This window comes from Escherichia sp. GZ89 (assembly GCF_019366485.1).
Lineage (GTDB): Bacteria > Pseudomonadota > Gammaproteobacteria > Enterobacterales > Enterobacteriaceae > Escherichia > Escherichia fergusonii.
This window is the reverse complement of sequence record NZ_JAEOHX010000016.1, coordinates 1-57060: the sequence shown is the minus strand read 5'-3', so window position 1 is coordinate 57060 and position 57060 is coordinate 1. Positions and strand designations below refer to the sequence as shown.

The window sequence follows — 57060 nt, the reverse complement described above, 5'->3', positions numbered from 1 at the left end:
GGGAATGGCGGGAAATTCCCCGCACGGAGCCTGACCCGGAAATCACCCCGGATAACAGTTACCGCAATTATCTGTAATTAAAAAACGACACCCGAAAAATTAAATGTGCGTATTCGCGCAGGGATACGCACGTCTTCAGGAGACGCAGATATGCCTTATCAGTTAATGCAACCGGCACGGAATGCAGTCATCTGTCACAGGGAGGAAAACAAATGAAAACACCCTTACCGCCCGTCTTACGCGCTGCCCTTTACCGTCGCGCTGTCGCCTGTGCCTGGCTGACCGTGTGCGAACGTCAGCACCGCTACCCGCATCTCACCCTTGAGTCACTGGAGGCGGCCATCGCCGCTGAGCTGGAAGGCTTTTATCTGCGCCAGCACGGTGAGGAAAAAGGGCGTCAGATAGCCTGTGCCCTGCTGGAAGATTTAATGGAATCCGGCCCCCTGAAGGCCGCGCCGTCGCTGTCCTTTCTCGGGCTGGTTGTGATGGATGAACTCTGTGCCCGTCACATAAAAGCGCCGGTACTGCACTGAAGGAGAACAACACCATGAAAATGAACGTAACCGCCACCGTCAGCCATGCGCTCGGCCACTGGCCGCGTATTCTCCCGTCGCTGGGGATTCAGGTGCTGAAGAACCGTCATCAGCCATGTCCGGTCTGTGGCGGGAGTGACCGCTTCCGTTTTGATGACAGGGAGGGGCGTGGCACCTGGTACTGCAATCAGTGTGGTGCCGGTGACGGCCTGAAACTGGTTGAAAAGGTGTTTGGTGTTTCCCCGTCCGACGCGGCCGCAAAGGTGGCTGCCGTGACCGGCAGCCTGCCCCCGGCTGACCCGGCAGTGACGGCCGCCGCCGGTGCTGAAACAGACGCTGCCCGGAAGAACGCCGCCGCACTGGCACAAACCCTGATGGCGAAAACCCGTACCGGAACCGGTAACGCCTACCTGACCCGCAAGGGCTTTCCCGGCCGGGAATGCCGGATGCTGACCGGCACACACAGAGCCGGTGGCGTGAGCTGGCGCGCCGGTGACCTTGTGGTGCCACTGTATGACGACAGCGGCGAACTGGTTAACCTTCAGTTAATCAGTGCTGACGGCCGTAAGCGCACCCTGAAAGGCGGACAGGTCAGGGGCACCTGTCACACCCTTGAAGGACAGAATCAGGCCGGAAAACGTCTGTGGATAGCGGAGGGATACGCGACCGCACTTACCGTACATCACCTGACCGGTGAAACGGTGATGGTGGCGCTTTCTTCCGTGAACCTCCTTTCTCTGGCCAGCCTTGCCCGGCAGAAGCATCCGGCCTGTCAGATTGTCCTTGCTGCTGACCGTGACCTCAGCGGTGACGGCCAGAAAAAAGCCGCCGCAGCCGCAGATGCGTGTGAAGGTGTTGTTGCCATGCCGCCGGTCTTCGGTGACTGGAATGATGCCTTCACGCAGTACGGCGGGGAAGCCACCCGTAAGGCCATTTATGATGCCATCCGGCCACCGGCTGAAAGCCCGTTCGACACCATGAGCGAAGCGGAGTTTTCCGCCATGAGTACCAGCGAAAAGGCCATGCGTATCTATGAGCATTACGGCGAGGCGCTCGCGGTCGATGCCAACGGCCAGCTTCTGTCCCGCTATGAAAATGGTGTCTGGAAGGTGCTGCCGCCACAGGACTTTGCCCGGGATGTGGCCGGGCTGTTTCAGCGTCTGCGTGCGCCGTTCTCCTCCGGGAAGGTGGCCTCCGTGGTGGACACCCTGAAGCTGATTATTCCGCAGCAGGAAGCCCCCTCCCGCCGCCTGATTGGCTTTCGTAACGGCGTGCTCGACACGCAGAACGGCACGTTCCACCCGCACAGTCCGTCACACTGGATGCGTACCCTGTGCGATGTGGATTTCACCCCGCCGGTGGAAGGGGAAACGCTGGAAACCCACGCTCCCGCGTTCTGGCGCTGGCTTGACCGTGCCGCCGGTGGTCGTGCGGAAAAACGCGACGTGATTCTGGCCGCACTGTTTATGGTGCTGGCAAACCGCTACGACTGGCAGCTCTTTCTGGAGGTGACCGGTCCCGGCGGCAGCGGCAAAAGTATCATGGCCGAAATCGCCACCCTGCTGGCCGGGGAGGATAACGCCACGTCGGCCACCATCGAGACGCTGGAATCCCCGCGTGAACGTGCCGCGTTAACTGGCTTCTCACTGATACGCCTGCCGGACCAGGAAAAATGGAGCGGCGACGGTGCCGGACTCAAGGCCATCACCGGCGGCGATGCGGTGTCCGTTGACCCGAAATACCGGGATGCGTACTCCACGCATATCCCGGCGGTGATTCTGGCCGTGAACAATAACCCGATGCGCTTCACCGACCGCAGCGGCGGCGTGTCACGCCGGCGGGTGATTATTCACTTCCCGGAACAGATAGCCCCGCAGGAGCGCGACCCGCAACTTAAGGACAAAATCACCCGCGAGCTGGCGGTCATCGTGCGTCACCTGATGCAGAAGTTCAGCGACCCGATGCTCGCCCGGTCACTGCTTCAGTCCCAGCAGAACTCAGACGAGGCGCTGAACATCAAACGGGATGCCGACCCGACGTTTGATTTTATCGGCTATCTGGAAACCCTGCCGCAGACCAGCGGCATGTATATGGGGAACGCCAGTATCATCCCGCGCAATTACCGTAAATACCTCTATCACGCCTATCTGGCCTACATGGAGGCAAACGGCTACCGGAATGTACTCAGTCTGAAAATGTTCGGGCTGGGGCTGCCGGTGATGCTGAAGGAATACGGACTGAATTACGAGAAGCGCCATACCAAACAGGGGATACAGACCAACCTGACGCTGAAAGAGGAAAGCTACGGCGACTGGCTGCCAAAATGTGACGACCCTGCAACAACCTGACCCACGTGACCGGCATCTGCCGGTCTTTTTTTATCCCTGAATTCCCCGAAGGTGAACAATCCACTGTTCACCCTTCACCGTATATTCACCCGTTATCACACTGAAATTAAAAGAGAAAAATGAAAGGTGAACAGTGTGAACAATCAAATCAAAAAAAACTTTTTTCTTCCGGTGTGATTTCAGCACGGGGGATTAATCACCGGTATGAGTCACACCGGCAGAATGCCGGAGGTGAAGAATCGAATGTTCACCCTTCACCCATTATTCACCACCTATCCAACTGAAATAAAAGGAAAAAACAGAAAGGTGAACAGTGTGAACAGTTCTTTCGAAAAAAAAATTTTTTCCTGTACGATATAGCATCAATCCAAGTAAAAATGCGCTTTCATTTCACATTAACTTACAGCCATTGGTATACGATTAGGTATACGCACAAAAACTGAATTAAACAAAATCGTTAAAAATCAAAGCAATATAATATTTATTCAAACTCCGCCAGCCCAAAATTCTCCATCGGTGATTACCAGAGTCATCCGATGAAGTCCTGAAAGCCCGCATGGTGCAAGCCCTGCGGGCTTTTTTGTGCCTTCAATTTGTCTCGCAAAATCTCAAGCAAACTAATTTATTCTGAACTTTTTAAGCCCATTGTCAGGCCCAACGAAAAGAACCATCGTTTTCATTGGGTCTAAAAGCATGGAGACGACTCATGGCAATGACGCTCCTCTGGAACATCAGAAAAAACAGCGAGAAACTCCCATGAGGCCAATACCAACACTTTCTGTTAGTTGCCGAGCGTAGGTGGAATGTAAAGAAAGACAGAGCCATAGAAGTGTGTGCTGACGATATTTCGCACTCATAAAATAAATCAAATGGATACGCGAAAGCGTAGCCTTTTTCTTGGGCTGTGGCGGCAAAATGGCGACAGCGAATTTGAGTAGTGACAATAAAGAACCATGTAATGCGGATTGCGACTGATGACAAATGCAAATTGCCTGATGCGCTACGCTTATCAGGCCGACTAACCTCCTGAAATGCATTGTATTTTATTGACATTTCAGAACGAACAAAACATTTACCCCGCATCCGGCAGGAACAATGCGCAATTTATCAAGAATCTGAACCCGCGTATTGCGAATTCAGTCTGCTTATGCGGACAAAAATATAATCCTCAAGCTCTACCGTTCTCACATCATTGATGATGTAGGCGTGCATCTGAATAGTAGATGCGAAGTGCCATATCTTGAACACTGGTTAGAAATACAGTATAAAAACTGTATATACGTCCAGTTAAGAGGCAATGCGCAATGTTCGTGGAACTCGTTTATGACAAAAGGAATTTTGATGGTCTGCCTGGTGCAAAAGAGATCATTTTAGATGAACTGAGTAAGAGAGTGCACCGGATCTTCCCGGATGCAGATGTCCGGGTTAAACCGATGATGACACTGCCAGCGATTAACACGGATGCCAGCAAACATGAGAAAGAGCGGATAAGTGCCGTCGTTCAGGAAATGTTCGAAGAAGCGGAATTCTGGCTGGTAAGTGAGTGATATCCTGGAAGATCCGCTTCAACCGTATATTGATATCGCTGTTGCGGATCTGCGCCCATTCTCGCCCTGCAGCTACGGGGAACAAGTCAGTTTTTTAACTACTACGGCATCCCCATAGGCTATTACATAGGTAACCTGCCATTTTGGCCCCTGCGCTTCGTATGAGCCCGTCATAATTCTGGCGTTAACAACCGCATTCGCACCACTTTTATTTGCCGTTTCAAGTAACTTTTGAAACACGCTTGTCTCTCGCTTTGTTATGTCACCAGCAACATTTTTAATAACGTATTCAACAATACCGAGTGACTCCACCGCATCATACCCCGGCAATGAGGGAAGAGTGGTGCAACCCTGCGTCATAAACGTGTTTTCACGCACTCCACCAAGTTTGTCAAAAAGTCCCATGTTCCTCCTGAGTAGCTCAAATATGAGTTCGCTTCATCCGGTTTGGTGTAAATGCCCCATTGCCGTATGTTGTCATGATTCGCCTGGCAGAGCATCCCACTTTAATTATCTCGCCAACAAGCAGAGGAACACGATGCCATAAAAGACGGTATTCCTGCGATAATCATAAAATTTGGCTATAGAGCCACATGAAAGAGTCAGGATAGCCGCCTGTCGTTATGTTTCGATTTATATACCTACACAATTGGCAATATCACCCACTGGATTTATTAATCCCAAACTATTGCGTCATACTCAAAATAGTGCGGATATTGCGCGCACTGGTGGCGATAATATCAATCACACCAGTACGTAATGCGCCCATAATTGACATTGCTTTGGTGTTCTCGGAGGCGATAGCAATAACGCACGGGATCTGGCGTAGCTCTTCAATACTCAACCCGATGACGCGATCGTCCATCACGGTATTGACATGTTTCCCCTGGGCGTTGAAGAAATCATACCCCGCTATATCGCCCGTGACCCCCTGATTGAGACTGGCATCGTTGATCTCCTGCGGCGTAAACCAGCCCAGCTTCACCATATAGCTGTTCTCATTCATATCACCAATACCTACCAGCGCGATATCCGCTTTGCGTGCGCGATCCAGCGTCTCCTTTATGGTGCCATTACGCATCAACGCCACTTTAAGCTCGGGATTTTCAACGTAGGCGGGCGCATAGAGCGATTCGCTGCTGCCGCCAAATTTCTTCGCCAGAAGACGGCTGATATGGTCGGCGTTGATGACATCGCCAGGACGATGCGTACCGCCAATACCGCAAACAAAATGACAATCTTTTGTCTGGATTGGGCTGATGTGTTCAGCGACTGCCGCCACATTACGCCCCTGCCCGACCGCGACGACCATATTGTCACGCAGATTATTGGCGAGATAATTAGAAACCAGCGCTGCCACCTGGCGGCGCTGTTCATCTTCATCATTATGATCAAGAGCAATCAAAGCGCGGGAGATCGGGAAACGTTCCTGCATCTGTTTTTCAAGCTGGGTGCTGAAAACCGGATGATAACGAACGTTAATCTCGACAATGCCCTCTTCTTTCGCACGCTTTAGTAACCGACCAATTTTAATCCGTGAAAAACCGAATCGATTGGCTATCTCTTCTTGTGTGACCTCATCGCAGTAGTACGCAATGGCTATCTCGGTGAGTAGTTCAAAATCCTGAGTCTGGCTGGATTTGTCCATGCGAGGCGGGTTCTCCATAGAAGAAAAGAGGGATGACATTGCCGTTTAGCAAAAATTGTATCAGATCTGCTGACGCAGAGAAAAAGATCTGCTCCGCCATCAGGGGGATAGCGGAGCGTTGTATCAACGTTTAATGCGGTCGATTTTCAACATTCTGGCGATGACTTTATCCAGTTCCTGCTCTTCAAAAATCACTTTCCAGTCCGGCTTAACGATTTTTTCGCGGCCATATTCCATCGCAATCATGCAGGCATCAGAGAACGGGTTCGTCGCCCGGAAAGCCACAGCAAGCGCAATCTGAATATGTCCGTACAGCATGGCTTTCGCCGCCTCTTCCGGGACACCGCTGTGTTTCACCGTCTCATCAAGCGCTTCTTTCATAAAGGCACCAACCATGCAGGCCACCGTCTCCACCAGCGTCGGCTCCAGGTAAGCAAGCTGCTTCACCGTCACCCAATGCACCTGCTCTACCGGGCCATACATGCAGCTGATCACTTGACTTAACTGCGCTTTTTGCGCCTCGCTGCCGGTCTCAAAAGAGGCGGCAACGTGCTGCACTGCCGCAACGCCGCCAAAGGCATCTTCATGTTCTTCTTTGGTATAGCGTTGCAGGAACACCGACGGGTGACAGGGGTGCGCAACGGCGTACTCAATCCCATCACGCTGGGCGATGAGATTCGCATAAGCGGCTGCTGGATCAAGCGTCAGTAAAATTGCCCCCTGTTTCATCTGCGGAACGACCGATTCTGAAACTTTCCCCAGCGCAATATCAGGTACTGCCAGAATAACCACATCGCTTAACGGAACGACGGACTGCGCGTCGGAAAGCTCGCGCCCTTTCGCGATGATCTGCTGCTGTGCCGCCGATGAGTTTTCGCAATAAAAAACGTGATAGGCGCTGTTCTGGAAATTAGCTGAAATACGCATCCCCATTTTGCCGCCGGCACCGATGACGGTAATCGTTTTTAATTCAGCAGACATGGTCTGACTCCTTAGATTGGGTGGAAGAAGCATTGATTAAGTTTTGCTTATCAAGCAGATAACGCATGTTATTTTCGGTCCAGGCGGCTTCCAGACGACAGGTAGTTTCGCTATCGCCCTGCCAGGGCAGCCAGTGCTCAATAATCTGGTTGATACCACGCGTTTGTGGCTGAATTTGCTGGTAAATATCGTCATAGCGCAGCAGTCCTTCACCAAGCGGACAGCCTGCCAGCGTAAAGCCCACCCAACCGTCGCGGCGGGAGAAAGCGAAATCTTTAACATGCCAGTTCAGAACGTAAGACGCCGTTTTCGCCACCACCTCCGCAGGCAATTCCAGGCTGGCAATGCAGTTGGCGGGATCAAGGCAAATGCCAAATCGCGCCGAGTTTATCGCTTGTACCAGCGCAATATTGTCGTCGGTCGGCACCTGCTCGTAAGTTTCTAAACAGATAGCCACGCCCTGTTGTTCAAACGCTGGTAGCACCCTTTCCACGCTGCACCGGGCTTCGCTTAAGGTCGGGCGATGATCCGGGCTGTTGATCATGGTGCGCAGTAGCGAGCACTCCAGTTCAGCGGCAATCGCCAGATAACGTTGCAGATGGTCTGGCTTAATGCCTTTAGTACCCAGTTCCAGCGTGATCCCGGCACGGGCAGCGTGTTCTGCCAGCCGAGTGCGCTCACCGGAGGACCACTGGGCGATTTGTGGATAATCGCAAATCTGAAATACCGTCGCGCCAAGGCGCTGGCTGTCGTCAATGGCGTCGAATAGGCTGAGAGGTTTGGGCGCTTTTTCTGATAACTGCCAGAAATAGGCCCAGGTGCTGAGTCCAGTTTTCACAGATGCTCCTTCGTCTCGCTGCGCGTTAACAGGGTATAGGCCTCATCCAGGATCGCCGCTATTGCAGCAGGCTGATGGGCGAAACGCCCGAGGAACAGGCCATCGACATCCGGCCACAGCTCGCTCAGTAACCCCGGTCCGGCGCTGCCGCCGTAAATCACGCGGTGATGACCCGCAACAGTAGACAAATAACTGCGCAGTCCCGCACAGACGGACTGGATATATTCTGCGCTGGCAGGCTGCGGCGCGCCTATGGCCCACTGCGGCTCCCAGGCAAAAATCAAATCCCCGCTAAGCCCATGCTGTTGCAGAAAGTGAATGATGAGGTTCGCCTCCTGAATGGCGAAGTCGGTGGCATCAGCAACAGGCAGTTGCTGCGGCTCACCGATACAGATAACCGGCGTCAGGCCGTTTTCCAGCGCCAACTGCACTTTGCGGCAAATTACCGCGTCATCCTCATGAAAATGACGACGCCGTTCAGCGTGACCAATTTCGACAAATCGCCCGCCCATTTCGGCAACCATCGCCGCACTGGTTTCTCCAGTCCAGGCGCCAGGCGCTGCGGGGGCAATATTCTGCGCTCCAACCTGCATTGCCGTACCAGCGAACGCGCCCAGTGTACCGTCAATGACCGCCGCAGAGGGAAAGGTAAATAAGGTGGTTTGCGGGTATGCTTTTAACAGCGGATGTTGCCGCACGATTTCCGCTACCTGCCGACTCCAGTCAAGGGTTTGCGCATAACCGAAATACATTTTCAGGCTCACGCCGAGAGTGAGGTTCACTGCCATACCGCCCCCTCTTTCTCACGACCAGCCGCTTCGGTAAAACAGCCGCCCACTGCCGTAACAATCATCGCCAGCGAGACGGCGCCCGCATCCGGCGTTCCCAGGCTGCGTTCAGCCAGCGGGCGGGCGCGACCAATTTTCGGCAGCAACTGTGCGGTGTCTTTCGCACATTGCTGCGCATAACTTGCGGCAGCGCGCCACGCCTGAGCCAGCGGCAAACCTTTTTCGACGTTTTCATTCAGCGCTTCGCTAAATGGCAACAGGACATCCACCAGCGTTTTGTCACCCGGTTTAGCCTTACCGAAATGCATTACCCCGTGGGCTGCGTCACTCACGGCCTGGACGACGGTATCCGCCTGCGGTTGCTGCTGATTACCCAGAGCGGTGCCGAGGGTATTTAAGATAACGCCCCAAATCGCGCCGGAAGTGCCGCCAGCGTTATCTGCCCACGCGTCGGCGGCCTGTTGCAAAACGGTGCCTGCGCCTGCGCCCAGCGCCAGGTATTGATGCGCACTTTCGCGCGCTGCTCGCACGCCGCGCTCCATACCCATACCGTGGTCGCCATCACCGGCTACCGCGTCAATGCGCCCTAACTCATCAACGTTTGCAATCACCACCTCAGCCAGCGCATCCACCATCGCCACTACGCGAACGGCGGCGCTACGCGAGGCGTCAGACGCCGCGGGAACGGTCTGCTGCTGACATTCATCGTCACTGCTCGCCTGTCGTGGCTGCGCGGCAATTACCGCGCCACGCCTGAAAGCCGACGTGTAAGCCGGAGCCTGCCACTGTGCCTCTAATGCTTCGCTAAACCAGATGAGCGTCAGTGACAGGCCCGCCATATCGAAACTGGTGACAAATTCGCCGACCTGAATATCAGCCAGGATAATGCCCTGCTCGTTCAGCCGTTTCTGCACGCTGTGCCAGACCACAAAAAGTTCTTCATATTTCACAGAGCCGAGGCCGTTTAAGATCGCCCCAACGCGGGCACCTTTGATGCTCACGCCAGATGGAACATCGTTGAGCAGATGTTCAACTAACATTGTCGCCAGTTCATCGGCCCCCGGCACGGCTATTTCACGGATACCCGGTTCGCCGTGGATCCCCATGCCAAAGCCCATTTGCCCTTGCGGAATGGTAAACAAAGGCTGCTCCGCCCCTGGCAATGTGCAGCCAGAAAAGGCGACCCCGATGGTACGGGTGCGATCGTTGGCGTGTCTGGCGACGGTAAGTACCTCTTCCAGTGAAGCCCCCTGCTCCGCCGCAGCCGCAGCCGCTTTGAACACCACTAAATCGCCCGCCACGCCGCGGCGTTTTTCGGGCTCATGTTGTCCGGCGCTGGTGATGTCATCAGTAACGGCGATAAGTTCGCAGGGAATGCCTTCTGCAATCAGGCGCTCCCGTGCGAGGCCAAAATGCAGAACGTCCCCGGCGTAGTTACCAAACGCTAACAGCACGCCCGCCCCGTTGTTGGCGGCTTTCGCCACCGAGCAAATTTGCTGCGCGGAGGGTGAGGCGAATAAGTTTCCCATCGCCGCGCCGTGGGCCAGCCCCTGGCCGACCAGCCCGGCAAACGCCGGGTAGTGGCCCGAGCCGCCGCCGATGATAATCGCCACCGTACCTTGCTGACTTTGGGTATTGCGAATAACCCCGCCCGGCACCTGGCGCACGATGTCAGCATTGGCGCTGACGAAACCCGCCACCATCTCTTTGGCAAAGTCGGAGGGATTATTAAAAAGCCATGTCATATTAGTGCTCTCCTGCTCGTTTCATCTTCACATCGGCGGCACTGGACGTATGGGGAATACGGCTTAATACCAGCATCAGAATTGCCGACAGCAGCATAAATCCCCCCACCACCATCATTGGCGCCAGATAACTGTGCGTTACATCGTGCAGCGCACCGGTAATGTAGCCCGCCGAAAAACCGGCCACGTTGCCAAGGGTATTGATCAACGCCACAGCTGCGGCGGCAGACGCCCCTGAGAGGAACTGTGTTGGTAAGGTCCAGAAATTAGGCAGTGCGGCAAAAATGGCGCTGGCGGTTAATGAGATAACGACCATCGTGGCAAACGGCGTGTCCATATAAAGTGCGGTGGGGACAGAAATTGCGCCGACCAACGCGGGTAGTGCGATATGCCAGGTTTTGCAACCGCGGCGCGTGACATCACGCGACCAGAAGTACATCACAATCGCCGCCACCAGATACGGCGCGCCAGTAATCAGCCCTTTTTCCATCACGCCAAAGGTGACGTTAAACTGACTCTGGAAACCGCCAATAATGGTTGGCAGGAAAAACGCCAGTGCATACAGGCCGTAAACAAAACCGAAGTAGATAAGACACAGTACCCAGACGCGACCATTGGACATCACTGAACGCAGGCTGTGGTTGGCGGCACTGGATTTCTGCGCATCTTCCCGCGCAAGCTCAGTGTTCAGCCACTGTTTCTCCTGTGCCGTCAGCCATTTGGCATCGTTAGGTTTATCAATCAGATAGAACCACGCAATCACGCCCACGACGATAGCCGGAATCGACACACCAAGGAACATGACGCGCCAGCCTTCAAGGCCGAACAGACCGTGTTGATTGATAAACCAGGCCGCCAGCGGTGCGCCGAAGACCACAGTCAGCGGCTGCGCGAGATAAAACAGTGCCAGAATTTTGCTGCGATGACGCGCCGGAACCCAGGCGCTGAGGAAAAATATCGCGCCAGGGAAGAAGCCCGCTTCCGCCACACCCAACAGCAAGCGCAGGATATAAAGCCCTTCAACATTGCTCACCCAGGTGAATAAAAGAGAAACGATTCCCCAGGAAACCATAATACGCGCCAGCCAGCGGCGCGCGCCGTAACGGTGCAACGCCAGGTTGCTGGGAACTTCCAGAAGAATGTAGCCAATAAAGAAAATCCCTGAGGCCAGGCCGAATTGTGCCACCTGCAATCCAAGGTCCTGCATCATGCCGTTAGGACCAGCGAAGGAGATCGCCGTTCTGTCGAGGAAGTTAATGAAAAACATCAAAGCAACAAAGGGGACGAGACGGATAGAAATCTTACGAATCGCGGATTTTTCTACCTCAGTCGCAGGTTTTTGCTGAGTACGAGTCACAGTGTCTCTCCTTCCGGAAACCTGGTTGCCGGTGGGATCAGAAGGTAAATGTTTTTGCTGGCTTACCAGCAATGATGAATACGCGTAATTCCCTTCCTGCTCGTGTAATCCATTTACATTTTTGCTACATGACAAATGTACATTAGCAGCTCATAAGATTTGCGCATATGCTCGACAAGTAAAAATGTGATCGCCCTCATAATGTCTTTCCTGGCGACTTTCAAATCCTGAAAGCGGGTAAAAATGGGCGTTAACCGATCTTTTTTACTGTTCATATGAAAACACGTTGAACTTATGTTTATTAAAAGCTACTTTTTATCCAGTTACAAAATGTTCACATGAATGATCATTGCTCATATGAACACCCATGTCCCCTACTATGAGAAACCATTATGTTAACAATCGCGATTGGTGCTGATGATGCGGCAACCGAGCTGAAAAATCTGGTGAAGTCCCATTTACAGTCGAAAGGGATCGAAGTTGTCGATTTCAGCCACGACGTGGGTGATAACTCGCTCATTTACCCGGATATCGCCTTTAATCTGGCCAGTGCTGTCAGCGATGGCACTTACCTGCGCGGCATTCTGCTGTGCGGCACCGGTATAGGTATGGCAATTGTGGCGAATAAAGTGCCGGGTATCCGTGCCGCGCAATGTCACGACACCTACTCCGCCGAGCGCGCCCGTAAGAGCAACGACGCGCAAATCATGACGATGGGCGCGCGTGTTATCGGCCCGGAGCTGGCGAAGAATATTGTTGATGTGTGGCTGGCTTCAGAGTTCGAAGGCGGACGCTCAGCGCCGAAAGTTGACAAGATCAGCTACTACGAGAAACAGGGTAAATCTGCATAACCTCTCTTTTATGAAAGGGTCAAGATTATGAGTCAGTTAGATGAACTTAAACGCCTTACCACCGTGGTGGCCGACAGCGGCGACATTGACGCCGTAGCACGTTTTAAGCCGCAGGATGCCACGACTAATCCGTCGTTGATCCTCAAGGCTGCGGCGATCCCGCATTATCAACCACTTATTGATAATGCCATTGCGTTTGCCCTTCAACAGGGCGGTTCTACCCAGACGCAGATTATGAATGCCAGCGATAAGCTGGCGGTGAATATCGGGATTGAACTGTTGAATCATGTGCCGGGTCGCGTCTCTACTGAGGTGGACGCTCGCCTGTCTTTCGATCGCGGTCTGTGTACCGCCAAAGCCCGTAAGCTCGTTCGCTTGTATCAGCAACAGGGGATTGATAAATCGCGCATTCTTATCAAACTCGCCGCGACCTGGCAGGGCATTCGCGCCGCAGAAGATCTGGAAAGAGAAGGCATTAATTGCAACCTGACGCTGCTTTTCTCTTTTGCTCAGGCCCGCGCCTGCGCGGAGGCCGGGGTGTATCTGATTTCACCGTTTGTCGGGCGTATTTACGACTGGTATCAACAACATCAGCCGCAGAGCAGTTATGAAGCAGAAAGCGATCCTGGCGTGGTATCCGTGCGAGACATCTACCGTTACTACAAAGCGCATCGTTATCCGACGGTGATTATGGGGGCCAGTTTCCGTAAAACTGAGCAGGTGCTGGCACTGGCTGGCTGCGATCGTCTGACGATTTCCCCTGCTCTGTTGAGCGAGCTGGCAGCGCAGGACGGCGAAGTGGTGCGTAAACTTAGCCCCGATGTGCCTGTAGAAAACAGCCCTTCTCCACTTAACGAAGCCGGGTTTTACTGGCAGCACCATCAGGATGCGATGGCAGTGGACAAGCTGGCAGAAGGCATACGGTTGTTTGCCGAAGACCAGGAGAAGCTGGAATCGATGCTCGCCGTTAAGTTGACTGTGTACAAGCACGCTGCGGAAATCAGCGTGTAATCACAAAGGATTACGAACACGGTTTTCCCCTCACCCTAACCCTCTCCCCGAGGAGGCGAGGGGACCGTCCGCGCTATTTTTTGGGCTTTATCATCAGGTTGAGTCCGTACTACCACAGATTACGGGCTTTTCGATTCAAACACTCATTCTGCCAGCGTGCGATTATCAATAACAAAACGATACTTCACATCCCCGCGCAACATTCGCTCATAGGCTTCGTTTATTTCATCGGCGCGGATCATTTCAATATCGGCAACAATGCCATGTTCGGCGCAAAAATCGAGCATCTCCTGGGTTTCAGGGATACCGCCAATCATCGACCCCGCAATCGCGCGGCGTTTCATGATCAGGTTGAAGACTTCCGGTGATTTGTGCGGCGTAGCGGGCGCGCCGACCAGGGTCATGGTGCCATCGCGTTTCAGTAAGGTAGTGTACTCATCAAGATTATGCGGGGCAGCGACCGTATTTAAAATAAAATCAAAACTCTTCATATGCGCCGCCATTTCGTCGGCATTGCGGGAGTTCACCACTTCATCGGCCCCCAGAGCTTTTGCCGCTTCACGTTTTGCCTCCGAGGTGGTAAAGGCCACGACATGCGCCCCCATTGCGTGGGCCAGCTTGATCCCCATATGCCCCAGGCCGCCAATACCGACCACGCCCACTTTTTTACCCGGCCCGGCCTGCCAGTGGCGCAACGGGGAGTAAGTGGTGATCCCCGCACACAGCAATGGGGCTACCGCTGCCAGTTGCTCTTGCGGGTGACGAATACGCAGAACATATCGCTCATGAACGACGATCTGTTGTGAGTAGCCGCCCAGAGTATGGCCCGGTTCGTCCGGCGTCGGCGCGTTATAGGTCCCTATCATGTGATCGCAGTAGTTTTCCAGTCCGTCGTCACACTCTTCACAGTGTTTACAACTGTCCACTATGCAGCCAACGCCCACCAGATCGCCCTCGGCATATTTTTCAACCTGCTCACCGGTGGCAATCACGCGTCCGACAATTTCATGGCCCGGCACGCAGGGGTAGACCGTTCCCGCCCACTCTGAACGCACCTGATGGAGATCGGAATGGCAGACACCACAGTAAGCAATCTCAATCTGGACATCGTGAGGGCCGGGTTTACGGCGGGTGATATCCATCGGTTCAAGTGGTTGTTTAGCGGAATATGCACCAATAGCCTTGATATTCATTGCATTCACTCCTGTTCGAAGAGGTATCTGGATGATGTGAGGAACGTCTTTGCAGCAAAACTCGCTCATTGAATATAGCCAATGAATGGTTGCCCGTGATGGGTTCTGAGACGTCGCTACCTGAGAGTTTAATGACCAATAGTGGTGTCGTTTTTCGTGGCAGATCACACTTTCTGGCACCAGGGATATCCCTTTTATCACCCGGTGTTATCATTCACATCGTAAATACCTGAACTCAATCCGAGGCTTAGATGCTGGAGAATGTCATCATCCGATAATCAGTTTCCCGACCTTTGTCGCCGGGCTGGTTATCAATGCGCCTAAATCAAATGTGAGCACCACGCTGTGCTTGCGGGTTTTGCATATGATGATGAAACAGGTTTCCAGTATGAATTTATCCCGTCAGGAACAACGTACCTTACACGTTCTCGCCAAAGGTGGACGTATTGCCCATCTTCGCGATGCCTCAGGCCGCGTCACCGCTGTTGAATGCTACAGCCGTGACGGGCTGCTGCTTACCGACTGCACGCTCGCCGTGTTCAAAAAACTCAAAACCAAAAGGCTGATTAAGTCCGTCAACGGTCAGCCTTACCGCATCAACACCAGCGGGCTTAAAAATGTCCGCGCACAGCTGGATAATCGCTAAGGAGAGTGTATGGATATCCCACCTATTTTTACCATTAGTGAAAGCGCGCACCGCATTCACAACCCCTTCACCGCAGAAAAATATGCCACGCTGGGGCGAGTCTTGCGCATGAAGCCCGGAACACGCATCCTCGATCTGGGTAGCGGTTCCGGCGAAATGCTCTGCACCTGGGCGCGCGATCACGGCATTACCGGTCTGGGTATTGATATGAGTCCGTTGTTTACACAACAGGCCCGGCGGCGCGCACAGGAACTCGGCGTTGGCGACAGGGTGGCATTTATTCATAACGATGCGAGCGGTTATGTCGCCCATGAAAAATGTCATGTCGCCGCCTGTATTGGCGCAACCTGGATTGCCGGAGGCGTCGCCGGAACGATTTCTCTGCTGGCAAAAAGTCTGCAACCCGGAGGGATCATACTTATCGGTGAGCCGTACTGGCGCCAGTTACCCACCAGCGAGGAGATAGCCCATGCCTGCGGGGCGCAAGCGTTGGCTGATTTTCTTCCCCTCCCTGAACGGGTGGCTTCTTTTGCGGCGTTTGGTTATGACGTCGTAGAAATGGTATTAGCCGACCAGGAAGGATGGGATCGCTATGAAGCGGCTAAATGGCTGACGATGCGCCGCTGGCTTGACGAGAACCCGGATGATGATTTTGCCGCTGTGGTGAGGGCGGAATTGAGCACATCGCCCGTGCGTCATGTCACCTGGACAAGAGAATATCTGGGCTGGGGAGTGTTTGCGCTAATGAGAAGATAACATTGCAACTTCGACACTGATAACACCTGGCGAGCTTTGAGGTTCGCTCTGAACTCTGCCAGGCGTTATTTTCTGCCATGTTAACTATCCTTGTTGATAACACTCCCCCACACCAGTTGCCCTTTATGGAACGTTGCCGTTCTCGGCGAGATACGCGCCACCGCCTCGGCGGAACAGGAGGCGTCCACCAGCACAAAGCTGGCGTCATCCTGCGCTTTAGGCCAGACGCGCTCGCCTTTTTCGTTGAGCGGCAATACATCGCCAGTGGCTAAAAACAGCGAACGGGAGAGGTTCTGTTCGTTAGGGCGAATATAGAGCTGCGCGTACAGATTGGCTTTTTCCAGCATGTCGCCCAGGCCGTAAGGCGACCAGTGGTCGATAACGCTGTCAGTGCCAGTCATGACTTTTACGCCTTTGTCGTGCAGTTGTCTAAGCGGCATATGCAGCGTGCCAATCGGTACCGTCGAGGCAATAGAAATTTGCTGCGCCACCATCCGGTGCGCCAGTTCATCTACCTGTTGCTCGTTGAGTGTTGCCAGCGCAAAAGCATGGCTGATGGTCAGTTTGCCCTTCAGTTGCGGCGTTTTCTCCACTGTTTCAACCATATAATTGATGGCTGCCACGCCCGCCGGAGTGGTTTCGTGTAGGTGAATATCGACGCCTTTGTCGTAGTCCAGCGCAATCTGGAACATGGTGTCGAGGGATTTTTCCATCGCGCCATCGACACTGGTTGGGTCCAGCCCGCCAACGTAATGCGCGCCTGCCTGCATTGCTTCACGCATCAAGGGTTCCGATTTCGACAGCAGCAAACCGTGCTGCGGGAAGGCGACAATTTCACACTCGAAGCCCGCCTGACGTCGCGCCAGCACCGCCTGCAAATTTTGCAGATTTTTCAGGCCGGAAACCGGTTCGATATTGCAGTGGCTGCGGGCAATGGTGGTGCCTTTCGACTGCAATAAATCGATCAGTTTTTCCGCCCGTTCCTGGGTATAAGGTTGCAACTCCGGCAGCATTTTCTGCTCAAGTTTGATCATGTCCTGGATGGTGGTGCCTGCCGGGCGATTGAGTGAGCGCCACGGTCCGCCGTAAAAGGTTTTGTCGAGATGAATATGCATGTCGCGAGTAGTGGGCAACATAAGCTTACCGCCAGCGTCATAGTGCGGTAGCGTAGCGTCCGGATGCTGCTTGTTCTCATGTAGCGCAACAATTTTACCGTCCTGAATCTCCACGGTCTGGCGCGCCGTGCGGGTCTGTACTGCCACGCCGTTTTCGTAGTCAAAACCGGTTTCCAGCAACACGTTATCGAGATAGTAGTGCGGGTCAGTGATTTTCATGGTGTTATTCGCGTCGCAGTGGGTTGTGCCAGAGACCTCCGCATGGGCGAATGGCACAGAGGTACCAAACAGCGCGGCGGCGGTGACCATCTTACCGCTCTGGCTCAAAAACTCACGACGGCTATTGCTTTCTTTCATCTTACGTCCTTACGTTTTAAAAATATGGGTGCCCGTTTCACCGCGCAGCGCGGCGGGCAGGCATTCCGGCGTGGTGATAATCACTTCTTTGCCGCCCTGTTCCAGGAACGTCAGGCTGGCGATGATTTTTGGCAACATGCTGCCGGGCGGGAAATGCCCTTCCTGCATATAGCGGGTCATGGTGGCAATATCCACCCGATCGAGCGCCTGCTGCTGCGGCTTGCCAAAGTGAATACACACTTTTTCCACGCCGGTGGTGATCACCAGAATGTCGGCGTGAATTTCGCGAGCCAGTAGCGCGGTAGAGAGATCTTTGTCGATAACCGCGTCCACGCTTTGGTAATCCCCCGCTTCACTGCACACCACCGGAATTCCACCGCCGCCCGCGCCAATTACCACAAAGCCTTGTTGGATCAGCGCCTTAATGGCAGGTGCTTCGACAATACGTTTCGGTTCCGGCGAGGCGACCACGCGGCGATAGCCCCGTCCGGCATCTTCAACAAAACGCCAGTCAGGATTTGCCTTTTGTAATTCGTCACGCTGGCTGTCACTAAAGAATGCGCCGATAGGTTTGGTGGGGTGAGCAAAACCCGGATCGTTTTTATCCACTTCCACCTGAGTCACCACGGTGACGGCTTTTTTCTCGCCGTGACGCGCCAGTCGGTTATTCAGCGCCTGTTGGATCAAGTAGCCAATGCCGCCCTGCGTATCCGCCACACAGTTCGCCAGCGGCGTTAAGGGCAGCCCTTCGCGCTCGTGGGCAATCTCCGCACGGCGTAAATCCAGCCCGACCTGCGGCCCGTTGCCGTGGGTCAGCACAATGTCGTAATCGGAAGCCAGCATTTCCAGCACCGTATCGGCGACGGCTTTCACTGCCTCCGCCTGATGCTCAATCGACTGGCTGGCGTTATCTTTGATAATGCTGTTGCCACCAATGGCAACGACCACAAGCTCTTTCATGTTGTTATGTCCGCTACAGAGGGTGATAAGGTTATGAAAGTGAGGTTGCCCCTCTCCCCAGAAGGGAGAAGGGATCGTAAAGTGCACTTTGCAGGTCAGACGCCGTAACGTTCGCACCAGCCAAGAATGGCTTTCTCGAAGCAGGCGAATGGTGGATGCACAATGCCCGCGCCAATCATGCCGACGCCTGCATCTTTATGGGCAATGGCGGTGTTGATCACTGGCAGAATGCCACTGCTACCCACGCGGGTGATGTCGATTGCCGACGGCACGCCCATAAATCCGAGCAGCGGAATGGTGACGTTCGGGTTTTCGCCGAGGGTGATTTCACGCATCTGGCGGGAGAAATCGATAGCCTCTTCCACCGTACCGCCCACCAGCGCGACGATAGCGGGTGCGGTCGCCATAGCAAATCCGCCAATACCGTAGGTTTCAGTAATGGCGCTGTCGCCGATATCCAGCCCCGAATCTTCCGGCTTATAACCGGCAAACATCGGGCCGATGACCTGTTGCGCCGGGCCGGTAAACCACTGCCCCGGCAGGCCGCTGACTCGCAGGCCGAACTCGACACCGTTACGCGCCATGGTGGTCACCACGGTGCTGTATTCAATGCCGTGCGCCGCATCCATCGCTGCTTTACACATTGCCATCCACGTCGGGCCGGAGAAGTAATCGCTGCTGGCGACAAACTCAAACACTTCGCGCTGTTGCTCAACGGAATAACCCGCCTGAATAATTCCCGGTGTCAGCGCCTGAATCAGCAGCGTCGTCCCGGCGTTATTGCGGTTATGGCATTCATCGCCCATATGCAGCGCCTGCGCCAGCATCAAGCGCAGATCGATTTCGCCGATAATTTTCATCGCGTCGCGCAGCATGGGGCCCTGGACATCGCGCATCCAGTTGAGACGGTCAATCACGCTCTGATCGTTGGCGCCCATACGCAAAATCTTCGCCATCTGCTCGCTCATGTTGGTATAAGCGATGTTGCCGTAGGTTTTATTTTTCACGATGTGCATAAACATCGAGGCAGAGGTGACGCCCGCCATCGATCCCACACAGTCGTGCTCGTGGCACGGCGAGAAGGTGATCTCCCCGGAAGCCGCCAGTTCAGCCGCCTCGTCAAGATCTTTCGCCAGTCCTTCGAACACCAGCGCCCCGGTGACCGCGCCTTTCATCGCGCCGCACATTTTTTCCCAGGTCACTGGTGGCCCGGCGTGAAGAATGGTTTTCGCCGTCATGCCAGGCACCACGTTAATCGCCTGATCAAAACCAATCAGCACCGGATGCGACTAGATAATGCGTTCCAGCGCCTGCTGGTTAGCGGCGGCGATTTTGTCTGCCAGCGGCGAATCGGCAATGTTGTCCAGTGCCTGCACCACCTGCATATTGCCCTGCCCCGGCGGCGTCCAGTCGAGTTGGGTCACTTCTACATGCTGCTTTTTCAGATCATCGCTAAACATAGCGATGCCGACGTTAATAACGTTCAACGGTTGGCTAAACAGTGACGGACTCATCAGGCTTCCTCCCCTTTGCAAATAAATTCACGCGCCAGCAATCCGGTATTGGTGCTGCTGCTTGCCAGAATTACCCCGGCATCAAGCAGCATCTGGCTTTGTTGTTCTAATGATGGCGTATCGAGATCGGTGCCCAGTACATAGGCGAGAATGATCAACTCGCGTCCTTCGGCAGCGGCGATCGCTTTCGCTTCTTTGATCGCCTTGATGGTGGAACCGACCGGATCTTCATGCGATCCAAATCCGAGCACAAAATCCATCACGATCACCGCCACTTCTGGATCGCGCGCTTCTTCGATCAAGCGACTGATGCGGTTGGTGGGGTCAATCATTGGATGCGGCTTGCCGTTGGTGAAGTCGTCATCACCAAAGTCGAGGAAGGTATGTTTGATGCTGCGGTTGATATCTTGCAGGCGGAATTCAGGATCGGGCTGAATGTTGCTGTAGACATCGCCGTGTTTTTCCATCACCGCGAACATGGTTTCGTCGCACAGTGTGCCGCCGCAGAACAGGCCACGAATGTATTTCTGCTGTGGTTGCAGACTCGCACGCACATCCGCAATCAACGGCTGGTTCAGGATATGCAGGTCGAGATGTTCTTGTTTCACGCCGGAGAGCATCACCGCTTTCAGTGCCGCCTCTTTGCTGCCGCGAGCAAACTGTAGCCCCTGCTCATCCACTGGCGTTTCGCCACGACCGAGGAAGCAGACCACCACCGGCTTGCGGCAGGCGCGTGCGCGTTCCAGCACTTTGCGGGCCACCGCAGGCGCGGGCGGTTTGGAGATAAGTACAATGATTTCAGTTTGCGGATCGTTTTCCAGCATCCCGATAGCGTCGAGCATCATCAGGCCGCCGATTTTCTCGCTCAGGTCGCGCCCGCCGGTGCCAATCAGTTGCGAAACGCCGCCGCCAAATTCATGGATACGGACGCTCAGTTCCTGGCTACCGGTGCCGGATGCGCCAACAATACCGATGTTGCCGCGACGCACAGCGTTACCAAAGCAGAGCGCCGCGCCATTGATAATCGCCGTGCCGCAGTCTGGCCCCATCATCAGCAGCCCTTTTTCGTGGGCCAGTTGCTTGAGCGCCAGTTCATCTTCAACTGAGACGTTATCGGAAAACAGCATCACGTTAAGATCGTTTTGCAGCGCCTGACGTGCTTCGCGAGCGGCAAACAGACCGTTAACCGAAATCACTGCCAGGTTACTTTCCGGGATATGCTTTTTAGCGCTGGCAATAGTGGCGTAACGCGCTTCATGCGAGCCGCTTTGCGCTTTGCTGTTGAACAGTTCTTCAATCTCCACCAGCAACTGCTCGTTGTCTGCGCCCGCTTTGCCGTTGATGACAATCATCAGGTCGCCGTTTTTCGCCTGTTCCAGCTCCGGCGTCAGCAGCCCTAAATTCTTCAGAACGCCTTTGTTCATTTCGGTCGCCATCGCCACAAATGCCTGCTCGACGCCGTCGAGTTTATTTGCACGTGTGGAGATAGACATCAGCGAGACAGAATCAAAATAGGTATTCGGTTTAATGACTATTTTAACTGACATAATTCCCTCCGTAGGTTTGGCTCAGCGCACAACCATCAGCCATGCCATACAGCATGTCGCAGCCGGAACTGGAACCAATATGTTTAATTTTTTCTATTCCCTGGGTTGAATTCCCAGGGATGCCATAAATAATGTTGTGAATAAAACGATGAATATTTTCCCGGCAGCGTTGTTGTAATGCGGCTTCCAGCGTTATGGCACTTAGTAACGTGGTATTATTTCTGCCGCGTTGCAGACCGAGATAAAATTCCTCTTTGTATTTTCCCGCCGGATGCCCGGAAATAAATAAAATAAGCGCCAGGCCTGTTAAATAATCATCGGCTGATGGTGTAAGGCCAATCCCTAACCCCATCATATTAGCAACCGCCAAAGCGATATTTTTTTTATCGTTTACGGCCTGAATAACTGCCCGTCGTTTAATACGTAATTCTTTATTTAACGCCTGATAAAACGGATTATCGCCGCAATAATTAAACAGGGTTTCATTTTCCCCCAAGTGCTGATGAATAATGTCGTGCCACTGTTGCCAGGCGATAAGGTGAAATTTTTCAGCGGTCATTTGCAAGGTTGGGGACAGCCAACGTTGGCAATGACTCATCTCTATCTGAAGATGTTGACCAACCGTAATACCTTGATCATCAAACTGAACCTTATCACCATGACGGAACAGACCATCAAAGTGAGTGAGTGCCAACCGACAACTGTTTGGCGCATTGTCGTACTCTTCACAAAGCAGTGTCAGCAACTGCTGGCGAGCCGGGATTGCGATATTTACCGCTCTGGCAAAGACCTGTTCAACCTGTCCTTGCCCCCGCTGCGCCAGAAAATCAGCATCCGCAGTTAGCGCCCACACACACCGTCTTTCTGGTGTGTTGATAGCAAGTCTCCCGGTTTATGCGCCTGCGGCAATCAGTAACTGCGCAATCTCTTCAAAGCCTCGTTCCCGCGCCAGTTCCAGCGGCGTTTTGCCATATTTATCCGTCATGTGCGGGCTGGCACCGTGTTCCAGCAATAACTGGACAATCGCCTGCTGTTTAATCCCGCCATCGTTAAGCACAATCGCTTCCAGTAGCGGCGTCCAGCCAACATGGTTGGTCTGGTTAACGTTAATCTCCGTATGCGCCAAAAGCTCTTTTACAATACTTAAATGGCCTTTTTCACAGGCAGGCGTCAGGCCGACACCGCCGAAACGGGTTACACAATTAAGGTCTGGTTTAGCCGGTAAAATAATTCGTAGTAGCGTTAAATCACCGTTCAGGCAGCTCATTAAAAAAGGATTTAAACAGGTCTGGTCTTGTTTATTAATATCCGCACCGGCATCAATTAATGCCTGAACGCAAGCATATTGCTGATATAAACTTGCCAGTGTAATTGCCGTTTTCCCCTGCCGATCGCAGGTATTTATATCGACACCCAGCGCAAGGCAAGTTTTTACTTTATCGATATCACCCTGTTGTGCAGCCAATAAATAGTCGGCAGGTAGATTTTTTATACTCATTAACATTCCCCTGGTTTTTGTGGCTGTTTTCGATGAATTGAGAATAGCAACGATAATCTGATAAAAGAACCCGCTTAAATTTAATTCGCCGTATTTCGCCTTTTTGTTGAATGATGTTCAACAATCTTTTCGCAGTGTGCGGTAGTGCAATATTTGTTTCTTTGACCCGATACCCTTTCACTCAATCAGGTTTTATTTCTCTATAGTCTGCACATGTAAGCGCAGCTTTCGTCCATGTCTAACCAGAGGGGAACAAGATGAACGGACTCACTGCAACGGGTATAACCGTCGGTGTTTGTGCAGGGCTTTGGCAGTTAGTGTCTTCACATGTTGGGCTTTCTCAGGGATGGGAATTATTAGGAACCATTGGCTTTGTCGCCTTTTGCAGTTTTTATGCCGCAGGCGGCGGTAAATCGGGGTTTATCAAGAGTCTGGCGGTTAATTATTCCGGGATGGTGTGGGCGTTTTTCGCCGCGCTGACTTCCGGTTGGCTGGCCTCGGTGAGTGGGCTTTCCGTGTTCTGGGCAAGCGTGATGACTACCGTGCCTTTCTCAGCTGTAGTGGTCTGGCAAGGGCGTTTCTGGTTACTGTCATTCATTCCCGGAGGCTTTCTCGGCATGACGCTGTTTTTTGCCAGCGGGATGAACTGGACGGTGACATTACTGGGTTTTCTGGCGGGTAACTGCGTGGGAATAATTTCAGAATATGGCGGACAAAAATTAAGCGAAGCGACGACTAAACGCGACGGGTATTAAAAGTTATTCAAAAATGATTATCTATCTTTAACCGATACCTCTACAGTCATAGCTGGAGAAATTCATAGTAGATAATGGCGGGAATGGTTTAATGAACTCAATTTTTACCGAAGAGAATCTGTTGGCATTTACTACCGCTGCGCGTTTTGGCAGCTTCAGTAAAGCGGCAGACGAGTTGGGTTTAACCACTTCCGCCATTAGCTACACCATCAAGCGAATGGAAACAGGGCTGGATGTGGTGCTGTTCACTCGCAGTACCCGCAGCATTGAGTTAACGGAGTCCGGGCGTTATTTTTTCCGCAAAGCTACCGACCTGCTGAATGATTTTCACGCCATCAAACGCAGCATCGATACTATTTCGCAGGGCATAGAAGCGCGTGTGCGTATTTGTATTAACCAGCTACTTTATACACCCAAACACACCGCGCGCTTATTACAGGTACTGAAAAAGCAATTTCCAACCTGCCAGATTACCGTCACCACCGAAGTGTATAATGGCGTCTGGGATGCGATTATTAATAATCAGGCGAATATCGCTATTGGCGCGCCCGACACGCTGCTGGACGGCGGCGGCATTGATTACACGGAGATTGGCGCGATTCGCTGGGCTTTTGCTATCGCCCCGGATCACCCGTTAGCCTTTGTGCCAGAGCCGATCGCTGAAAGTCAGCTACGTCTCTACCCCAATATCATGGTGGAAGATACCGCGCATACGATTAATAAAAAAGTGGGCTGGTTGCTGCATGGGCAGGAGTCGATTCTGGTGCCAGATTTCAACACCAAATGCCAGTGCCAGATTTTAGGTGAAGGGATTGGTTTTTTGCCGGATTACATGGTCCGCGAGGCGATGGCGCAATCCCTGCTGGTCACCCGACAAATCCATAACCCGCGCCAGGATTCGCGCATGTTACTGGCAACTCAACACTCTGCCACCGGTCAGGTGACGCAGTGGATAAAAAAACAATTTGGACAGAAAGGTATTTTAACCACGATTTATGAAGATTTATTGCACCGTGACAATTAAGAAAATATATGCGCGAACAGGAATTTTATTATTTTTACATTGTTATGAAAATCATTCCAGGTAAATGACCCGATTTTTTATATCTCAATAAACTGTATTATAAATTCTGTAAAACCATTATTCATTGTTTCCCATGCGATAAGGTTTCCCGCCACTCTTTGGCGGGTTTTTTTTACCTGAGATTACTTACCATTGATTATTCTTAATTATCAGCATATTAAAAAAGACAAAATCAGATTTTTTTCGTGGGTTATTCGGAAATGTCATTGATATCGGTTAACAAGGGGTGTTTTGCTGCACTGTGGTAAAAAATTGGGCCGCCATCGAGGCCTCGAACCCCGTACCCTACAACAATCCTGATTGTCGTCCGCTCTTCCAGATGAGCTAATGGCGGTTTACTTAATTTGTCCTGTATTGGTCTCAGGGCATATCTCGTTTGGTGTGGGCGCATATTACGGAGAAGTGAAAATACAATCATGATGGAATCATGATAATTTTGATTGATTCATCATTCTTGTCCAACCTGGAAAACCAGTATTCCACCGGATATTCAATAGCGACAAAATAAGAGAAAATTACTCCGTCAGTAAGGTAACTGTGTATGTTTTTTTATATTTTTCTCCCATTTCTGGATAGCCCATCATTGATGGGCTTTTTTTTATTATTTCATCTAAGCAATAGACCTGATTACGTTATTTATTTATCCATGGCAATATGATTTTGCACGACCTGCTAAGGAAGGTGGGCAAATCCAGTTGTGTGATGTTGTACCGAGATCCCCTGATGGAAACATCAGGGGTTCTTTTTCTATTCTCTTAGCCCCTCTCCGTTAACAAACTGATTATGTTAATTAATTCATAAAAACTACTCTTAAATTCAGAATATCACATTGTTAATTAATTGTTGTTTTAGATCACAATAATTAAACAAACACGTCATTTTGACCGCATTTTTCAGAAATGTAGATATTTTTAGATTATGGCTACGAAATGAGCATCGCCATGTCACCCTACATCTCATAAGAGGATCGCTTCTGATGAATGCACTGACCGCCGTACAAAACAACGCTGTCGATTCAGGCCAGGACTATAGCGGATTCACTCTCATCCCGTCGGCGCAATCCCCGCGTCTGCTGGAACTCACCTTCACCGAACAGACGACCAAACGGTTTCTCGAGCAGGTTGCCGAATGGCCCGTGCAGGCGCTGGAGTACAAATCGTTTCTGCGTTTTCGGGTAGGCAAAATTCTTGATGATTTGTGTGCGAATCAGCTGCAACCGTTGCTGTTGAAGACGCTGCTAAACCGTGCTGAAGGTGCGCTGTTAATTAATGCGGTAGGTGTCGATGATGTCGCGCAGGCAGATGAGATGGTGAAGCTGGCAACGGCGGTGGCGCACCTGATTGGTCGCTCAAATTTCGACGCCATGAGTGGTCAGTATTACGCGCGTTTTGTGGTGAAAAATGTCGATAACTCAGACAGCTATCTGCGTCAGCCGCATCGTGTGATGGAGCTGCACAACGACGGCACCTACGTCGAAGAAATCACTGATTACGTGCTGATGATGAAAATCGACGAGCAAAACATGCAGGGCGGAAATTCGCTGCTGCTGCATCTCGATGACTGGGAACATCTGGACCACTATTTCTGCCACCCGTTGGCTCGCCGTCCGATGCGCTTTGCTGCGCCGCCGAGCAAAAACGTCAGCAAAGATGTTTTCCATCCGGTGTTCGACGTTGATCAGCAGGGCCGCCCGGTGATGCGCTATATCGACCAGTTCGTCCAGCCGAAAGACTTCGAAGAAGGCGTGTGGTTGAGCGAGCTTTCGGACGCCATTGAAACCAGCAAAGGCATCCTGTCTGTGCCCGTTCCCGTTGGCAAATTCCTGTTGATTAACAATCTGTTCTGGCTGCACGGTCGCGACCGCTTTACCGCACACCCGGATCTGCGCCGTGAACTGATGCGCCAGCGCGGCTATTTCGCTTACGCCACTCACCACTACCAGACGCATCAGTAAGCGCAAAGGAATTGAGCGGATGTATGATTTTGTGATTATTGGCGGCGGCATCATTGGCATGTCGACCGCCATGCAACTGATAGATGTCTATCCGGACGCCCGCATTGCGTTGCTGGAAAAAGAGTCCGGCCCGGCCTGTCACCAGACGGGCCACAACAGCGGCGTGATCCATGCCGGGGTCTATTACACGCCCGGCAGCCTGAAGGCGCAGTTTTGCCTAGCGGGAAACCGCGCCACTAAAGCCTTTTGCGATCAAAACGGCATTCGCTACGACAACTGCGGCAAGATGCTGGTCGCCACGTCTGAACTCGAAATGGAACGGATGCGCGGCTTATGGGAACGCACGGCGGCGAACGGTATTGAGCGCGAGTGGTTAAACGCCGAGGAGCTACGCGAGCGCGAACCGAATATCACCGGACTGGGCGGCATTTTTGTGCCGTCCAGCGGTATTGTCAGCTACCGCGAAGTGACGGCGGCAATGGCAAAAATCTTCCAGGCCAGAGGCGGTGAGATTATTTATAACGCCGAAGTCAGCGCCCTCAGTGAGCATAAAAACGGCGTGGTGATACGGACCCGTCAGGGCGGTGAATATGAAGCATCGACGCTGATTAGCTGTTCCGGGCTGATGGCTGACCGGCTGGTGAAAATGCTCGGCCTCGAGCCGGGCTTTATCATCTGCCCGTTCCGTGGCGAATATTTCCGCCTTGCCCCGGCGCATAACCAGATTGTTAACCACCTGATTTACCCCATCCCCGACCCGGCAATGCCGTTTTTGGGTGTGCATCTCACCCGCATGATCGACGGCAGCGTGACCGTCGGGCCAAACGCGGTGCTTGCTTTTAAACGTGAAGGCTATCGCAAGCGCGACTTCTCATTTAGCGACACGCTGGAGATTTTGGGCTCGTCGGGGATTCGCCGGGTGCTGCAAAACCATCTACGCTCAGGACTGGGCGAGATGAAAAACTCGCTGTGCAAAAGCGGCTATCTGCGGCTGGTGCAAAAGTATTGTCCCGGGCTTTCGTTAAGCGATCTCCAGCCCTGGCCCGCCGGTGTGCGTGCGCAGGCAGTATCGCCGGACGGCAAGCTGATTGACGATTTTCTGTTTGTCACCACCCCGCGCACGATCCACACCTGCAATGCGCCCTCCCCGGCAGCGACATCAGCAATTCCTATTGGTGCGCATATTGTCAGCAAGGTACAAACGCTGTTGGCAAGCCAGAGTAACCCCGGACGCACGCTGCGAGCGGCACGTAGTGTGGATGCCTTACACGCCGCCTTTAATCAATAACCTTTGAAAACAGGATGTAGCGATGAAACTGAACGACAGTAACTTATTCCGCCAGCAGGCGTTAATTAACGGGGAGTGGCTGGACGCCAACAATGGCGAAGTCATCGAGGTCACCAATCCGGCGAATGGCGACAAGCTGGGTAGCGTACCCAAAATGGGCGCAGATGAAACCCGCGCCGCTATCGACGCCGCCAACCGCGCCCTACCCGCCTGGCGTGCCCTTACCGCCAAAGAACGCGCCAACATTCTGCGTAACTGGTTCAATTTGATGATGGAGCATCAGGACGATTTAGCGCGCCTGATGACCCTCGAACAGGGCAAACCGCTGGCGGAAGCGAAAGGCGAAATCAGCTACGCCGCCTCATTTATTGAGTGGTTTGCCGAAGAAGGCAAACGCATTTATGGCGACACCATTCCCGGTCATCAGGCCGATAAGCGCCTGATTGTCATCAAGCAGCCGATTGGTGTTACCGCCGCTATCACGCCGTGGAACTTCCCGGCGGCGATGATTACCCGTAAAGCCGGTCCGGCGCTGGCGGCAGGGTGCACGATGGTGCTGAAGCCCGCCAGTCAGACGCCGTTCTCTGCGCTGGCGCTGGCAGAGCTGGCGATTCGCGCGGGCATTCCGGCTGGCGTATTTAACGTGGTGACCGGTTCGGCGGGCGCGGTCGGTAACGAACTGACCAGCAACCCGCTGGTGCGCAAGCTGTCGTTTACCGGCTCGACCGAAATTGGCCGTCAGTTAATGGAACAGTGCGCGAAAGACATCAAAAAAGTGTCGCTGGAGCTGGGCGGCAACGCACCGTTTATTGTCTTTGACGATGCCGATCTCGATAAAGCCGTGGAAGGCGCGCTGGCCTCGAAATTCCGTAACGCCGGGCAAACCTGCGTCTGCGCCAACCGCCTGTATGTGCAGGACGGCGTGTATGACCGCTTTGCCGAAAAATTGCAGCAGGCGGTGAGCAAACTGCACATCGGTGACGGGCTGGAAAAAGGCGTCACCATTGGGCCACTGATCGATGAAAAAGCGGTAGCAAAAGTGGAAGAGCATATCGCCGATGCGCTGGAGAAAGGCGCGCGCGTGGTTTGCGGCGGTAAAGCACACGAACGCGGCGGCAACTTCTTCCAGCCGACCATTCTGGTGGATGTTCCGGCCAACGCCAAAGTGTCGAAAGAAGAGACGTTCGGCCCCCTCGCCCCGCTATTCCGTTTTAAAGATGAAGCCGATGTGATTGCGCAGGCCAATGACACCGAGTTTGGCCTTGCCGCCTATTTCTACGCCCGTGATTTAAGCCGCGTCTTCCGCGTGGGCGAGGCGCTGGAATACGGCATCGTCGGTATCAATACCGGCATTATTTCCAATGAAGTGGCCCCGTTCGGCGGCATAAAAGCCTCGGGGCTGGGTCGTGAAGGTTCGAAGTATGGCATCGAAGATTATTTAGAAATCAAATACATGTGCATCGGTCTTTAACTGGAGAACGCGAATGAGCAGCAATAAAGAGTTAATGCAACGCCGCAGTCAGGCGATTCCCCGTGGCGTTGGGCAAATTCACCCGATTTTCGCTGATCGCGCAGAAAACTGCCGGGTGTGGGACGTTGAAGGCCGTGAGTATCTTGATTTCGCGGGCGGGATTGCGGTGCTCAATACCGGGCACCTGCATCCAAAAGTGGTGGCGGCAGTGGAAGCGCAGTTGAAAAAACTGTCGCACACTTGCTTCCAGGTGCTGGCTTATGAGCCGTATCTGGCGCTGTGCGAAATAATGAATCAGAAGGTGCCGGGCGATTTCGCCAAAAAAACGCTGCTGGTCACCACGGGTTCTGAAGCGGTGGAAAACGCGGTGAAAATCGCCCGCGCCGCCACCAAACGTAGCGGCACCATCGCCTTTAGCGGCGCGTATCACGGGCGCACGCACTATACGCTGGCGCTGACTGGTAAGGTGAACCCGTACTCTGCTGGTATGGGCCTGATGCCGGGCCATGTTTATCGCGCGCTTTATCCTTGTCCGCTACACGGCATCAGCGAGGATGACGCTATCGCCAGTATCCACCGAATCTTCAAAAATGACGCGGCGCCGGAAGATATCGCCGCCATCGTGATTGAGCCGGTTCAGGGCGAAGGCGGTTTCTACGCCGCGACACCAGCCTTTATGCAGCGTTTACGCGCGCTGTGTGACGAGCACGGGATCATGTTGATTGCCGATGAAGTGCAAAGCGGCGCGGGGCGTACCGGCACGCTGTTTGCGATGGAGCAAATGGGCGTCGCGCCGGATCTCACCACGTTCGCGAAATCGATCGCAGGCGGCTTCCCGCTGGCGGGCGTCACCGGGCGCGCCGAAGTGATGGACGCTGTCGCTCCGGGTGGCTTAGGCGGCACTTATGCGGGTAACCCGATTGCCTGCGTCGCGGCGCTGGAAGTGTTGAAGGTGTTTGAACAGGAAAATCTGCTGCAAAAAGCCAACGATCTGGGGCAAAAGCTGAAAGACGGATTGCTGGCGATCGCCGAAAAACACACCGAGATCGGCGACGTTCGCGGGCTGGGGGCGATGATCGCTATAGAGCTGTTTGAAGGTGGCGATCACAGTAAACCGGACGCCAGACTCACCGCCGACATCGTGGCGCGCGCCCGCGATAAAGGCCTGATTCTTCTCTCCTGCGGCCCGTATTACAACGTGCTGCGCATCCTTGTACCGCTCACCATTGAAGACGCTCAGATCCGTCAGGGTCTGGAGATCATCAGCCAGTGTTTTGCTGAGGCGAAACAGTAGCACCGCACCCATGCCGGAGGCGACGCTGCGCGTCTTGTCCGGCCTACGCGAATCCAGGTCGGATAAAGCGTTTACGCTGCATCCGACAATCTGTATGTGAACAGGAATAAATCTATGTCGGCCGGATAAGGCGGAGCCGCTCTCCGGTAAAAAGAACCAATAACAATTACACGCGTGACCCGACGCGGGAAATGTCGGGGCGCTCTCCCAAGTGACACACTTTCGAGAGGATTCAGGATGGGGCAATCATCGCAACCACATGAGTTAGGCGGCGGGCTGAAGTCACGCCACGTCACCATGTTGTCTATTGCCGGTGTTATCGGCGCAAGTCTGTTTGTCGGTTCCAGCGTCGCCATCGCCGAAGCGGGCCCGGCGGTATTACTGGCCTATCTGTTCGCCGGATTACTGGTGGTTATGATTATGCGAATGCTGGCGGAAATGGCGGTTGCCACGCCCGACACGGGTTCGTTTTCCACCTATGCCGATAAAGCTATTGGTCGTTGGGCGGGTTATACCATCGGCTGGCTGTACTGGTGGTTTTGGGTACTGGTTATCCCGCTGGAAGCCAACATCGCCGCAATGATCCTGCACTCGTGGGTTCCAGGCATTCCCATCTGGTTATTTTCCCTCGTCATTACCCTCGCCTTAACTGGCAGTAATTTATTAAGCGTTAAAAACTACGGCGAATTTGAGTTCTGGCTGGCGCTGTGCAAAGTCATCGCTATCCTGGCCTTTATTTTCCTTGGTGCAGTCGCAATTAGCGGTTTTTACCCTTATGCCGAAGTGAGCGGGATCTCAAGATTGTGGGATAGCGGCGGCTTTATGCCCAATGGCTTCGGTGCGGTATTAAGCGCGATGTTGATCACCATGTTCTCGTTTATGGGCGCAGAAATTGTCACCATTGCCGCCGCGGAATCCGACACACCGGAAAAACATATTGTCCGCGCCACCAACTCGGTTATCTGGCGTATTTCTATCTTCTATTTGTGCTCTATTTTTGTCGTTGTGGCATTAATCCCGTGGAATATGCCGGGGCTGAAAGCCGTTGGTTCTTATCGCTCGGTTCTGGAATTGCTCAATATTCCCCATGCGAAATTAATCATGGACTGCGTGATATTACTTTCCGTAACCAGTTGCCTGAACTCGGCGCTGTATACCGCGTCAAGGATGCTCTACTCCTTAAGCCGTCGCGGTGATGCACCCGCGGTAATGGGCAAAATTAACCGCAGTAAAACCCCGTATGTGGCAGTATTACTCTCGACCGGCGCGGCGTTTTTAACGGTGGTGGTGAACTATTACGCACCGGCGAAAGTGTTTAAATTTCTGATCGACAGCTCCGGCGCTATCGCCCTGCTGGTTTATTTAGTCATCGCCGTTTCACAATTGCGGATGCGCAAAATTCTGCGAGCAGAAGGAAGCGAAATTCGCCTGCGGATGTGGCTTTATCCGTGGCTCACCTGGCTGGTAATCGGCTTTATTACCTTTGTGTTGATAGTGATGTTATTCCGCCCGGCGCAACAGTTAGAAGTGATCTCCACTGGCTTATTAGCGATAGGGATTATCTGTACCGTGCCAATTATGGCTCGCTGGAAAAAGCTGGTATTGTGGCAAAAAACACCCGTTCATAATACGCGCTGATAATGATCAGGAGTCACACCATGACCATTACGTCTCTGGATGGCTATCGCTGGCTGAAAAACGATATTATTCGCGGTAATTTTCAACCGGATGAAAAATTACGGATGAGTTTGCTGACATCGCGTTATGCTCTTGGTGTTGGGCCGTTGCGGGAAGCACTTTCTCAACTGGTGGCGGAACGACTGGTCACGGTGGTGAATCAAAAAGGGTATCGGGTGGCTTCTATGTCAGAGCAGGAGCTGCTCGATATTTTCGACGCCCGCGCCAATATGGAAGCGATGCTGGTGAGTCTGGCGATTGCCCGCGGTGGCGATGAGTGGGAGGCTGACGTTCTTGCGAAGGCGCATCTGCTCAGTAAGCTTGAGGCCTGTGACGCCAGTGAGAAAATGCTTGATGAGTGGGATCTGCGTCATCAGGCGTTTCATACTGCAATTGTGGCGGGCTGTGGTTCTCACTATTTGCTGCAAATGCGTGAACGGTTGTTTGATCTGGCGGCGCGTTATCGATTTATCTGGCTGCGGCGAACAGTGCTTTCGGTAGAAATGCTGGAGGATAAACACGATCAGCACCAGACCCTGACAGCGGCGGTACTGGCGCGAGATACCGCGCGCGCCAGTGAGTTAATGCGCCAACATTTACTGACGCCAATTCCCATTATCCAGCAGGCGATGGCTGGCAATTAACTACTCTTCAGGAATACGCAACACCTGCCCCGGGTAAATTTTATCCGGACTTTTCAGCATCGGTTTATTCGCTTCGAAGATTTTATTGTACAGATTGGCGTTACCGTAGACCTGTTTGGAAATGGCACTCAGAGTATCGCCAGACTTAACGGTATAAAACTGGCTGGCAGTGGCTGGTGTCGCCGTTTTCACCTGATCATCGACACTGGCAATACCGGAAATATTCCCCACCGCAACAAGGATTTTCTCCTTCGCCTCCTGACTTAAGCCGTCACCAGTGACCGTCGCCTTGCCGTCGGCAATTTGAATGTTCACTTTATCGGCATCAGGTATACCGGTTTTGTTCAGATGCTCCTGCACCTTTTTCGCCTGATCGTCTTTATCGTGCTGACCTGTAACCGCGTCCCAGAGTTTTTCTCCGGCATCTTTCACAAAATTGAACAGACCCATAGCTACCTCATTCGTTAACGGAAACACTCAGAAAGTGTAGCAGAGGAACGCGGCGCGTTAACGCCGCGGGGGTGAGGACAGGTTTAATCGCGGGTTTGCACCCAGAATGCGTGAATCAACCCGGGGATATAGCCAAGCAGTGTCAGCAGAATATTAATAATGAACGCCCAACCGAACCCTTTACCGAGCAGCACGCCGAGCGGCGGCAGAATGATGGTGATGACGATTCTCCAGAAACCCATATGTACTCCCTATAAGAAAATTACTCATTGTTTAAAAAGAGATTTTATCTCTTAAGCGTAGTAATTTTAGCGGAGCCTGCCAGTTTCAGCTTACGCTTTTACTCTCATTTACGCGGCTGATGCTGGCATATGTTGTATTTTTAGTTTAGAGTTTTCTTAATTTAGAAAACACTTAAATAACTATGAATGAACTCGCGCAATTACAGGCCAGTGCCGAACAGGCAGCAGCCTTACTGAAAGCAATGAGCCACCCCAAACGGTTGCTGATTCTGTGCATGCTTAGCGGTTCACCCGGCACCAGCGCGGGAGAGCTGACGCGCATTACCGGATTGAGTGCCTCTGCGACATCACAGCATCTCGCTCGTATGCGAGACGAAGGGCTTATCGACAGCCAACGGGATGCCCAACGCATTCTATATTCCATTAAAAATGAGGCGGTAAATGCCATTATCGCCACCCTGAAAAATGTCTATTGTCCGTAAGGAGTCACTATGGCTTTGACAACCATTTCGCCGCATGATGCACAAGAATTAATCGCACGCGGCGCAAAGTTAATCGATATTCGTGATGCTGATGAATATCTTCGTGAACATATTCCTGAAGCAGATCTGGCTCCATTATCCGTGCTCGAACAGTCAGGTCTTCCGGCTAAATTACGTCGCGAGCAAATTATATTCCACTGCCAGGCAGGTAAACGCACCAGTAATAACGCCGATAAATTAGCAGCGATTGCCGCCCCCGCAGAAATCTTTTTACTCGAAGATGGGATTGATGGCTGGAAAAAAGCAGGATTGCCAGTAGCGGTAAATAAATCTCAACCCTTGCCGTTAATGCGCCAGGTGCAGATCGCCGCGGGTGGTTTAATATTAATCGGTGTTGTACTGGGTTATACCGTAAATAGCGGTTTCTTCTTATTAAGTGGCTTTGTTGGTGCCGGGTTACTGTTTGCAGGAATTAGCGGTTTTTGTGGGATGGCAAGGTTGTTAGATAAGATGCCGTGGAACCAGCAAGCTTGAGAAGCGACGCCGGACGCGCCATAGCAGCGGCATCCGGCCTCAGTAATTAGATCAGGAAATCGTCGAGAGATTTACCCTCTGCCAGCGCCTGAGCAATTGGCTTCGGTGTACGGCCCTGACCGGTCCAGGTTTTAGTTTCACCGTTAACATCAGTGAATTTATATTTCGCCGGACGCGGCTGGCGTTTTTTAGCTGCTTTAGGTGCAGAACCTTCGCCGCCTAATAAGTCAGAAGGGTTAATTCCATCGGCTTTCATCAGCTCCAGCCAGGTATTAATTTTTTCCTGACGCTCTGCCTGCTCACGCTGCAGAAGTTCTTCTTCTTCACGTCTTTCTTTAGTGACAACCCTGAATTTTTCGAGCATTTCTTCAAGAACGTCAATGGAGAATTCGCGAGCCATAGCACGTAGAGTGCGGATATTATTTAAATTCTGTAACATTAAAGACATAATACTAAAAACCTTCTAACGAAAAGTACCAAAAACTATTTCGCGGCATAGTGTATTCGAAAATTTATTATTTTTCTATACTCTTAAATATATTTACATATTCTTGCCTAAATCAGCAAAGGCTTATATCCTGGCAATTTAATAAATATATTCATTTGATTGCATGCTGTAATACATAATACTGCGCTGCGATGTCAACGTTGGCGGGCGATCCCGAATCATTGTTACTGGTAACAGTAACGCCACCACAGCATATTTATGCAATACAACAGAATAAACTGGCGATTTTCTTAACTGCTTTATTATCCTGCCTAATTAAGTTTTTTATAGCAGAAAATGTTGCCTGAACAATAGTTACACAAGTTACTGCATCAGTGGCTATGCCCGCTCATGTCAGCCTGACACTATGGCGAAGCCACTACCACAAATAACAATTAACCTATTGAAAAACAAATAAATATAAAAAGTATTATATAAAAAATCCACCGACGTTCAAAAAACAATCTCAAAATAGCATTTTATCTACAAAAGCATTTTAAATAAAAATATTCACCTGGTTGTCAGAAAATAGCCAGCGATATAACCTATGCATTAACAGAAGCGGTAAATCATCTGTCTGCCTTAACCTCTTAATGGAGTCTCACACTATGCTTTCAGCACAGTCACGCTGGCGTAACGCTATGGCTGATACATTTGCGATGGTTGTCTATTGCACTGTTGTGAACATGCTTATCGAGATTTTCCTCTCCGGCATGAGCTTTGAGCAGTCGCTTTCGTCACGACTGGTGGCGATTCCTGTCAATATCCTAATCGCCTGCCCTTATGGGATCTATCGGGATTTCTTTATGCGTCAGGCGCGTAAAATGAATAACAAAGGATGGACGAAAACAATTGCCGATATACTGGCTTATGTAACGTTTCAGTCGCCAGTATATGCCGCAATTCTCTGGGTAATAGGTGCAGACTGGCATCAGATTGTCGCTGCCGTCAGCTCAAATATGGTGATTTCTATGATGATGGGTGCGGTATATGGCTATTTTCTTGACTATTGCCGCCGTCTGTTTAAAGTCACCAGCTATCAACAGCTTAAAGCTTGATTCTTCTTTTCGCGACTGGCATCGCCAGTCGCGTCTTTAACTGGCTTCGCCAAATAAACCATTCAAATAACGTTCAAGCGCAACACGCGAACTAAAGCCATGCGGGATACCGTAATGCTCATGACGTTCCCCCGCTAAATAGAGCGGAAATTGCTGGTAATGATCGCAAGTTTTAATATCGGAAGCGGGTTCAGCCAGTGTCGAACTGCGTTCTTTTAATGTTGGATGAATTACCAGGGCGGTACGTCCCATTCGTGCTTCGCGATTAACATAGACATAATTTTCCCCACGGCGGTAACCATAAGCTTTCTGAGTTACCACATCGACAGTAAAACCGACTTTTTCAAGTACGCGCGCCACCTCGTCTGGTCGTAAATACATATTTGATCCTCGTTATTATCAACCGCGGGCCTACCTTACCTGATTGCGCATTCACAACGCTTTCAGAAAAGTCCATAAAGCCGCGATGAATCTCAGTTAAGAAAATTATGGTCTACACTGAAAATTACATCGAATTCTAATGGGGGATCATATGTTTAACCGACCGAACCGCAACGACGTCGATGATGGCGTGCAGGATATCCAGAATGATGTCAATCAATTGGCTGACAGTCTCGAATCTGTATTGAAGTCCTGGGGCAGCGACGCCAAAGGGGAAGCCGAAGCCGCACGCAATAAAGCTCAGGCATTGCTGAAAGAAACCAGAGCGCGAATGCATGGTCGTACTCGCGTCCAGCAAGCCGCGCGCGATGCCGTTGGCTGCGCGGATTCTTTTGTTCGTGAAAGACCCTGGTGTAGCGTGGGTACAGCAGCTGCGGTAGGTATTTTTATCGGCGCACTGTTGAGCATGCGCAAATCGTAGTGCAACAATGATAATAAATACGCGTCTTGACCCCGGAACCTGATTTCGGGGTTTTTTAGCTTAAGGCTTTACGTAATTGTTGTGCTACCTGTCGCGCCATACCTTCGTTAACGATATTGGTAAAAGAGAGAAGTAATCCACCTTCCCCACTTGAGCGGATACGCCAGTCGCTAAGTGCCTGCACCGCAAGGCCTGCAGCATTGGCTTTACGCGCATGGGCAATATCATCGCCCATCATTCTGATCACCATCTGGATACCACCTTTCTGCGGCACAACCTCAAATCCCTGCTGCGTCAACGCTTGCTCAATCCATTGCCGACGTTGAGCATAATGCTGACGCATTTTCTTCAGATGCCGCCAGAAATGCCCCTCGCGAAGAAAGTCTGCCAGTGTGTTCTGCCATAGAACAGGTACCGCACATGGAGCCAGTGACGCCTGGTGGCGGAATTGTGCAATTTGCTTCACCGGCACCACCAGCCACGCACAGCGCAATGCAGGAAATAGTGCTTTGCTGAATGTTCCGGCATAAATTACCCGCTGCGGTGCATCGAGACTTTTTAACGCCGGTAACGGCTTACCGTGATAGCGAAACTCACTGTCATAATCATCTTCAATAATCCATGCCTGACTACGCTCTGCCCATTCCAGTATCTGATGCCTGCGCGCTAAAGAGAGCGCCACACCCAGCGGGCTTTGGTGTGCTGGTGTTATCAGGGCAAAACACGCATCAGGATAATTTTGTATTCCGCTTGTGATATCCAGTCCGTTGTCATCAACCGGCACAGGCAAAATTTCCACACCGTGGCGAGTGACAATCGGGCGAATCAGTGGAAAGCCGGGATCTTCCATCCACATCCCGTTTCCCGGTTTCGCCAGCGCGTGCAGAATTAAAGCCATTGAGGCCGCATAACCGTGAGTGATAAAGACCTGCTCTGGCTGACAATCAATCCCACGTGAAACGCGTAAGTAATCAACTATTGCCTCACGCAACGCCGCCTCACCGCAGACATCGCCTAACGCCAAATCAAAGCGTGTCTGGGTACGAAGGCGACGCCCCATCACCCGCGCCCACAGCTCTCGCGGAAAGAGATCGAGTGCGGGTAATCCCATTTGAAATGGCAACGGTTGCTGACTTTCACCGGCAAAAGCCACAACTTGTACAGTAGATTGTTGCGGATATATCTGCTCACTGACAAATGTGCCAGCCTGTCCCCGCCTGATCAGCCATCCTTGCGCCACCAGCTCAGCATACGCATTTTCGACAGTGGATCGAGACACCCCCAGTTCCTGCGACCAGGTACGACTTGAAGGCAGCCTTGCGCCGGGTTTCAGTTCCCCTTGCTCAATAGCCGTTTTTAACTGACGGGCGATATCCTGATAGCGCGGCATATGGTCTGCTTTTTTAGGTAATTTATGGCTCTCTTTAGCAGTCCATTATAGTGCTACATTGCGGGCGTTAATAAGAGGAGAAACTGTATGACTACATTACGTCAGCCTTACTACGAACTTAGCCCAACGGTATATAACGCGCTGGTGCAGGCCAAAACGGCGCTGGAAAATAGCACGCTGGAAACTACGCTGATGGAGTTAGTTTATTTGCGCGTCTCGCAAATCAATGGTTGCGCATTTTGTCTGGAGATGCACAGCAAAGCATTACGTAAATCCGGTGTGCCGCAGCATAAGCTGGATGCCCTGGCAGGCTGGCGCGTAAGCCATCATTTTGACGATCGCGAGCGGGCGGCGCTGGCATGGGCGGAATCGGTGACCGATATTGCCCGAACCCATGCGGAAGACGACGTTTATCAGCCTTTGCTTGAGCATTTCAGCGCAGCAGAAATCAGCGACTTAACATTTGCCATCGGGCTGATGAATTGCTTTAACCGCCTGGCCGTTTCCATGCGGATGTAACTTCCTGATGCCGGGCAATCGCCCGGCAAAAAAACACAAAATCCCCTACCCCGTTGAGCCATTCATCGGTGGTGTAATCAATCTAAAATTCCCATATCTTGTATGGTTGAATCTTTTTTCAACTACATCTAGTATCTCTGTATCAACAGAGAGACAACCCGACGCGTATCATCGCGCCGTATCTTCATTTTAAACGGAAATACGAATCATGCGCATTACTATTTACACTCGTAACGATTGCGTTCAGTGCCACGCCACCAAACGGGCGATGGAAAACCGGGGCTTTGATTTTGAAATGATTAATGTCGATCGCGTTCCTGAAGCAGCGGAAGCGCTGCGTGCTCAGGGCTTTCGTCAGTTGCCGGTCGTGATTGCAGGCGATCTTAGCTGGTCAGGTTTCCGCCCGGACATGATCAACCGTCTGCATCCAGCACCACACGCGGCCAGTGCATGAGCCAGCTTGTCTACTTTTCCAGCAGCTCCGAAAATACGCAGCGTTTTATCGAACGTTTAGGGCTGCCCGCAGTGCGCATCCCGCTCAATGAGCGGGAACGGATTCAGGTAGACGAGCCTTACATCCTGATCGTGCCCTCTTACGGCGGCGGCGGTACGGCTGGCGCGGTGCCACGACAGGTAATTCGCTTTTTAAACGACGAGCACAACCGGGCGTTGCTTCGCGGCGTTATTGCTTCGGGTAATCGCAACTTTGGTGAGGCGTATGGCCGCGCCGGAGATGTGATTGCCCGGAAATGCGGCGTGCCGTGGCTGTACCGCTTTGAACTCATGGGTACGCAAAGCGATATCGAAAACGTTCGTAAAGGAGTAACCGAATTTTGGCAACGACAACCGCAGAACGCCTGACGCAGGAAACAATGGATTACCACGCCCTGAATGCGATGCTTAACCTTTACGATAGCGCAGGTCGCATTCAGTTCGATAAAGATCGCCAGGCCGTTGACGCCTTTATGGCGACGCATGTGCGTCCTAACAGTGTGACCTTCAGTAGCCAGCAGCAGCGCCTGAACTGGCTGGTCAACGAAGGTTACTATGATGAAAACGTCCTCAACCGCTACTCTCGCGATTTTGTCATTACGCTGTTTGCCCACGCACACGCCAGCGGTTTTCGTTTTCAGACATTCCTCGGAGCATGGAAGTTTTACACCAGCTATACGTTGAAGACATTCGACGGTAAGCGTTATCTGGAAGATTTTGCCGATCGAGTCACGATGGTGGCGCTGACGCTGGCACAAGGCGATGAAACACTGGCGACGCAACTGACCGATGAGATGCTGTCAGGACGCTTTCAGCCTGCAACACCGACATTCCTCAACTGCGGTAAGCGGCAGCGCGGCGAACTGGTTTCCTGTTTTTTGCTGCGTATTGAAGACAATATGGAGTCGATTGGCCGGGCAGTAAATTCCGCACTACAACTGTCGAAACGCGGCGGCGGCGTGGCATTTTTGCTGTCGAATCTGCGGGAAGCGGGCGCGCCAATTAAACGTATTGAAAATCAATCTTCTGGCGTGATTCCGGTGATGAAAATGCTGGAGGACGCATTTTCCTATGCCAACCAGCTCGGCGCTCGTCAGGGTGCTGGCGCAGTCTATTTACATGCCCATCATCCCGATATTCTGCGTTTTCTCGATACGAAACGGGAAAATGCCGACGAGAAAATCCGCATTAAAACACTGTCGCTGGGGGTGGTGATCCCGGATATCACTTTCCATCTGGCAAAAGAGAATGCGCAGATGGCACTGTTTTCGCCCTATGACGTTGAGCGAGTTTATGGCAAGCCGTTTGCCGATATCGCCATCAGCGAACACTATGCCGAACTGGTAGCCGATGAACGCATCCGCAAAAAATACATCAACGCCCGTGATTTCTTCCAGCGACTGGCAGAAATCCAGTTTGAGTCCGGCTATCCCTACATCATGTATGAAGACACGGTTAACCGTGCTAACCCTATCGCCGGGCGCATAAATATGAGCAATCTCTGCTCAGAAATTTTGCAGGTTAACAGCGCCTCAGAGTATGACGAGAATCTCGACTATGCCCGCACAGGCCATGATATTTCCTGCAATTTAGGTTCGTTGAATATTGCCCACACCATGGATTCCCCCGACTTTGCCCGCACGGTAGAGATCGCCGTACGCGGTTTAACTGCGGTGTCAGATATGAGTCATATTCGCAGCGTGCCGTCCATCGAAGCCGGAAATGCCGCCTCACACGCTATCGGTCTGGGGCAGATGAATTTACACGGTTATCTGGCGCGAGAAGGCATCGCCTATGGTTCGCCGGAAGCACTGGATTTCACCAATCTCTATTTCTACACCATCACCTGGCACGCGCTGCGTACCTCAATGTTGCTGGCGCGCGAACGCGGTGAAACCTTCGCCGGGTTCAAACAGTCACGCTATGCCAGCGGTGAATATTTTAGCCAATATCTGCAAGGTAACTGGCAACCGAAAACGGCGAAAGTTGGCGAGTTGTTTGCTCGTAGCAGTATCACGTTACCTACCCGCGAAATGTGGGCGCAACTGCGCGATGACGTAATGCGCTATGGCATTTACAACCAGAATCTCCAGGCGGTGCCGCCAACCGGTTCCATCTCTTATATCAACCATGCCACGTCGAGTATTCATCCGATTGTGGCGAAAGTAGAGATACGCAAAGAGGGCAAAACAGGACGCGTTTACTACCCTGCCCCGTTTATGACTAACGAAAATCTGGCGCTGTATCAGGACGCTTACGAAATCGGCGCAGAAAAGATCATCGACACCTACGCCGAAGCGACTCGCCATGTCGATCAAGGGCTGTCGCTGACGCTGTTTTTCCCCGATACCGCCACCACTCGCGATATCAACAAAGCGCAGATTTATGCCTGGCGTAAAGGTATCAAAACGCTCTACTACATCCGCCTGCGTCAGATGGCGCTGGAAGGTACTGAAATTGAAGGCTGCGTCTCCTGCGCGCTTTAAGGAATATCTATGAAACTCTCACGTATCAGCGCCATCAACTGGAATAAGATATCTGACGATAAAGATCTGGAGGTGTGGAACCGCCTGACCAGCAATTTCTGGCTCCCGGAAAAGGTGCCGCTGTCGAACGATATTCCTGCGTGGCAGACATTAAGTGCCGCAGAACAACAACTGACGATGCGCGTTTTTACTGGCCTGACGCTGCTCGACACGCTGCAAAATGTTATCGGCGCGCCTTCACTGATGCCCGATGCACTCACGCCCCATGAAGAGGCGGTATTATCAAATATCAGCTTTATGGAAGCGGTTCATGCCCGTTCTTACAGTTCGATTTTCTCGACACTCTGCCAGACCAAAGATGTCGATGCCGCCTACACCTGGAGTGAGGAAAACGCGTCGTTGCAGCGAAAAGCACAGATTATTCAGCAACATTATCGCGGTGATGATCCGCTGAAAAAGAAAATCGCCAGTGTGTTTCTTGAATCTTTTTTGTTCTATTCCGGTTTCTGGCTGCCGATGTATTTTTCCAGCCGCGGAAAGCTGACCAATACCGCAGACCTGATCCGTCTGATTATCCGCGATGAAGCAGTCCACGGTTATTACATCGGCTATAAATATCAGAAAAACCTTGAAAAGATCTCCCTGGCGCAACGTGAAGAGTTGAAGAGTTTCGCCTTCGATTTGCTACTGGAACTTTACGACAACGAGTTGCAATACACCGATGAATTGTACGCCGAAACCCCGTGGGCTGACGATGTGAAAGCGTTTCTCTGTTACAACGCCAATAAGGCGTTGATGAATCTGGGCTACGAACCGTTATTTCCCGCAGAAATGGCGGAAGTAAATCCGGCAATCCTCGCCGCGCTTTCGCCGAATGCCGATGAAAATCACGATTTCTTTTCTGGTTCAGGCTCCTCTTACGTGATGGGAAAAGCGGTCGAAACACTAGATGAAGACTGGAATTTCTGACGGGGCTATTTTTCAAAATATCACCAACCACAGCAGGAAATTAATTTCTGCCAAATAGCTTTTTATCACGCAAATATTTTGTGGTGATCTACACTGATAATCTGTTGCATTATTCGCCTGAAACCACAATATTCAGGCGTTTTTTCGCTATCTATGACAAAAAATATCAACTTTTCTCGATTTGCTCTCAGCCCTTATATCACGGGAAATTCCGGCGATTTGCTCGCGTCAATATTCATGCCACATTTGACCTCAGGGGTTGCCTCAGATTCTCAGTATGTTAGGGTAGAAAAAAGTGACTATTTCCATTGGGTAATATATCGACATAAACAAATAACAGGAATCTTTCTATTGCATGGCAATTAAATTAGAAATTAAAAATCTTTATAAAATATTTGGCGAGCATCCACAGCGAGCTTTCAAATATATCGAACAAGGACTTTCAAAAGAACAAATTCTGGAAAAAACCGGGCTATCGCTTGGCGTAAAAGACGCCAGTCTGGCCATTGAAGAAGGCGAGATATTTGTCATCATGGGATTATCCGGTTCGGGTAAATCCACAATGGTACGCCTTCTCAATCGCCTGATTGAACCCACCCGCGGGCAAGTGCTGATTGATGGTGTGGATATTGCAAAAATATCCGACGCCGAACTCCGTGAGGTGCGCAGAAAAAAGATTGCGATGGTCTTCCAGTCCTTTGCCTTAATGCCGCATATGACCGTGCTGGACAATACCGCGTTCGGTATGGAATTGGCCGGAATTAATGCCGAAGAACGCCGGGAAAAAGCCATTGATGCACTGCGTCAGGTCGGGCTGGAAAATTATGCCCATAGCTACCCGGACGAACTCTCTGGTGGGATGCGTCAACGCGTCGGATTAGCACGCGCATTAGCAATTAATCCGGATATCTTATTAATGGATGAAGCCTTCTCAGCGCTCGATCCATTAATTCGCACTGAGATGCAGGATGAGCTGGTAAAATTACAGGCGAAACATCAGCGCACCATTGTCTTTATTTCCCACGATCTCGATGAAGCTATGCGTATTGGCGACCGAATTGCCATTATGCAAAATGGCGAAGTGGTACAAGTCGGCACACCGGATGAAATTCTCAATAATCCGGCGAATGATTATGTCCGTACCTTCTTCCGTGGCGTTGATATTAGTCAGGTATTCAGTGCGAAAGATATTGCCCGTCGGACACCGAATGGCTTAATTCGTAAAACCCCTGGCTTCGGCCCACGTTCGGCATTGAAATTATTGCAGGATGAAGATCGCGAATATGGCTACGTTATCGAACGCGGTAATAGATTTGTCGGCGCTGTGTCTATCGATTCGCTTAAAACCGCGTTAACGCAGCAGCAAGGTCTTGATGCGGCGCTGATTGATGCGCCATTAGCGGTCGATGCGCAAACGCCTCTTAGCGAGTTGCTCTCTCATGTCGGACAAGCGCCCTGTGCGGTGCCCGTGGTCGACGAGGACCAACAATATGTCGGCATTATTTCGAAAGGAATGCTGCTGCGCGCTTTAGATCGTGAGGGGGTAAATAATGGCTGATCAAAATAATCCGTGGGATACCACGCCAGCGGCGGACAGTGCCGCACAATCCGCAGACGCCTGGGGTACACCGGCGACTGCACCGACTGACGGCGGTGGCGCTGACTGGCTGACCAGTACGCCTGCACCAAACGTCGAGCATTTTAATATTCTCGATCCGTTCCATAAAACGCTGATCCCGCTCGACAGTTGGGTAACTGAAGGGATCGACTGGGTCGTTACCCATTTCCGTCCCGTCTTCCAGGGCGTGCGCGTTCCGGTTGATTACATCCTCAACGGTTTCCAGCAATTGCTGCTGGGTATGCCTGCGCCGATGGCGATTATCGTTTTCGCTCTCATAGCCTGGCAAATTTCCGGTGTCGGAATGGGCGTGGCGACGCTGGTTTCGCTGATTGCTATCGGCGCAATCGGTGCCTGGTCACAGGCAATGGTTACTCTGGCGCTGGTGTTAACCGCCCTGCTGTTCTGTATCGTCATCGGTTTGCCGTTGGGGATCTGGCTGGCGAGAAGTCCGCGAGCGGCGAAAATTATTCGTCCACTGCTTGATGCCATGCAGACCACGCCAGCGTTTGTTTATCTGGTGCCAATCGTCATGCTGTTTGGTATCGGCAACGTGCCGGGCGTAGTGGTGACTATAATCTTTGCTCTGCCGCCGATTATCCGTCTGACTATTCTTGGTATTAACCAGGTTCCGGCGGATTTAATTGAAGCCTCGCGCTCATTCGGTGCCAGCCCGCGTCAAATGCTGTTCAAAGTTCAATTACCGCTGGCGATGCCGACCATAATGGCGGGCGTTAACCAGACGCTAATGCTGGCTCTTTCTATGGTGGTCATCGCCTCAATGATTGCCGTCGGCGGGCTGGGTCAGATGGTACTTCGCGGTATCGGTCGTCTGGATATGGGCCTTGCCACCGTTGGCGGCGTCGGGATTGTGATCCTCGCCATTATCCTCGACCGCCTGACGCAGGCCGTTGGGCGCGACTCACGCAGTCGCGGCAACCGTCGCTGGTACACCACTGGCCCTGTCGGTCTGCTGACCCGTCCATTCATTAAGTAACTCTGCACTTGCCCGGTGACGCCGGGCATATCACCCTGCCAAAAAAAGGAATAACAATGCGACATAGCGTACTTTTTGCGACAGCGTTTGCCACGCTTATCTCTACACAAACTTTTGCTGCCGATCTGCCGGGCAAAGGCATTACCGTTAACCCAGTTCAGAGCACCATCACCGAAGAAACCTTCCAGACGCTGCTGGTCAGCCGTGCGCTGGAGAAATTGGGTTATACCGTCAATAAACCCAGCGAAGTGGATTACAACGTTGGCTACACCTCGCTTGCTTCTGGCGATGCGACCTTTACCGCGGTGAACTGGACGCCACTGCATGACAACATGTACGAAGCTGCCGGTGGCGATAAGAAATTTTATCGTGAAGGGGTATTTGTTAACGGTGCGGCACAAGGTTACCTGATCGATAAGAAAACCGCCGACCAGTACAAAATCACCAACATCGCGCAACTGAAAGATCCGAAGATCGCCAAACTGTTCGATACCAACGGCGACGGTAAAGCGGATTTAACCGGTTGTAACCCAGGCTGGGGCTGCGAAGGTGCCATCAACCACCAGCTTGCCGCGTATGAACTGACCAACACGGTGACGCATAATCAGGGGAACTACGCAGCGATGATGGCTGACACCATCAGTCGTTACAAAGAGGGCAAACCGGTGTTTTACTACACCTGGACGCCATACTGGGTGAGTAACGAACTGAAGCCGGGCAAAGATGTCGTCTGGTTGCAGGTGCCGTTCTCCGCACTGCCGGGTGATAAAAACGCCGACACTAAACTGCCGAATGGTGCGAATTATGGCTTCCCGGTCAGCACCATGCATATCGTTGCCAACAAAGCCTGGGCTGAGAAAAACCCGGCGGCAGCCAAACTGTTTGCCATTATGCAGTTGCCGGTGGCAGACATTAACGCCCAGAACGCCATCATGCATGACGGCAAAGCCTCAGAAGGCGATATTCAGGGACACGTTGATGGCTGGATCAAAGCCCACCAGCAGCAGTTCGATGGCTGGGTGAATGAGGCGCTGGCAGCGCAGAAGTAATTTTTATTCGGGCGGATAAGGCGTTTTCGCCGCATCCGCCGCTCTGTACACAATGCCTGATGCGACGCGGCCGCGTCTTATCATGCCTACAAACCACACCGCACATTTCAACAATCTATCTTTCATCCCATATTCATCAACATCCGCTATTATTGATTTCCAGCTTAATCATCACCTGATAAACAAAAACAATGACTAAAACCAATCATGAGCTTAGCCCGGCGCTGATCGTGCTGATGTCTATCGCCACCGGTCTGGCGGTAGCCAGTAACTATTACGCCCAGCCATTACTCGACACCATCGCGCGTAACTTTTCCCTTTCCGCCAGTTCGGCAGGCTTTATTGTTACCGCCGCGCAGTTGGGCTATGCCGCAGGTCTGCTGTTTCTTGTTCCCCTCGGTGATATGTTTGAACGCCGCCGCCTGATTGTCTCGATGACCTTACTGGCAGCGGGCGGTATGTTGATTACCGCCAGCAGTCAGTCGCTGGCGATGATGATCCTCGGTACGGCATTAACCGGTTTATTCTCGGTCGTGGCACAAATTCTGGTTCCGCTGGCAGCGACGCTGGCTTCACCAGACAAACGCGGCAAAGTGGTTGGCACCATTATGAGCGGTCTGCTGTTGGGGATCTTACTGGCACGAACCGTTGCCGGGTTACTGGCAAACCTCGGCGGCTGGCGCACCGTCTTTTGGGTTGCCTCGGTGTTAATGGCACTGATGGCGCTGGCATTATGGCGTGGTCTGCCACAAATGAAATCAGAAACCCACCTCAACTACCCGCAGTTGTTAGGTTCCGTTTTCAGCATGTTTATCAGCGATAAAATTCTGCGCACCCGCGCGTTGCTGGGCTGCCTGACCTTTGCCAACTTCAGCATTCTCTGGACCTCAATGGCCTTTTTGCTCGCCGCACCGCCTTTTAATTACAGCGATGGCGTAATTGGTCTGTTTGGACTCGCGGGAGCTGCCGGAGCGTTGGGCGCTCGTCCGGCGGGCGGTTTTGCCGATAAGGGCAAATCGCACCACACCACAACTTTCGGTCTGCTGCTGCTGTTACTTTCATGGCTGGCGATCTGGTTTGGTCACACATCCGTACTGGCGCTGATTATCGGCATCCTGGTGCTGGATCTCACTGTACAGGGCGTGCATATCACCAATCAGACCGTAATTTACCGAATTTACCCTGATGCCCGTAATCGTCTGACCGCAGGATATATGACCAGCTATTTTATTGGCGGCGCCGCCGGTTCACTGATTTCGGCCTCTGCATGGCAACATGCAGGGTGGACAGGTGTTTGCCTGGCGGGCGCATCACTTGCCCTGTTGAATTTACTGGTCTGGTGGCGAGGATTTCACCGTCAGGAAGCCGCAAATTAATCGATTGGCAACCGTTTACGTGGCTTTGCACTGATAAGGGTGTTAAGAAGCCCCCCAGTCTGATAAGGTTATGATATTCATTCACTCTATTTATAATTTTAGCGGTAGATAAGCGTAATACTCTATGGAAAGCCCTGCCCCTCTGCCCGCTTCTGGTTCGGCAACTTTCATGGAAGGATGCAAAGACAGTTTACCGATTGTTATTAGTTATATTCCGGTAGCGTTTGCATTTGGCATGAATGCGACTCGTCTGGGCTTTACGCCCGTCGAAAGTCTGTTTTTCTCCTGCATTATTTATGCAGGGGCGAGCCAGTTCGTCATTACAACCATGTTGGCAGCTGGCAGCAGTTTATGGGTCGCGGCGCTGACGGTAATGGCGATGGATGTACGCCATGTGCTGTATGGTCCGTCGTTGCGTAGCCGCATTGCTCTGCGTTTGAGTAAACCGAAAACGGCACTGTGGGCGTTTGGCCTGACGGATGAAGTTTTTGCTGCTGCAACCGCAAAACTGGTACGTAATAATCGCCGCTGGAGTGAAAACTGGATGATCGGGATTGCTTTCAGCTCCTGGTCGTCCTGGGTATTTGGCACGGTGATAGGCGCATTTTCTGGCAGCGGTCTGTTACAAGGCTATCCTGCTGTTGAAGCAGCATTAGGCTTTATGTTGCCCGCGCTTTTTATGAGCTTTTTGCTCGCCTCTTTTCAACGCAAACAATCGCTTTGCGTTACCGCAGCGTTAGTTGGTGCCCTTGCGGGTGTAACGCTGTTTTCTATCCCCGTTGCCATTCTGGCAGGTATTGTCTGTGGTTGTATTACCGCGTTAATTCAGGCGTTCTGGCAAGGAGCTCCAGATGAGTTATGAGGTTCTGCTGCTTGGATTGCTGGTTGGCGCGGTTAACTACTGTTTTCGCTATTTGCCGCTACGTCTGCGGGTCGGTAATGTCCGCCCCGGACGGCGCGGCACGATCGGGATCTTACTCGACACAATTGGCATCGCCTCGATTTGCGCACTGCTGGTTGTTTCTACTGCACCAGAAGTGATGCATGACAGCCGTCGGTTCATTCCAACGCTGGTGGGTTTTGCTGTACTGGGAGCGAGTTTTTACAAAACACGCAGCATCATTGTTCCGACTCTTTTGAGTGCGCTGGGCTACGGATTAGCCTGGAAAGTGATGGCGGTTATATAAACCAAAAGAATCATTTTTCTAAAACAATACATTTACTTTATTTGTCACTGTCGTTACTATATCGGCTGAAATTAATGAGGTCATACCCAAATGGATAGTTCGTTTACGCCCATTGAACAAATGCTAAAATTTCGCGCCAGCCGTCACGAAGATTTTCCTTATCAGGAGATCCTTCTGACCCGTCTTTGCATGCATATGCAAAGCAAGCTGCTGGAGAACCGCAATAAAATGCTGAAGGCTCAGGGGATTAACGAGACGTTGTTTATGGCGTTGATTACGCTTGAGTCTCAGGAAAATCACAGTATTCAGCCTTCTGAACTAAGCTGTGCGCTGGGCTCTTCCCGTACCAACGCGACGCGTATTGCAGATGAACTGGAAAAACGGGGTTGGATCGAACGTCGTGAAAGCGATAACGATCGTCGTTGCCTGCATCTGCAATTAACGGAAAAAGGTCACGAGTTTTTGCGCGAGGTTTTACCACCGCAGCATAATTGCCTGCATCAACTCTGGTCCGCGCTCAGCACAACAGAAAAAGATCAGCTCGAGCAAATCACCCGCAAATTGCTCTCACGTCTCGACCAGATGGAACAAGACGGTGTGGTTCTCGAAGCGATGAGCTAACGCGTCATCTCGCTCAAAAATCCAGATTTATAAAAGAAAAAATGACTGGCCAGCATCGCAACATGCTGGCCTTTTTGGCAAGCAGGTCGGCTCAGCCGATGAGTTAAGAAGATCGTGGAGAACAGTATGAGCGCAAATGCGGAGACTCAAACCCCGCAGCAACCGGTAAAGAAGAGCGGCAAACGTAAGCGTCTGCTCCTGCTTCTCACCTTGCTCTTTATAATTATTGCCGTAGCGATAGGGATTTATTGGTTTTTGGTACTACGTCATTTCGAAGAAACCGATGACGCATACGTGGCAGGGAATCAGATTCAAATTATGTCTCAGGTGTCAGGCAGCGTGACGAAAGTCTGGGCCGATAACACCGATTTTGTAAAAGAAGGCGATGTGCTGGTCACTCTCGACCCGACAGATGCTCGCCAGGCGTTTGAAAAAGCCAAAACGGCACTGGCTTCCAGCGTTCGCCAAACCCACCAGCTGATGATTAACAGCAAACAGTTGCAGGCGAATATTGAGGTGCAGAAAATCGCCCTCGCGAAAGCACAAAGCGACTACAACCGTCGTGTGCCGCTGGGCAATGCCAACCTGATTGGTCGCGAAGAGCTGCAACATGCCCGCGACGCGGTGACCAGTGCCCAGGCGCAATTGGATGTCGCGATTCAACAATACAATGCCAATCAGGCGATGATTCTGGGGACTAAACTGGAAGATCAGCCTGCCGTGCAACAGGCTGCCACCGAAGTACGTAACGCCTGGCTGGCGCTGGAGCGTACCCGTATTGTCAGTCCGATGACCGGTTATGTCTCCCGCCGCGCAGTACAGCCTGGCGCGCAAATTAGCCCAACGACGCCGCTGATGGCGGTCGTTCCAGCCACCAATATGTGGGTGGATGCCAACTTTAAAGAAACGCAGATTGCCAATATGCGTATCGGTCAGCCGGTCACCATCACCACCGATATTTACGGCGATGATGTGAAATACACCGGTAAAGTGGTTGGTCTGGATATGGGCACAGGTAGCGCGTTCTCACTGCTTCCGGCGCAAAATGCCACCGGTAACTGGATCAAAGTCGTTCAGCGTCTGCCTGTGCGTATTGAACTGGACCAGAAACAGCTGGAGCAATACCCGCTGCGTATCGGTTTATCCACGCTGGTGAGCGTCAATACCACTAACCGTGACGGTCAGGTACTGGCAAATAAAGTACGTTCCACACCGGTCGCGGTAAGCACCGCGCGTGAAATCAGCCTGGCACCTGTCAATAAACTGATCGACGATATCGTAAAAGCTAACGCTGGCTAATCCAGAGGTGCGTGTGATGCAACAGCAAAAACCGCTGGAAGGCGCGCAACTGGTCATTATGACGATTGCGCTGTCACTGGCGACATTCATGCAGGTGCTGGACTCCACCATTGCTAACGTAGCGATCCCCACTATCGCCGGAAACCTGGGCTCATCGCTCAGCCAGGGAACGTGGGTAATCACTTCTTTCGGGGTGGCGAATGCCATCTCGATCCCGCTTACCGGCTGGCTGGCAAAGCGTGTCGGGGAGGTGAAACTATTCCTCTGGTCCACCATCGCCTTTGCTATTGCATCGTGGGCGTGTGGTGTCTCCAGCAGCCTGAATATGCTGATCTTCTTCCGCGTGATTCAGGGAATAGTCGCCGGGCCGTTGATCCCGCTTTCGCAAAGTCTATTGCTGAATAACTACCCGCCAGCAAAACGCTCGATCGCGCTGGCGTTGTGGTCGATGACGGTGATTGTCGCGCCAATTTGCGGCCCGATCCTCGGCGGTTATATCAGCGATAATTACCACTGGGGCTGGATATTCTTCATCAACGTGCCGATTGGCGTGGCGGTGGTGTTGATGACACTGCAAACCCTGCGCGGACGCGAAACCCGCACCGAACGGCGGCGGATTGATGCCGTGGGGCTGGCACTGCTGGTGATTGGTATCGGCAGCCTGCAGATTATGCTCGACCGGGGTAAAGAGCTGGACTGGTTCTCATCGCAGGAAATAATCATCCTCACCGTGGTGGCGGTGGTGGCTATCAGCTTCCTCATTGTCTGGGAGCTAACTGACGATAATCCGATAGTCGATCTGTCGTTGTTTAAATCGCGCAACTTCACCATCGGCTGCTTGTGTATCAGCCTCGCGTACATGCTTTACTTCGGCGCTATTGTTCTGCTGCCGCAGTTATTGCAAGAAGTCTACGGCTATACAGCAACCTGGGCTGGGCTGGCCTCTGCGCCGGTAGGGATTATTCCGGTGATCCTGTCGCCGATTATCGGCCGCTTCGCACATAAACTGGATATGCGGCGACTGGTAACCTTCAGCTTTATTATGTATGCCGTCTGCTTCTACTGGCGTGCTTATACCTTTGAACCGGGTATGGATTTTGGCGCGTCGGCCTGGCCGCAGTTTATCCAGGGCTTCGCGGTGGCCTGCTTCTTTATGCCGCTGACCACCATTACGCTGTCTGGTTTGCCACCGGAACGACTGGCGGCGGCATCGAGCCTCTCTAACTTTACGCGAACGCTGGCGGGGTCTATCGGCACATCCATCACCACCACCATGTGGACTAACCGCGAGTCGATGCACCACGCACAGTTAACCGAGTCAGTAAACCCGTTTAACCCGAACGCTCAGGCGATGTACAGTCAACTGGAAGGGCTTGGGATGACGCAACAGCAGGCATCAGGCTGGATTGCCCAGCAGATCACCAATCAGGGGCTGATTATTTCCGCCAATGAGATCTTCTGGATGTCAGCCGGGATATTCCTCGTCTTGCTGGGGCTGGTGTGGTTTGCTAAACCGCCCTTTGGCGCAGGTGGCGGCGGAGGCGGTGCGCACTAAGTACAACTAAGCCAGTTCATTTGAACTGGCTTTTTTCAATTAATTGTGAAGATAGTTTACTGACTAAATGTGCAATTCCTGCAACTTTTCTTTCGGCAGCGCCAACTCTTCGTTGCTGTTGATGCGTACGTCACGTTCCAGGATATTACGCGCAATATCCTGCGCTTCCTGCAACGAATGCATCTGATAAGTACCACACTGGTAGACGTTCAGTTCCGGGATCTGATTCTGATCCTGCACTTTCAGCACGTCTTCCATTGCCGCTTTCCAGGCATCAGCGACACGCTGCTCATCTGGCGTACCAATCAGACTCATATAAAAACCGGTGCGGCAGCCCATTGGCGAGATATCGATAATCTCTACGCCATTACCGTTAAGATGGTTACGCATAAAACCAGCAAACAGGTGCTCCAGGGTATGGATCCCTCTTTCTGGCATCACTTCTTTGTTCGGCACGCAGAAGCGCAGATCGAACACGGTGATTGCGTCGCCATGCGGGGTGTTCATTGTTTTCGCCACCCGAACTGCAGGCGCTTCCATCCGGGTATGATCGACTGTGAAGCTATCTAACAACGGCATTTAGCCACCTCCGGTAATTTTTTTAAAAATTTTCTGAACTCTTTCTTCCCAGGCGAGTCTGAGTATATGAAAGACGCGCATTTGTTATCATCATCCCTGAATTCAGAGATGAAATTTTGGCCACTCACGAGTGGCCTTTTTCTTTTCTGTCAGGCGTGTTTTTCCAGCCACACCGCAAACGGTTCGGTATCAGCGGCTTCCATTTCCTGCTGACGGCGTTCAGACGCCTCGCGCTCAGCTACAAAATCCTCTTCGCGCAGAATTTCCAGCGGCTCTTCACGCAGCAGATTACGGTACGTTTCAGCAAACGCTTTGCCTGTTCCGCCAATACCAGTATCAATCATAGACCTTAAGATACGGGCAGAGAAAGTCAGATCGGGATTATCGAAGCAGGCGACCAGTTCATCACACACTTTCTGGTACGCTTCGCCGCCGTTAATGCTATCCAGCGTTTGCGCCACGCGTTTCAGATCGCGGAACAAATCTTTCCCCACCTGCGGCAACGGGAACTGCGCGGTTTCGCAGCCGATACCCAGCGTCAGGCCCGGTTTGCGACCTTCGAGGATCACCCGGTTCCAGTTAACGCGTGTACAGGCAAGTTCGCTACTGCTCATTTCCGGTGCATCAGCCAGCGCACACCAGACCATAAACAGGTCGAGGAATCGCACCTGTTGTTCATCTACACCAATCGGCGAGAACGGGTTGATGTCCAGCGAACGCACTTCAATATATTCAATGCCGCCACGTAGCAACGCATCAGAAGGCGACTCGCCGCTGCGGGTAACGCGTTTTGGACGAATCGGCGCGTACAGTTCGTTTTCAATCTGCAGCACATTGCTGTTGATTTGCAACCGCTTACCGTCTTTCTCAATACCAATCTTCGCGTACTCTTCTGATGGCGTTTTGATTGCCTGTTTAAGGCCCGCTACGTACTCGTAGAGATCGTTGAAGGTGATACCAAGATTGCTTTGCGATTTGTTGGTATAGCCAAGATCGCTCAAACGAAGAGAGGTCGCATACGGCAGGTAATACATACCGCACTCGGTTTTCTCAAACGGCAGCGACGTTGGTTTTCCTTGCAAGAAAGAAGAACAAATCGCCGGAGACGCGCCAAACAGATAAGGAATGACCCAACCGAAACGATAGTAATTGCGAATAACGCGGAAATAGCCCGCAGAAATTTTCTCTTTGGCATCAGCGCCCGAGATATCGCCGCACTTCGCTTGCCAGAATGCCATGGGCAAAGAGAAATTGTAGTGCACGCCGGAAATGGTTTGCATCAGCGCGCCGTAGCGATTTTTCAGCCCTTCACGGTACAGCGTTTTGAAGCGTCCGGTGTTAGAAGTGCCATACTGTGCCAGTTCGATGTCCTGACCTTCTGCGATATAGCATGGCATACTTAACGGCCACATCCGCTCATCGCCCATATTGCGCGCCGTATAGCGATGCAGATCGCGCATAAAGGTCAGCATATGTTCAATATCACCATCCACTGGTGTAATAAATTCCAGCAATGCTTCCGCAAAATCGGTAGTAATCCATTTATGCGTCAGTGCGGAACCTAATGCTTCAGGATGACCTGTTGTTGCCAGTGTGCCATCAGCATTAACACGCAAAGTTTCGCGCTCCAGCCCACGCTGTATCCCCTTTAACGCCTGAGGATGTTTTTCCAGCCAGGCCAGCGCCTGTGATACGTCCGGGATCAAATTGACCTCCCGCCTGTCAAAATCGTTTTAATTAGCATAACTGTAATGGTGACCATGTGTGCAGGCCTACAATTAGTGCCACCATATCATGCCCTGAACGGTCGCTGCTGCAACTGCAACATAACGTAACGCTTTACCAAGGCACAAAAAAAAGATTACTGGCCCCCAGGAGATGCGCATCCATCCCGCTAACAGACACAGTAAATCGCCAACCACGGGCATCCAGCTTAATAATAGCGTGACTGCACCATAGCGTTTCAGCCAGCCGGTAGCTTTCTCTTGCCAGCGCGATGTTTTACGCAATGGAAAGAAACGCCCAAGGATAACGTTAGTTAACCCTCCAAGGCTATTACCCATTGTTGCTGTTAAAACTAAAACCCAGGGATGACTTACCCCGGAAAGCAACATTGCAACCAGCACGACTTCGGAATTACCGGGTAATAGTGTAGCGCTGAGGAAACTACTGGCAAACAACGAGAAAAGCGATAAAGCTTCACTCACAGCAAGCGAACATCCACAGCGTCCATGCCTGCAGCACGGGCCGCCTGAATACCGAAATCGGCATCTTCAAAGACCACACACTGTGTTGGTTGCACGCCCATACGCTGCGCGCACAACAAAAATGTGTCTGGCGCAGGTTTATGATGTTTGACGTGATCGGCAGCAACGACGGCGTCAAAATAACGGCGTAATCCCAGGTGCGTTAGCAGTGCCTCAGCGATGGCGCTTTCACTCCCGGTTCCTACAGCCATTGGTCGACGTCCGTGCCAGCTTTTCACCACTTCAACAAGGGGGAGTGGTTCGACGCTATCGAGCAACATGCTTCTTACGGCATCGGTTTTCTCGCGGGCTAATGCATGGGGATCGAGATCGGCCTGATTAAGCTCAATAATCGCCTGAGCAATGCGCCACGTGGGCGAGCCATTAAGCGCAATCATCGCCTGAACATCGTACTGAAGACCGTAGTGCCCTAATACTTCGCGCCACGCTTTACGGTGCGTAGGCTCCGTATCCAGGATTGTGCCATCCATATCAAAAATTAAACCTGCATAACGCTCGTACATGGTCTTCTCGCAAGTCGAAAAATATGACGCTACTTTAGCGTAATTGCTTGATTTTGTCGCTGATGGCGAAGGAGAAGAATATTCAGAAAATGGATAAAGTAGCTATTTAGAAATGAGATATTTTTGACGGAAATTTTTGGAGAATATGGTGCATCCGGGAGGATGACTCACTGGCGTTCGCCCTTCGGGCCGCTGCTGGCGCAACGTTATCCTCCCTGGTGCCTGCGGTTAATACCGCTACCTCTTCGATACCTTCATTGCTGAAGGTTACGGAGAATATGGTGCATCCGGGAGGATTCGAACCTCCGACCGCTCGGTTCGTAGCCGAGTACTCTATCCAGCTGAGCTACGGATGCATCGGGAGAACTTACTTTACTGCTGATATTGATACCGCTACTAAAGCCATATCAAATAAGAGATGGTGCATCCGGGAGGATTACTCGCCTTGCGGCTCGCCCTTCGGGCCGTTGCTGGCGCAACGTTATCCTTCCTGGTGCCTGCGGTTAATACCGCTACCTCTTCGATACCTTCATTGCTGAAGGTTACGGAGAATATGGTGCATCCGGGAGGATTCGAACCTCCGACCGCTCGGTTCGTAGCCGAGTACTCTATCCAGCTGAGCTACGGATGCATCGGGA

56 protein-coding genes, 2 tRNA genes and 1 pseudogene (1 of these 59 only partly in view) are annotated in these 57060 nt (G+C 52.0%); 34 read left to right on the top strand and 25 right to left on the bottom strand.

All coding sequences use genetic code 11. The features are described 5' to 3' along the window. The 4 genes from K0335_RS19615 to K0335_RS19600 form a co-directional block, all read left to right on the top strand. Positions 1 to 77, top strand: the 3' end of a protein-coding gene (locus K0335_RS19615) for a hypothetical protein (RefSeq protein ID WP_000459301.1). It extends 379 nt beyond the left edge of the window; only the last 77 of its 456 coding nucleotides appear in the window; the start codon falls outside the window, past its left edge; it ends in the stop codon at positions 75 to 77. 135 nt (positions 78 to 212) lie between these two features. Beyond that, entirely contained in the window at positions 213 to 533 is a 321-nt protein-coding gene (locus K0335_RS19610) for a DUF5375 domain-containing protein (RefSeq protein ID WP_000856729.1), read from the top strand. 14 nt (positions 534 to 547) lie between these two features. Beyond that, complete coding sequence (locus K0335_RS19605; RefSeq protein ID WP_219394022.1) at positions 548 to 2881, top strand: primase-helicase zinc-binding domain-containing protein; 2334 nt, start codon at positions 548 to 550, stop codon at positions 2879 to 2881. A gap of 1304 nt (positions 2882 to 4185) precedes the next feature. Beyond that, entirely contained in the window at positions 4186 to 4428 is a 243-nt protein-coding gene (locus K0335_RS19600) for a DinI-like family protein (RefSeq protein WP_000497434.1), read from the top strand. 72 nt (positions 4429 to 4500) lie between these two features. On the opposite strand, the gene K0335_RS19595 is transcribed toward K0335_RS19600, so the two are convergent. The 7 genes from K0335_RS19595 to K0335_RS19565 form a co-directional block, all read right to left on the bottom strand. After that, positions 4501 to 4833, bottom strand: coding sequence for a heavy metal-binding domain-containing protein (locus K0335_RS19595; RefSeq protein ID WP_104920105.1), 333 nt, complete (start codon positions 4831 to 4833; stop codon positions 4501 to 4503). Between the two features lie 280 nt (positions 4834 to 5113). Continuing rightward, positions 5114 to 6076, bottom strand: coding sequence for a sugar-binding transcriptional regulator (locus K0335_RS19590; protein ID WP_000361628.1), 963 nt, complete (start codon positions 6074 to 6076; stop codon positions 5114 to 5116). A 123-nt stretch (positions 6077 to 6199) separates the two neighbouring features. After that, on the bottom strand, positions 6200 to 7057 hold the full coding sequence (locus K0335_RS19585) for a phosphogluconate dehydrogenase C-terminal domain-containing protein (RefSeq protein ID WP_160193883.1): 858 nt from the start codon (positions 7055 to 7057) through the stop codon (positions 6200 to 6202). Beyond that, entirely contained in the window at positions 7047 to 7895 is an 849-nt protein-coding gene (locus K0335_RS19580) for a sugar phosphate isomerase/epimerase (RefSeq protein WP_104920107.1), read from the bottom strand. Before K0335_RS19580 ends, K0335_RS19585 begins: the two co-directional genes overlap by 11 nt. Then, entirely contained in the window at positions 7892 to 8683 is a 792-nt protein-coding gene (locus tag K0335_RS19575) for a triose-phosphate isomerase family protein (protein ID WP_219394020.1), read from the bottom strand. The genes K0335_RS19580 and K0335_RS19575 overlap by 4 nt, the downstream gene beginning before the upstream one ends. Beyond that, the gene (locus K0335_RS19570) at positions 8674 to 10428 is read right to left on the bottom strand and encodes a dihydroxyacetone kinase family protein (RefSeq protein ID WP_160193881.1); all 1755 of its coding nucleotides are present in this window, start codon (positions 10426 to 10428) and stop codon (positions 8674 to 8676) included. Before K0335_RS19570 ends, K0335_RS19575 begins: the two co-directional genes overlap by 10 nt. 1 nt (position 10429) lies before the next feature. Then, positions 10430 to 11785, bottom strand: coding sequence for an MFS transporter (locus K0335_RS19565; protein ID WP_000198850.1), 1356 nt, complete (start codon positions 11783 to 11785; stop codon positions 10430 to 10432). A 392-nt stretch (positions 11786 to 12177) separates the two neighbouring features. Between K0335_RS19565 and rpiB the strand changes: the two genes are divergently transcribed. Both rpiB and tal read left to right on the top strand, forming a co-directional pair. Further along, a complete protein-coding gene (gene rpiB, locus K0335_RS19560) occupies positions 12178 to 12636 on the top strand; it encodes a ribose 5-phosphate isomerase B (protein ID WP_000955484.1) in 459 nt (152 codons plus the stop codon). Positions 12637 to 12663: 27 nt separating this feature from the next. Further along, a complete protein-coding gene (gene tal / locus K0335_RS19555; protein ID WP_104920109.1) occupies positions 12664 to 13647 on the top strand; it encodes a transaldolase in 984 nt (327 codons plus the stop codon). Between the two features lie 143 nt (positions 13648 to 13790). On the opposite strand, the gene yahK is transcribed toward tal, so the two are convergent. Next, positions 13791 to 14840, bottom strand: a complete 1050-nt coding sequence (gene yahK, locus K0335_RS19550) for an NADPH-dependent aldehyde reductase YahK (protein WP_001021754.1) — start codon at positions 14838 to 14840, stop codon at positions 13791 to 13793. A gap of 388 nt (positions 14841 to 15228) precedes the next feature. Here yahK and K0335_RS19545 point away from each other — a divergent pair, with 388 nt between their 5' ends. Continuing rightward, the gene (locus K0335_RS19545) at positions 15229 to 15486 is read left to right on the top strand and encodes a YjhX family toxin (RefSeq protein WP_024256817.1); all 258 of its coding nucleotides are present in this window, start codon (positions 15229 to 15231) and stop codon (positions 15484 to 15486) included. A 9-nt stretch (positions 15487 to 15495) separates the two neighbouring features. Then, a complete protein-coding gene (locus K0335_RS19540; RefSeq protein WP_000354243.1) occupies positions 15496 to 16242 on the top strand; it encodes a cyclopropane-fatty-acyl-phospholipid synthase family protein in 747 nt (248 codons plus the stop codon). 80 nt (positions 16243 to 16322) lie between these two features. Here the strand turns inward: K0335_RS19540 and K0335_RS19535 are convergent, their stop codons facing one another. From K0335_RS19535 to K0335_RS19510, 6 genes and pseudogenes are all read right to left on the bottom strand, one after another. Then, positions 16323 to 17714 (bottom strand): amidohydrolase family protein, encoded by a 1392-nt coding sequence (locus tag K0335_RS19535; RefSeq protein ID WP_000665114.1) that lies wholly within the window; start codon positions 17712 to 17714, stop codon positions 16323 to 16325. A 9-nt stretch (positions 17715 to 17723) separates the two neighbouring features. Further along, positions 17724 to 18674: a carbamate kinase family protein gene (locus tag K0335_RS19530; protein ID WP_104920111.1), complete on the bottom strand. Its 951-nt coding sequence runs from the start codon at positions 18672 to 18674 to the stop codon at positions 17724 to 17726. A gap of 95 nt (positions 18675 to 18769) precedes the next feature. Beyond that, positions 18770 to 20188, bottom strand: a pseudogene (locus tag K0335_RS19525) (DUF1116 domain-containing protein). After that, complete coding sequence (fdrA, locus tag K0335_RS19520; RefSeq protein WP_104920112.1) at positions 20188 to 21735, bottom strand: acyl-CoA synthetase FdrA; 1548 nt, start codon at positions 21733 to 21735, stop codon at positions 20188 to 20190. Before fdrA ends, K0335_RS19525 begins: the two are co-directional and overlap by 1 nt. Continuing rightward, positions 21725 to 22588: a DUF2877 domain-containing protein gene (locus K0335_RS19515; protein ID WP_104920113.1), complete on the bottom strand. Its 864-nt coding sequence runs from the start codon at positions 22586 to 22588 to the stop codon at positions 21725 to 21727. The genes fdrA and K0335_RS19515 overlap by 11 nt, the downstream gene beginning before the upstream one ends. Before the next feature lie 39 nt (positions 22589 to 22627). Further along, entirely contained in the window at positions 22628 to 23233 is a 606-nt protein-coding gene (locus K0335_RS19510) for an ankyrin repeat domain-containing protein (protein WP_104920114.1), read from the bottom strand. 257 nt (positions 23234 to 23490) lie between these two features. Between K0335_RS19510 and K0335_RS19505 the strand changes: the two genes are divergently transcribed. The 8 genes from K0335_RS19505 to csiR all read left to right on the top strand — a co-directional run bounded on the left by K0335_RS19505 (position 23491) and on the right by csiR (position 33400). Beyond that, positions 23491 to 23988, top strand: a complete 498-nt coding sequence (locus K0335_RS19505; protein WP_104920115.1) for a DUF1097 domain-containing protein — start codon at positions 23491 to 23493, stop codon at positions 23986 to 23988. A 91-nt stretch (positions 23989 to 24079) separates the two neighbouring features. Continuing rightward, positions 24080 to 25012, top strand: a complete 933-nt coding sequence (locus K0335_RS19500; RefSeq protein ID WP_169710950.1) for a LysR substrate-binding domain-containing protein — start codon at positions 24080 to 24082, stop codon at positions 25010 to 25012. Between the two features lie 1036 nt (positions 25013 to 26048). Further along, positions 26049 to 27026, top strand: coding sequence for a glutarate dioxygenase GlaH (gene glaH / locus K0335_RS19495; RefSeq protein WP_104920117.1), 978 nt, complete (start codon positions 26049 to 26051; stop codon positions 27024 to 27026). A gap of 19 nt (positions 27027 to 27045) precedes the next feature. Beyond that, on the top strand, positions 27046 to 28314 hold the full coding sequence (gene lhgO / locus K0335_RS19490) for an L-2-hydroxyglutarate oxidase (RefSeq protein ID WP_104920118.1): 1269 nt from the start codon (positions 27046 to 27048) through the stop codon (positions 28312 to 28314). Between the two features lie 22 nt (positions 28315 to 28336). Then, positions 28337 to 29785 carry an NADP-dependent succinate-semialdehyde dehydrogenase gene (gabD, locus tag K0335_RS19485; RefSeq protein WP_000772890.1) on the top strand — a complete coding sequence of 483 codons (1449 nt, stop codon included), beginning with the start codon at positions 28337 to 28339 and terminating at the stop codon, positions 29783 to 29785. A 13-nt stretch (positions 29786 to 29798) separates the two neighbouring features. Next, a complete protein-coding gene (gabT, locus tag K0335_RS19480; protein ID WP_046083113.1) occupies positions 29799 to 31079 on the top strand; it encodes a 4-aminobutyrate--2-oxoglutarate transaminase in 1281 nt (426 codons plus the stop codon). Between the two features lie 237 nt (positions 31080 to 31316). Beyond that, the gene (gene gabP / locus K0335_RS19475; protein WP_002431850.1) at positions 31317 to 32717 is read left to right on the top strand and encodes a GABA permease; all 1401 of its coding nucleotides are present in this window, start codon (positions 31317 to 31319) and stop codon (positions 32715 to 32717) included. Between the two features lie 20 nt (positions 32718 to 32737). After that, on the top strand, positions 32738 to 33400 hold the full coding sequence (gene csiR, locus K0335_RS19470) for a DNA-binding transcriptional regulator CsiR (protein ID WP_000156811.1): 663 nt from the start codon (positions 32738 to 32740) through the stop codon (positions 33398 to 33400). Here csiR and kbp read toward each other — a convergent pair whose 3' ends face one another. Together kbp and K0335_RS19460 are read right to left on the bottom strand one after the other, a co-directional pair. Beyond that, positions 33401 to 33850, bottom strand: coding sequence for a potassium binding protein Kbp (gene kbp / locus K0335_RS19465; RefSeq protein WP_000522415.1), 450 nt, complete (start codon positions 33848 to 33850; stop codon positions 33401 to 33403). A gap of 83 nt (positions 33851 to 33933) precedes the next feature. After that, positions 33934 to 34092: a YqaE/Pmp3 family membrane protein gene (locus K0335_RS19460; protein WP_000508177.1), complete on the bottom strand. Its 159-nt coding sequence runs from the start codon at positions 34090 to 34092 to the stop codon at positions 33934 to 33936. Positions 34093 to 34274: 182 nt separating this feature from the next. On the opposite strand from K0335_RS19460, the gene K0335_RS19455 reads away from it, so the two are divergent. Both K0335_RS19455 and ygaP read left to right on the top strand, forming a co-directional pair. After that, complete coding sequence (locus K0335_RS19455) at positions 34275 to 34574, top strand: helix-turn-helix transcriptional regulator (RefSeq protein WP_219394018.1); 300 nt, start codon at positions 34275 to 34277, stop codon at positions 34572 to 34574. Between the two features lie 9 nt (positions 34575 to 34583). Then, positions 34584 to 35108 (top strand): thiosulfate sulfurtransferase YgaP, encoded by a 525-nt coding sequence (gene ygaP, locus K0335_RS19450; protein ID WP_001229453.1) that lies wholly within the window; start codon positions 34584 to 34586, stop codon positions 35106 to 35108. 46 nt (positions 35109 to 35154) lie between these two features. On the opposite strand, the gene stpA is transcribed toward ygaP, so the two are convergent. Next, positions 35155 to 35556 (bottom strand): DNA-binding protein StpA, encoded by a 402-nt coding sequence (gene stpA / locus K0335_RS19445; RefSeq protein WP_000055597.1) that lies wholly within the window; start codon positions 35554 to 35556, stop codon positions 35155 to 35157. A 647-nt stretch (positions 35557 to 36203) separates the two neighbouring features. Between stpA and K0335_RS19440 the strand changes: the two genes are divergently transcribed. Further along, positions 36204 to 36653: an L-alanine exporter AlaE gene (locus K0335_RS19440; protein WP_000947399.1), complete on the top strand. Its 450-nt coding sequence runs from the start codon at positions 36204 to 36206 to the stop codon at positions 36651 to 36653. Positions 36654 to 36689: 36 nt separating this feature from the next. Here K0335_RS19440 and K0335_RS19435 read toward each other — a convergent pair whose 3' ends face one another. After that, the gene (locus K0335_RS19435) at positions 36690 to 37034 is read right to left on the bottom strand and encodes a DUF2002 family protein (protein ID WP_000281320.1); all 345 of its coding nucleotides are present in this window, start codon (positions 37032 to 37034) and stop codon (positions 36690 to 36692) included. A gap of 151 nt (positions 37035 to 37185) precedes the next feature. On the opposite strand from K0335_RS19435, the gene K0335_RS19430 reads away from it, so the two are divergent. After that, positions 37186 to 37515 carry a DUF883 domain-containing protein gene (locus K0335_RS19430; RefSeq protein ID WP_002431851.1) on the top strand — a complete coding sequence of 110 codons (330 nt, stop codon included), beginning with the start codon at positions 37186 to 37188 and terminating at the stop codon, positions 37513 to 37515. A gap of 55 nt (positions 37516 to 37570) precedes the next feature. On the opposite strand, the gene K0335_RS19425 is transcribed toward K0335_RS19430, so the two are convergent. After that, the gene (locus K0335_RS19425; RefSeq protein WP_104920120.1) at positions 37571 to 38905 is read right to left on the bottom strand and encodes a PLP-dependent aminotransferase family protein; all 1335 of its coding nucleotides are present in this window, start codon (positions 38903 to 38905) and stop codon (positions 37571 to 37573) included. Positions 38906 to 38992: 87 nt separating this feature from the next. Here K0335_RS19425 and K0335_RS19420 point away from each other — a divergent pair, with 87 nt between their 5' ends. The 14 genes from K0335_RS19420 to emrB all read left to right on the top strand — a co-directional run bounded on the left by K0335_RS19420 (position 38993) and on the right by emrB (position 53073). Further along, positions 38993 to 39424 carry a carboxymuconolactone decarboxylase family protein gene (locus K0335_RS19420; RefSeq protein WP_000209820.1) on the top strand — a complete coding sequence of 144 codons (432 nt, stop codon included), beginning with the start codon at positions 38993 to 38995 and terminating at the stop codon, positions 39422 to 39424. Between the two features lie 208 nt (positions 39425 to 39632). Beyond that, positions 39633 to 39878 carry a glutaredoxin-like protein NrdH gene (gene nrdH / locus K0335_RS19415; protein WP_001223227.1) on the top strand — a complete coding sequence of 82 codons (246 nt, stop codon included), beginning with the start codon at positions 39633 to 39635 and terminating at the stop codon, positions 39876 to 39878. After that, entirely contained in the window at positions 39875 to 40285 is a 411-nt protein-coding gene (gene nrdI, locus K0335_RS19410; protein ID WP_000080947.1) for a class Ib ribonucleoside-diphosphate reductase assembly flavoprotein NrdI, read from the top strand. The genes nrdH and nrdI overlap by 4 nt, the downstream gene beginning before the upstream one ends. After that, positions 40258 to 42402, top strand: a complete 2145-nt coding sequence (gene nrdE, locus K0335_RS19405; RefSeq protein ID WP_104920121.1) for a class 1b ribonucleoside-diphosphate reductase subunit alpha — start codon at positions 40258 to 40260, stop codon at positions 42400 to 42402. The genes nrdI and nrdE overlap by 28 nt, the downstream gene beginning before the upstream one ends. Positions 42403 to 42411: 9 nt before the next feature. Next, positions 42412 to 43371 carry a class 1b ribonucleoside-diphosphate reductase subunit beta gene (gene nrdF, locus K0335_RS19400; protein WP_000777914.1) on the top strand — a complete coding sequence of 320 codons (960 nt, stop codon included), beginning with the start codon at positions 42412 to 42414 and terminating at the stop codon, positions 43369 to 43371. Positions 43372 to 43726: 355 nt separating this feature from the next. Continuing rightward, positions 43727 to 44929, top strand: coding sequence for a glycine betaine/L-proline ABC transporter ATP-binding protein ProV (proV, locus tag K0335_RS19395; RefSeq protein ID WP_000985484.1), 1203 nt, complete (start codon positions 43727 to 43729; stop codon positions 44927 to 44929). Further along, positions 44922 to 45986 (top strand): glycine betaine/L-proline ABC transporter permease ProW, encoded by a 1065-nt coding sequence (gene proW, locus K0335_RS19390; RefSeq protein WP_000774973.1) that lies wholly within the window; start codon positions 44922 to 44924, stop codon positions 45984 to 45986. The genes proV and proW overlap by 8 nt, the downstream gene beginning before the upstream one ends. A gap of 56 nt (positions 45987 to 46042) precedes the next feature. Continuing rightward, positions 46043 to 47035 (top strand): glycine betaine/L-proline ABC transporter substrate-binding protein ProX, encoded by a 993-nt coding sequence (gene proX / locus K0335_RS19385; protein ID WP_001216525.1) that lies wholly within the window; start codon positions 46043 to 46045, stop codon positions 47033 to 47035. Between the two features lie 191 nt (positions 47036 to 47226). Beyond that, positions 47227 to 48411, top strand: coding sequence for an MFS transporter (locus tag K0335_RS19380; RefSeq protein ID WP_000169333.1), 1185 nt, complete (start codon positions 47227 to 47229; stop codon positions 48409 to 48411). A gap of 124 nt (positions 48412 to 48535) precedes the next feature. After that, positions 48536 to 49273, top strand: coding sequence for an L-valine exporter subunit YgaZ (ygaZ, locus tag K0335_RS19375; protein ID WP_000445603.1), 738 nt, complete (start codon positions 48536 to 48538; stop codon positions 49271 to 49273). Continuing rightward, positions 49263 to 49598 carry an L-valine transporter subunit YgaH gene (gene ygaH / locus K0335_RS19370; RefSeq protein WP_000119758.1) on the top strand — a complete coding sequence of 112 codons (336 nt, stop codon included), beginning with the start codon at positions 49263 to 49265 and terminating at the stop codon, positions 49596 to 49598. Before ygaZ ends, ygaH begins: the two co-directional genes overlap by 11 nt. A 90-nt stretch (positions 49599 to 49688) precedes the next feature. Beyond that, the gene (emrR, locus tag K0335_RS19365) at positions 49689 to 50219 is read left to right on the top strand and encodes a multidrug efflux transporter EmrAB transcriptional repressor EmrR (RefSeq protein ID WP_000378442.1); all 531 of its coding nucleotides are present in this window, start codon (positions 49689 to 49691) and stop codon (positions 50217 to 50219) included. A 126-nt stretch (positions 50220 to 50345) separates the two neighbouring features. Continuing rightward, positions 50346 to 51518 carry a multidrug efflux MFS transporter periplasmic adaptor subunit EmrA gene (gene emrA, locus K0335_RS19360; protein WP_001295175.1) on the top strand — a complete coding sequence of 391 codons (1173 nt, stop codon included), beginning with the start codon at positions 50346 to 50348 and terminating at the stop codon, positions 51516 to 51518. Positions 51519 to 51534: 16 nt separating this feature from the next. Continuing rightward, the gene (gene emrB, locus K0335_RS19355) at positions 51535 to 53073 is read left to right on the top strand and encodes a multidrug efflux MFS transporter permease subunit EmrB (protein ID WP_012599898.1); all 1539 of its coding nucleotides are present in this window, start codon (positions 51535 to 51537) and stop codon (positions 53071 to 53073) included. A gap of 63 nt (positions 53074 to 53136) precedes the next feature. Here the strand turns inward: emrB and luxS are convergent, their stop codons facing one another. The 6 genes from luxS to K0335_RS19325 all read right to left on the bottom strand — a co-directional run bounded on the left by luxS (position 53137) and on the right by K0335_RS19325 (position 57053). Next, a complete protein-coding gene (gene luxS / locus K0335_RS19350) occupies positions 53137 to 53652 on the bottom strand; it encodes an S-ribosylhomocysteine lyase (RefSeq protein WP_001130208.1) in 516 nt (171 codons plus the stop codon). A gap of 149 nt (positions 53653 to 53801) precedes the next feature. Then, positions 53802 to 55358: a glutamate--cysteine ligase gene (gene gshA, locus K0335_RS19345; protein WP_086676125.1), complete on the bottom strand. Its 1557-nt coding sequence runs from the start codon at positions 55356 to 55358 to the stop codon at positions 53802 to 53804. A 72-nt stretch (positions 55359 to 55430) separates the two neighbouring features. After that, positions 55431 to 55859: a YqaA family protein gene (locus tag K0335_RS19340; protein WP_001287461.1), complete on the bottom strand. Its 429-nt coding sequence runs from the start codon at positions 55857 to 55859 to the stop codon at positions 55431 to 55433. Next, positions 55856 to 56422, bottom strand: coding sequence for a fructose-1-phosphate/6-phosphogluconate phosphatase (gene yqaB, locus K0335_RS19335; RefSeq protein ID WP_000273299.1), 567 nt, complete (start codon positions 56420 to 56422; stop codon positions 55856 to 55858). The genes K0335_RS19340 and yqaB overlap by 4 nt, the downstream gene beginning before the upstream one ends. A gap of 279 nt (positions 56423 to 56701) precedes the next feature. Further along, positions 56702 to 56778: transfer RNA gene (locus K0335_RS19330), tRNA-Arg, on the bottom strand. 198 nt (positions 56779 to 56976) lie between these two features. Beyond that, positions 56977 to 57053, bottom strand: a tRNA-Arg gene (locus tag K0335_RS19325). Between the last annotated feature and the right edge of the window lie 7 nt (positions 57054 to 57060).

Excerpts from the sequence above, each read along its gene's own strand:
- ygaH (WP_000119758.1), top strand. The coding sequence starts at position 49,263 with ATGAGTTATGAGGTTCTGCTGCTTGGATTGCTGGTTGGCGCGGTTAAC.
- nrdH (WP_001223227.1), top strand. The coding sequence starts at position 39,633 with ATGCGCATTACTATTTACACTCGTAACGATTGCGTTCAGTGCCACGCC.
- gabT (WP_046083113.1), top strand. The coding sequence starts at position 29,799 with ATGAGCAGCAATAAAGAGTTAATGCAACGCCGCAGTCAGGCGATTCCC.
- tal (WP_104920109.1), top strand. The coding sequence starts at position 12,664 with ATGAGTCAGTTAGATGAACTTAAACGCCTTACCACCGTGGTGGCCGAC.
- K0335_RS19575 (WP_219394020.1), bottom strand. The coding sequence starts at position 8,683 with ATGGCAGTGAACCTCACTCTCGGCGTGAGCCTGAAAATGTATTTCGGT.
- ygaP (WP_001229453.1), top strand. The coding sequence starts at position 34,584 with ATGGCTTTGACAACCATTTCGCCGCATGATGCACAAGAATTAATCGCA.
- K0335_RS19570 (WP_160193881.1), bottom strand. The coding sequence starts at position 10,428 with ATGACATGGCTTTTTAATAATCCCTCCGACTTTGCCAAAGAGATGGTG.
- kbp (WP_000522415.1), bottom strand. The coding sequence starts at position 33,850 with ATGGGTCTGTTCAATTTTGTGAAAGATGCCGGAGAAAAACTCTGGGAC.
- K0335_RS19600 (WP_000497434.1), top strand. The coding sequence starts at position 4,186 with ATGTTCGTGGAACTCGTTTATGACAAAAGGAATTTTGATGGTCTGCCT.
- K0335_RS19435 (WP_000281320.1), bottom strand. The coding sequence starts at position 37,034 with ATGTATTTACGACCAGACGAGGTGGCGCGCGTACTTGAAAAAGTCGGT.
- emrR (WP_000378442.1), top strand. The coding sequence starts at position 49,689 with ATGGATAGTTCGTTTACGCCCATTGAACAAATGCTAAAATTTCGCGCC.
- lhgO (WP_104920118.1), top strand. The coding sequence starts at position 27,046 with ATGTATGATTTTGTGATTATTGGCGGCGGCATCATTGGCATGTCGACC.
- yahK (WP_001021754.1), bottom strand. The coding sequence starts at position 14,840 with ATGAATATCAAGGCTATTGGTGCATATTCCGCTAAACAACCACTTGAA.
- K0335_RS19440 (WP_000947399.1), top strand. The coding sequence starts at position 36,204 with ATGCTTTCAGCACAGTCACGCTGGCGTAACGCTATGGCTGATACATTT.
- K0335_RS19595 (WP_104920105.1), bottom strand. The coding sequence starts at position 4,833 with ATGGGACTTTTTGACAAACTTGGTGGAGTGCGTGAAAACACGTTTATG.
- proW (WP_000774973.1), top strand. The coding sequence starts at position 44,922 with ATGGCTGATCAAAATAATCCGTGGGATACCACGCCAGCGGCGGACAGT.
- emrA (WP_001295175.1), top strand. The coding sequence starts at position 50,346 with ATGAGCGCAAATGCGGAGACTCAAACCCCGCAGCAACCGGTAAAGAAG.
- K0335_RS19455 (WP_219394018.1), top strand. The coding sequence starts at position 34,275 with ATGAATGAACTCGCGCAATTACAGGCCAGTGCCGAACAGGCAGCAGCC.
- K0335_RS19420 (WP_000209820.1), top strand. The coding sequence starts at position 38,993 with ATGACTACATTACGTCAGCCTTACTACGAACTTAGCCCAACGGTATAT.
- K0335_RS19610 (WP_000856729.1), top strand. The coding sequence starts at position 213 with ATGAAAACACCCTTACCGCCCGTCTTACGCGCTGCCCTTTACCGTCGC.
- luxS (WP_001130208.1), bottom strand. The coding sequence starts at position 53,652 with ATGCCGTTGTTAGATAGCTTCACAGTCGATCATACCCGGATGGAAGCG.
- K0335_RS19425 (WP_104920120.1), bottom strand. The coding sequence starts at position 38,905 with ATGCCGCGCTATCAGGATATCGCCCGTCAGTTAAAAACGGCTATTGAG.
- nrdF (WP_000777914.1), top strand. The coding sequence starts at position 42,412 with ATGAAACTCTCACGTATCAGCGCCATCAACTGGAATAAGATATCTGAC.
- K0335_RS19545 (WP_024256817.1), top strand. The coding sequence starts at position 15,229 with ATGAATTTATCCCGTCAGGAACAACGTACCTTACACGTTCTCGCCAAA.
- ygaZ (WP_000445603.1), top strand. The coding sequence starts at position 48,536 with ATGGAAAGCCCTGCCCCTCTGCCCGCTTCTGGTTCGGCAACTTTCATG.
- K0335_RS19505 (WP_104920115.1), top strand. The coding sequence starts at position 23,491 with ATGAACGGACTCACTGCAACGGGTATAACCGTCGGTGTTTGTGCAGGG.
- K0335_RS19460 (WP_000508177.1), bottom strand. The coding sequence starts at position 34,092 with ATGGGTTTCTGGAGAATCGTCATCACCATCATTCTGCCGCCGCTCGGC.
- rpiB (WP_000955484.1), top strand. The coding sequence starts at position 12,178 with ATGTTAACAATCGCGATTGGTGCTGATGATGCGGCAACCGAGCTGAAA.
- yqaB (WP_000273299.1), bottom strand. The coding sequence starts at position 56,422 with ATGTACGAGCGTTATGCAGGTTTAATTTTTGATATGGATGGCACAATC.
- fdrA (WP_104920112.1), bottom strand. The coding sequence starts at position 21,735 with ATGTCAGTTAAAATAGTCATTAAACCGAATACCTATTTTGATTCTGTC.
- K0335_RS19380 (WP_000169333.1), top strand. The coding sequence starts at position 47,227 with ATGACTAAAACCAATCATGAGCTTAGCCCGGCGCTGATCGTGCTGATG.
- K0335_RS19430 (WP_002431851.1), top strand. The coding sequence starts at position 37,186 with ATGTTTAACCGACCGAACCGCAACGACGTCGATGATGGCGTGCAGGAT.
- K0335_RS19510 (WP_104920114.1), bottom strand. The coding sequence starts at position 23,233 with ATGAGTATAAAAAATCTACCTGCCGACTATTTATTGGCTGCACAACAG.
- proX (WP_001216525.1), top strand. The coding sequence starts at position 46,043 with ATGCGACATAGCGTACTTTTTGCGACAGCGTTTGCCACGCTTATCTCT.
- gabP (WP_002431850.1), top strand. The coding sequence starts at position 31,317 with ATGGGGCAATCATCGCAACCACATGAGTTAGGCGGCGGGCTGAAGTCA.
- K0335_RS19605 (WP_219394022.1), top strand. The coding sequence starts at position 548 with ATGAAAATGAACGTAACCGCCACCGTCAGCCATGCGCTCGGCCACTGG.
- K0335_RS19535 (WP_000665114.1), bottom strand. The coding sequence starts at position 17,714 with ATGAAAGAAAGCAATAGCCGTCGTGAGTTTTTGAGCCAGAGCGGTAAG.
- K0335_RS19585 (WP_160193883.1), bottom strand. The coding sequence starts at position 7,057 with ATGTCTGCTGAATTAAAAACGATTACCGTCATCGGTGCCGGCGGCAAA.
- proV (WP_000985484.1), top strand. The coding sequence starts at position 43,727 with ATGGCAATTAAATTAGAAATTAAAAATCTTTATAAAATATTTGGCGAG.
- K0335_RS19590 (WP_000361628.1), bottom strand. The coding sequence starts at position 6,076 with ATGGACAAATCCAGCCAGACTCAGGATTTTGAACTACTCACCGAGATA.
- csiR (WP_000156811.1), top strand. The coding sequence starts at position 32,738 with ATGACCATTACGTCTCTGGATGGCTATCGCTGGCTGAAAAACGATATT.
- stpA (WP_000055597.1), bottom strand. The coding sequence starts at position 35,556 with ATGTCTTTAATGTTACAGAATTTAAATAATATCCGCACTCTACGTGCT.
- emrB (WP_012599898.1), top strand. The coding sequence starts at position 51,535 with ATGCAACAGCAAAAACCGCTGGAAGGCGCGCAACTGGTCATTATGACG.
- glaH (WP_104920117.1), top strand. The coding sequence starts at position 26,049 with ATGAATGCACTGACCGCCGTACAAAACAACGCTGTCGATTCAGGCCAG.
- K0335_RS19530 (WP_104920111.1), bottom strand. The coding sequence starts at position 18,674 with ATGAAAGAGCTTGTGGTCGTTGCCATTGGTGGCAACAGCATTATCAAA.
- gabD (WP_000772890.1), top strand. The coding sequence starts at position 28,337 with ATGAAACTGAACGACAGTAACTTATTCCGCCAGCAGGCGTTAATTAAC.
- nrdI (WP_000080947.1), top strand. The coding sequence starts at position 39,875 with ATGAGCCAGCTTGTCTACTTTTCCAGCAGCTCCGAAAATACGCAGCGT.
- K0335_RS19540 (WP_000354243.1), top strand. The coding sequence starts at position 15,496 with ATGGATATCCCACCTATTTTTACCATTAGTGAAAGCGCGCACCGCATT.
- K0335_RS19500 (WP_169710950.1), top strand. The coding sequence starts at position 24,080 with ATGAACTCAATTTTTACCGAAGAGAATCTGTTGGCATTTACTACCGCT.